General features: G+C 62.1%; 46 protein-coding genes and 1 pseudogene (2 of these 47 running past the window's edge). 26 read left to right on the top strand and 21 right to left on the bottom strand.

Annotated elements, in window-relative coordinates; genetic code table 11:
• Positions 1–363: the final stretch of a uroporphyrinogen decarboxylase gene (hemE, locus tag ACMGGN_RS20485; RefSeq protein WP_119688135.1), read on the top strand. Its footprint begins 702 nt before the window's first position; only the last 363 of its 1,065 coding nucleotides appear in the window; its start codon lies off the left edge, out of view; it ends in the stop codon at positions 361–363.
• Positions 364–571: 208 nt separating this feature from the next.
• On the top strand, positions 572–919 hold the full coding sequence (locus tag ACMGGN_RS20480; protein WP_115273379.1) for a YgiW/YdeI family stress tolerance OB fold protein: 348 nt from the start codon (positions 572–574) through the stop codon (positions 917–919).
• 118 nt (positions 920–1,037) lie between these two features.
• On the opposite strand, the gene ACMGGN_RS20475 is transcribed toward ACMGGN_RS20480, so the two are convergent.
• Positions 1,038–2,282 carry an MFS transporter gene (locus ACMGGN_RS20475; RefSeq protein ID WP_414156250.1) on the bottom strand — a complete coding sequence of 415 codons (1,245 nt, stop codon included), beginning with the start codon at positions 2,280–2,282 and terminating at the stop codon, positions 1,038–1,040.
• Between the two features lie 108 nt (positions 2,283–2,390).
• Here ACMGGN_RS20475 and ACMGGN_RS20470 point away from each other — a divergent pair, with 108 nt between their 5' ends.
• The 4 genes from ACMGGN_RS20470 (at position 2,391) to ACMGGN_RS20455 (ending at position 4,874) form a co-directional block, all read left to right on the top strand.
• Positions 2,391–3,290: a LysR family transcriptional regulator gene (locus ACMGGN_RS20470; protein WP_196997355.1), complete on the top strand. Its 900-nt coding sequence runs from the start codon at positions 2,391–2,393 to the stop codon at positions 3,288–3,290.
• A 90-nt stretch (positions 3,291–3,380) separates the two neighbouring features.
• Positions 3,381–4,154: a ParA family protein gene (locus ACMGGN_RS20465; RefSeq protein ID WP_115273382.1), complete on the top strand. Its 774-nt coding sequence runs from the start codon at positions 3,381–3,383 to the stop codon at positions 4,152–4,154.
• A gap of 65 nt (positions 4,155–4,219) precedes the next feature.
• Positions 4,220–4,528 carry a type II toxin-antitoxin system HigB family toxin gene (locus ACMGGN_RS20460; RefSeq protein WP_046784973.1) on the top strand — a complete coding sequence of 103 codons (309 nt, stop codon included), beginning with the start codon at positions 4,220–4,222 and terminating at the stop codon, positions 4,526–4,528.
• Positions 4,518–4,874 carry a helix-turn-helix domain-containing protein gene (locus ACMGGN_RS20455; RefSeq protein WP_046784974.1) on the top strand — a complete coding sequence of 119 codons (357 nt, stop codon included), beginning with the start codon at positions 4,518–4,520 and terminating at the stop codon, positions 4,872–4,874. Before ACMGGN_RS20460 ends, ACMGGN_RS20455 begins: the two co-directional genes overlap by 11 nt.
• Before the next feature lie 3 nt (positions 4,875–4,877).
• Here the strand turns inward: ACMGGN_RS20455 and trxC are convergent, their stop codons facing one another.
• From trxC to ACMGGN_RS20415, 8 genes are all read right to left on the bottom strand, one after another.
• Positions 4,878–5,312, bottom strand: coding sequence for a thioredoxin TrxC (trxC, locus tag ACMGGN_RS20450; protein WP_414156249.1), 435 nt, complete (start codon positions 5,310–5,312; stop codon positions 4,878–4,880).
• A 46-nt stretch (positions 5,313–5,358) separates the two neighbouring features.
• On the bottom strand, positions 5,359–6,819 hold the full coding sequence (gene selO / locus ACMGGN_RS20445) for a protein adenylyltransferase SelO (protein WP_119688138.1): 1,461 nt from the start codon (positions 6,817–6,819) through the stop codon (positions 5,359–5,361).
• A gap of 170 nt (positions 6,820–6,989) precedes the next feature.
• Entirely contained in the window at positions 6,990–10,298 is a 3,309-nt protein-coding gene (gene mscK / locus ACMGGN_RS20440) for a mechanosensitive channel MscK (protein WP_119688139.1), read from the bottom strand.
• A gap of 35 nt (positions 10,299–10,333) precedes the next feature.
• Positions 10,334–12,076, bottom strand: a complete 1,743-nt coding sequence (locus ACMGGN_RS20435) for a potassium/proton antiporter (RefSeq protein WP_115273385.1) — start codon at positions 12,074–12,076, stop codon at positions 10,334–10,336.
• A 186-nt stretch (positions 12,077–12,262) separates the two neighbouring features.
• Positions 12,263–13,954: a choline dehydrogenase gene (betA, locus tag ACMGGN_RS20430; RefSeq protein WP_046784979.1), complete on the bottom strand. Its 1,692-nt coding sequence runs from the start codon at positions 13,952–13,954 to the stop codon at positions 12,263–12,265.
• Positions 13,955–14,112: 158 nt separating this feature from the next.
• Positions 14,113–15,585: a betaine-aldehyde dehydrogenase gene (gene betB / locus ACMGGN_RS20425; RefSeq protein ID WP_115273386.1), complete on the bottom strand. Its 1,473-nt coding sequence runs from the start codon at positions 15,583–15,585 to the stop codon at positions 14,113–14,115.
• A 38-nt stretch (positions 15,586–15,623) separates the two neighbouring features.
• A complete protein-coding gene (gene betI, locus ACMGGN_RS20420) occupies positions 15,624–16,280 on the bottom strand; it encodes a transcriptional regulator BetI (protein WP_039601898.1) in 657 nt (218 codons plus the stop codon).
• 86 nt (positions 16,281–16,366) lie between these two features.
• Positions 16,367–16,600 carry a hypothetical protein gene (locus tag ACMGGN_RS20415; protein ID WP_125923652.1) on the bottom strand — a complete coding sequence of 78 codons (234 nt, stop codon included), beginning with the start codon at positions 16,598–16,600 and terminating at the stop codon, positions 16,367–16,369.
• A 214-nt stretch (positions 16,601–16,814) separates the two neighbouring features.
• Between ACMGGN_RS20415 and ACMGGN_RS20410 the strand changes: the two genes are divergently transcribed.
• Positions 16,815–18,761, top strand: coding sequence for a BCCT family transporter (locus ACMGGN_RS20410; RefSeq protein ID WP_237859345.1), 1,947 nt, complete (start codon positions 16,815–16,817; stop codon positions 18,759–18,761).
• A gap of 119 nt (positions 18,762–18,880) precedes the next feature.
• Positions 18,881–23,548: a dermonecrotic toxin domain-containing protein gene (locus ACMGGN_RS20405; RefSeq protein WP_414156248.1), complete on the top strand. Its 4,668-nt coding sequence runs from the start codon at positions 18,881–18,883 to the stop codon at positions 23,546–23,548.
• A 6-nt stretch (positions 23,549–23,554) separates the two neighbouring features.
• Here ACMGGN_RS20405 and ACMGGN_RS20400 read toward each other — a convergent pair whose 3' ends face one another.
• The 4 genes from ACMGGN_RS20400 to gpmI all read right to left on the bottom strand — a co-directional run bounded on the left by ACMGGN_RS20400 (position 23,555) and on the right by gpmI (position 28,716).
• A complete protein-coding gene (locus tag ACMGGN_RS20400) occupies positions 23,555–24,322 on the bottom strand; it encodes a divergent polysaccharide deacetylase family protein (RefSeq protein ID WP_414156847.1) in 768 nt (255 codons plus the stop codon).
• An 8-nt stretch (positions 24,323–24,330) separates the two neighbouring features.
• Positions 24,331–25,653 (bottom strand): S41 family peptidase, encoded by a 1,323-nt coding sequence (locus ACMGGN_RS20395; RefSeq protein ID WP_046784985.1) that lies wholly within the window; start codon positions 25,651–25,653, stop codon positions 24,331–24,333.
• A gap of 92 nt (positions 25,654–25,745) precedes the next feature.
• Positions 25,746–27,032 carry a murein hydrolase activator EnvC family protein gene (locus ACMGGN_RS20390; protein WP_125923654.1) on the bottom strand — a complete coding sequence of 429 codons (1,287 nt, stop codon included), beginning with the start codon at positions 27,030–27,032 and terminating at the stop codon, positions 25,746–25,748.
• Positions 27,033–27,180: 148 nt separating this feature from the next.
• A complete protein-coding gene (gene gpmI / locus ACMGGN_RS20385; protein WP_125923655.1) occupies positions 27,181–28,716 on the bottom strand; it encodes a 2,3-bisphosphoglycerate-independent phosphoglycerate mutase in 1,536 nt (511 codons plus the stop codon).
• 206 nt (positions 28,717–28,922) lie between these two features.
• Between gpmI and ACMGGN_RS20380 the strand changes: the two genes are divergently transcribed.
• Genes ACMGGN_RS20380 through secB form a run of 3 tightly spaced genes read left to right on the top strand, consistent with a single transcriptional unit; the run spans position 28,923 to position 30,117 of the window.
• Positions 28,923–29,336: a rhodanese-like domain-containing protein gene (locus tag ACMGGN_RS20380; RefSeq protein WP_046784988.1), complete on the top strand. Its 414-nt coding sequence runs from the start codon at positions 28,923–28,925 to the stop codon at positions 29,334–29,336.
• Between the two features lies 1 nt (position 29,337).
• Positions 29,338–29,592 carry a glutaredoxin 3 gene (gene grxC / locus ACMGGN_RS20375; protein WP_046784989.1) on the top strand — a complete coding sequence of 85 codons (255 nt, stop codon included), beginning with the start codon at positions 29,338–29,340 and terminating at the stop codon, positions 29,590–29,592.
• 39 nt (positions 29,593–29,631) lie between these two features.
• On the top strand, positions 29,632–30,117 hold the full coding sequence (gene secB / locus ACMGGN_RS20370) for a protein-export chaperone SecB (RefSeq protein ID WP_012312355.1): 486 nt from the start codon (positions 29,632–29,634) through the stop codon (positions 30,115–30,117).
• 70 nt (positions 30,118–30,187) lie between these two features.
• On the opposite strand, the gene trmL is transcribed toward secB, so the two are convergent.
• Complete coding sequence (gene trmL / locus ACMGGN_RS20365) at positions 30,188–30,649, bottom strand: tRNA (uridine(34)/cytosine(34)/5-carboxymethylaminomethyluridine(34)-2'-O)-methyltransferase TrmL (RefSeq protein ID WP_011531803.1); 462 nt, start codon at positions 30,647–30,649, stop codon at positions 30,188–30,190.
• Between trmL and ACMGGN_RS20360 the strand changes: the two genes are divergently transcribed.
• Positions 30,648–31,085, top strand: coding sequence for a hypothetical protein (locus ACMGGN_RS20360; protein WP_046784990.1), 438 nt, complete (start codon positions 30,648–30,650; stop codon positions 31,083–31,085). The two genes, trmL and ACMGGN_RS20360, sit on opposite strands and share 2 nt — an antisense overlap.
• Positions 31,086–31,382: 297 nt before the next feature.
• Here ACMGGN_RS20360 and ntrC read toward each other — a convergent pair whose 3' ends face one another.
• From ntrC to glnA, 3 genes are all read right to left on the bottom strand, one after another.
• Complete coding sequence (ntrC, locus tag ACMGGN_RS20355; RefSeq protein WP_039603934.1) at positions 31,383–32,819, bottom strand: nitrogen regulation protein NR(I); 1,437 nt, start codon at positions 32,817–32,819, stop codon at positions 31,383–31,385.
• Complete coding sequence (glnL, locus tag ACMGGN_RS20350; protein WP_046784991.1) at positions 32,816–33,901, bottom strand: nitrogen regulation protein NR(II); 1,086 nt, start codon at positions 33,899–33,901, stop codon at positions 32,816–32,818. Before glnL ends, ntrC begins: the two co-directional genes overlap by 4 nt.
• 382 nt (positions 33,902–34,283) lie before the next feature.
• On the bottom strand, positions 34,284–35,690 hold the full coding sequence (gene glnA, locus ACMGGN_RS20345) for a type I glutamate--ammonia ligase (protein WP_012312360.1): 1,407 nt from the start codon (positions 35,688–35,690) through the stop codon (positions 34,284–34,286).
• A 471-nt stretch (positions 35,691–36,161) separates the two neighbouring features.
• Between glnA and thiI the strand changes: the two genes are divergently transcribed.
• On the top strand, positions 36,162–37,616 hold the full coding sequence (thiI, locus tag ACMGGN_RS20340; RefSeq protein WP_039604090.1) for a tRNA uracil 4-sulfurtransferase ThiI: 1,455 nt from the start codon (positions 36,162–36,164) through the stop codon (positions 37,614–37,616).
• A gap of 126 nt (positions 37,617–37,742) precedes the next feature.
• Positions 37,743–39,563 (top strand): translational GTPase TypA, encoded by a 1,821-nt coding sequence (typA, locus tag ACMGGN_RS20335; protein WP_046784993.1) that lies wholly within the window; start codon positions 37,743–37,745, stop codon positions 39,561–39,563.
• A gap of 152 nt (positions 39,564–39,715) precedes the next feature.
• Here the strand turns inward: typA and ACMGGN_RS20330 are convergent, their stop codons facing one another.
• On the bottom strand, positions 39,716–40,120 hold the full coding sequence (locus ACMGGN_RS20330) for a YkgJ family cysteine cluster protein (RefSeq protein ID WP_115273392.1): 405 nt from the start codon (positions 40,118–40,120) through the stop codon (positions 39,716–39,718).
• A 186-nt stretch (positions 40,121–40,306) separates the two neighbouring features.
• On the opposite strand from ACMGGN_RS20330, the gene ACMGGN_RS20325 reads away from it, so the two are divergent.
• From ACMGGN_RS20325 to ACMGGN_RS20315, 3 genes are all read left to right on the top strand, one after another.
• Positions 40,307–42,757: a glycogen/starch/alpha-glucan phosphorylase gene (locus ACMGGN_RS20325; RefSeq protein ID WP_115273393.1), complete on the top strand. Its 2,451-nt coding sequence runs from the start codon at positions 40,307–40,309 to the stop codon at positions 42,755–42,757.
• A gap of 165 nt (positions 42,758–42,922) precedes the next feature.
• Entirely contained in the window at positions 42,923–43,933 is a 1,011-nt protein-coding gene (locus ACMGGN_RS20320; RefSeq protein ID WP_012312365.1) for a class 1 fructose-bisphosphatase, read from the top strand.
• A gap of 3 nt (positions 43,934–43,936) precedes the next feature.
• A complete protein-coding gene (locus ACMGGN_RS20315) occupies positions 43,937–44,533 on the top strand; it encodes a DUF924 family protein (protein WP_012312366.1) in 597 nt (198 codons plus the stop codon).
• Positions 44,534–44,568: 35 nt separating this feature from the next.
• Here the strand turns inward: ACMGGN_RS20315 and ACMGGN_RS20310 are convergent.
• A pseudogene (locus ACMGGN_RS20310) lies at positions 44,569–45,822 on the bottom strand (methyl-accepting chemotaxis protein); the annotation flags it as partial.
• Positions 45,823–45,940: 118 nt separating this feature from the next.
• On the opposite strand from ACMGGN_RS20310, the gene bamE reads away from it, so the two are divergent.
• Entirely contained in the window at positions 45,941–46,195 is a 255-nt protein-coding gene (gene bamE / locus ACMGGN_RS20305; RefSeq protein ID WP_012312368.1) for an outer membrane protein assembly factor BamE, read from the top strand.
• The gene (locus ACMGGN_RS20300; RefSeq protein ID WP_115273394.1) at positions 46,192–46,764 is read left to right on the top strand and encodes a lipocalin family protein; all 573 of its coding nucleotides are present in this window, start codon (positions 46,192–46,194) and stop codon (positions 46,762–46,764) included. Before bamE ends, ACMGGN_RS20300 begins: the two co-directional genes overlap by 4 nt.
• A gap of 34 nt (positions 46,765–46,798) precedes the next feature.
• Here ACMGGN_RS20300 and ACMGGN_RS20295 read toward each other — a convergent pair whose 3' ends face one another.
• Entirely contained in the window at positions 46,799–48,163 is a 1,365-nt protein-coding gene (locus ACMGGN_RS20295) for a formimidoylglutamate deiminase (RefSeq protein WP_119688143.1), read from the bottom strand.
• Positions 48,164–48,306: 143 nt separating this feature from the next.
• Between ACMGGN_RS20295 and hutC the strand changes: the two genes are divergently transcribed.
• The 7 genes from hutC to hutG all read left to right on the top strand — a co-directional run bounded on the left by hutC (position 48,307) and on the right by hutG (position 56,618).
• Positions 48,307–49,017 carry a histidine utilization repressor gene (gene hutC, locus ACMGGN_RS20290; protein WP_174141112.1) on the top strand — a complete coding sequence of 237 codons (711 nt, stop codon included), beginning with the start codon at positions 48,307–48,309 and terminating at the stop codon, positions 49,015–49,017.
• A complete protein-coding gene (locus ACMGGN_RS20285; RefSeq protein ID WP_046784999.1) occupies positions 49,014–49,586 on the top strand; it encodes a HutD family protein in 573 nt (190 codons plus the stop codon). The genes hutC and ACMGGN_RS20285 overlap by 4 nt, the downstream gene beginning before the upstream one ends.
• A gap of 252 nt (positions 49,587–49,838) precedes the next feature.
• Positions 49,839–51,512: a urocanate hydratase gene (gene hutU, locus ACMGGN_RS20280; protein ID WP_115273398.1), complete on the top strand. Its 1,674-nt coding sequence runs from the start codon at positions 49,839–49,841 to the stop codon at positions 51,510–51,512.
• 69 nt (positions 51,513–51,581) lie between these two features.
• Positions 51,582–53,114, top strand: a complete 1,533-nt coding sequence (gene hutH / locus ACMGGN_RS20275; RefSeq protein ID WP_115273399.1) for a histidine ammonia-lyase — start codon at positions 51,582–51,584, stop codon at positions 53,112–53,114.
• Between the two features lie 65 nt (positions 53,115–53,179).
• A complete protein-coding gene (locus tag ACMGGN_RS20270; protein WP_115273400.1) occupies positions 53,180–54,583 on the top strand; it encodes an amino acid permease in 1,404 nt (467 codons plus the stop codon).
• A gap of 15 nt (positions 54,584–54,598) precedes the next feature.
• A complete protein-coding gene (gene hutI, locus ACMGGN_RS20265; RefSeq protein ID WP_115273401.1) occupies positions 54,599–55,804 on the top strand; it encodes an imidazolonepropionase in 1,206 nt (401 codons plus the stop codon).
• A gap of 10 nt (positions 55,805–55,814) precedes the next feature.
• A complete protein-coding gene (hutG, locus tag ACMGGN_RS20260; protein ID WP_346640300.1) occupies positions 55,815–56,618 on the top strand; it encodes an N-formylglutamate deformylase in 804 nt (267 codons plus the stop codon).
• A gap of 47 nt (positions 56,619–56,665) precedes the next feature.
• On the opposite strand, the gene ACMGGN_RS20255 is transcribed toward hutG, so the two are convergent.
• On the bottom strand, positions 56,666–57,671 hold the 3' portion of the coding sequence (locus ACMGGN_RS20255; RefSeq protein WP_414156247.1) for a dermonecrotic toxin domain-containing protein. It continues 4,580 nt past the right edge of the window; only the last 1,006 of its 5,586 coding nucleotides appear in the window; its start codon lies beyond the right edge, outside the window — the gene reads right to left on this strand; its stop codon occupies positions 56,666–56,668.

Below are 57,671 nucleotides of genomic sequence, written 5' to 3'. Positions count from 1 at the left end.
ATCCGTGAGCACGATGGGCGCAAGGTGCCAGTAATCCTGTTCACCAAGAACGGCGGCCTGTGGCTGGAGAGCATCGCCGAAGCCGGCGCTGATGCCCTGGGCCTGGACTGGACCTGCGAGATCGGCGACGCCCGCCGCCGCGTTGGCGACAAGGTTGCCCTGCAAGGCAACATGGACCCGACCGTGCTGTACGCCAAGCCTGAGGCCATTCGCAACGAAGTGGCACGGATCCTGGCGAGCTATGGCAAGGGTACCGGCCATGTGTTCAACCTGGGTCACGGCATTACGCCGGAGGTCGACCCGGAGCATGCAGGTGTGTTCATCAACGCCGTGCATGAGCTGTCGGCGCAGTATCACCAGTGATCTGAATGGCAGTCAGTCAAGCGATTTGGGGCCGCTTTGCGGCCCATCGCCGGCAAGCCGGCTCCCACAGGTACGGCGCACAGCTCAACAACTGCGCGGTCCTTGTAGGAGCCGGCTTGCCGGCGGGCCGTTTTTTGTTGCATTAAGTTTTAATTCAGCGATTGTCGCTAATCTGGTCCCATCGAAACCGAAACAGGACCCGATCCTCATGAAAGCTCGTTACTTCGCTCTGATTCTCGCCCCCTTGTTCAGTACCGCTGCCTTGGCCGCCGGCTATACCGGCCCGGGCGCCCAGTCGGTGACTACCGTCGCTGCTGCCAATGACGCAGCCGATGACACCCCCGTGGTGCTGCAGGGTTATGTCACCAAGAAGATCAACAACGACGACAAGTACGAATTCAAGGACAACACCGGCACCATCACCGTTGAAATCGACGATGAAGACCTGCCGCCGACGCCGTTCAACGACAAGACCAAGGTCAAGCTGACCGGCGAGGTGGAAAAGCACCTGATGAGCCGTGAAGTGGATGTGGATATTGTCGAGATCGTGAACTGATCTGAAGCCCCAATCGCCGGCAAGCCGGCCCCCACAGGTATCCCACTGCCCTTGAATACAGTGGTTTACCTGTGGGGGCCGGCTTGCCGGCGATTGGGCTGCACAGAGCAGCCCTGTTTCAGGCAGCCTTGGGCGCCAGCTTGCTAAGGTGCAACGCCACCAGCAACGCCACCGCCAGGAGGCTGCCGATGAACAGCCCGATGCCACTCCAGCCCCATTGGTGCCAGAACACCCCGCCTGCCGTCCCCGCCACACTCGACCCCGCGTAATAGCAGAACAGGTACAGCGAAGACGCCTGGCCCTTGGCCTTCAGCGCTCGGCGGCCGATCCAGCTGCTGGCCACCGAATGCGCTCCGAAGAAGCCGAAGGTAAAGATCAGCATGCCGACGATAATCATCACCAGTGGGTTGGCCAATGTCATCAACAGCCCGCCCGCCATGACCAGAATGCTCGCCCAGAACACCCGGCGGCGCCCCAGTTTATCTGCCAGCGCACCCACTTGTGCCGAGCTGTAGATACCCGACAGATAGACCACCGAGAGCAAACCGACCAGCGCCTGGTTCATGTGATACGGCTCGGCGAGCAGCCGATAGCCTATGTAGTTGAACAGGGTGACGAATGCGCCCATCAACAGGAAGGCTTCGAGGAACAGCCAGGGCAGACCCGCGTCCTTGAAGTGCATGACGAAGCCATCCAGCAGGCTGCGCGGTTTGAGCGTCTGCGCCCTGAAATTGCGCGATTCGGGCAGCACCTTCCAGAACACCAGCGCTGCGATCAGGGCCAAACCACCGATGGTCAGCATTGCCGTGTGCCAGCTGACGAAGTCGATCAGCACGCCTGTGATCAGCCGACCGCTCATGCCGCCGATGGCATTGCCACCGATATACAAGCCCATGGCCAGGCCGATGTGCTGCGGGTGGATTTCTTCACTCAGGTAGGTCATCGCCACAGCTGCCAGGCCGCTCAGCGACAGGCCGACCAGCGCCCGCGTGGCGAGTACGCCTTCCCAGGTCGGCATCACTGCGCTGACCATGGTCGATAACGCGGCGCAGAGCAGCGCGAATACCATCACCGGCTTGCGCCCGATGCGGTCGGAAATCGGCCCGGTGATCAGCAGGCCGAACGCCAGCATGCCGGTCGACACCGACAGTACCAGGCTGCTCTGCGCGGCATTGATCGAAAACTCCTGCGACAGCAGCGGCATCATCGGCTGCACGCAATACAGCAGGGCGAAGGTCGCGAAGCCGCCGCTGAACAGGGCCAATACGGTCTTCATGAAGACAGGGGTGCCTTTCTCGATCCAGATTTCGTTCAGCGGGGCAGGCTCGGGGTCGGCAGGAAGGGGGGCTACAGCAGTTTTCACGGGCGGGTACCTCTGGCGCAATGGAAAAAGCATATAGCTGCCTAATGATTAGATCCAATATATTGTTCGACCTATTTAAGACGTTTTGCGACTTGTTCTGGAGGCCCCATGGAACTGCGCCACCTGCGTTATTTCATTGCCGTTGCCGAAGAGCTGCACTTCGGGCGGGCGGCCCAGCAGTTAGGCATTTCTCAGCCCCCCCTGAGTCAGCAGATTCAGGCTTTGGAACAGGAGTTGGGCGCGCGCCTGTTCGAACGTACCAATCGTCGGGTCGAGCTGAGTGAGGCCGGTCGGCTGTTCCTCGAGGAAGCCCGTCAGGTACTTGCGCAGGTAGAGAAGGCGGCCGATGTTGCGCGCCGTGCGCAACTGGGTGAGCTGGGCGAAATGAAGATCGGCTTTACCTCGTCGGCCCCTTTTACCTCGAAGATCCCCAAGGCGATTCATGCCTTCCGCCAGCGCTTCCCGGCGGTGCACCTGAACCTCAAGGAAATGAGCAGCCGCGATGTCGCCGAAGGGGTGTTCGACGAGTCCATCGAGGTCGGCCTGATGCGGCCCATGCCCTTGCCGGAAGGGCTGGTGGCCACGGAGCTGTTTCGCGAACCGCTGGTGGCGGTGATCAATGCCTCACATGCGCTGGCCGAAGGGACCGAGCACGGTGTGCACATGGCGGCGCTGGCCCATGAACCGTTCGTGTTCTTCCCGCGCAGTTACGGCAGTGGATTGCACGCCCAGTTGCTGAGCCTGGCGCGGCAGGCGGGGTTCAATCCGCATTTTGCCCAGGAAGCAGGGGAGGCCATGACCATCATTGGGCTGGTGTCGGCGGGCCTTGGGGTGTCGATTTTGCCTGCTTCCTTTCAGCGCATGCGCATCGAGGGCGTCGTGTACCGAACGCTTCTGGATGAAGACGCCACCTCTGCTGTATGGCTGGTCCAGCGCCAACATGGCGGATCGGCAATGGCCAAGGCCTTTGCCGCATTGCTGACGGGCGTAACCGCAGGGGGCAATTGAACCCTTGCCATCGGCGTCGGGCAATTGGCGCTGGCCAATGCCGCTGCGCCGCCACATACTCGGGCATTCGTTGATACACGGAGGTCTCTCATGCGGCGCGTGGTGTTCAATCAGAAAGGTGGTGTGGGCAAGTCGAGCATCGCTTGCAATCTGGCGGCGGTCAGCGCCAGTGAAGGTTATCGGACCCTGCTGATCGACCTGGATGCCCAGGCCAACTCGACTCAGTACCTGACCGGCCTTACCGGCGAAGACATTCCGATGGGCATCGCCGACTTCTTCAAGCAAAGCCTCTCCAGCGGGCCGTTCAGCAAGAAGAACAAGGTCGATATCTACGAAACCCCGTTCGACAACCTGCATGTGATCACCGCCACGTCAGAGCTGGCCGATTTGCAGCCCAAGCTTGAGGCCAAGCACAAGATCAACAAGCTGCGTAAGTTGCTCGACGAGCTCGACGAGGATTACGAGCGGATCTACATCGATACCCCGCCTGCACTCAACTTCTATGCGGTATCGGCGCTGATTGCGGCAGACCGTGTGCTGATCCCGTTCGACTGCGACAGTTTTTCGCGCCAGGCGCTGTATGGGCTGCTGGCTGAGATAGAAGAGTTGAAGGATGACCACAACGAAGAGCTGGTGGTCGAAGGCATTGTCGTCAATCAGTTCCAGTCCCGCGCCAGCCTGCCCCAGCAGATGCTCGACGAACTGCTGGCCGAAGGCCTGCCGGTATTGCCGGTATACCTGAGCAGTTCGGTGAAGATGCGCGAGTCGCACCACGCCAGTTTACCGCTGATCCACCTGGAGCCACGGCACAAGCTGACCCAGCAGTTTGTCGAGCTGCATGACTTGCTTGAGCGCACCGCGTGAAATGCTCATCCTTGCGCGAGGAGTAGATAAGCGCTAGCACCTCCCAAAATGGGAGATCTGCTTGGATGCGCGTCATTGCCAAAAGTACATTGGTGAAATTCTGGGAGTTACCAGGGCATGAAGATGCCAAGGCACCGTTGGAGAGTTGGCACGATATGGCACAAAAAGCCACATGGCGAACACCGCAAGAGGTGAAAAGCCAGATTGGCAGCGCTAGCATATGTGGCAACAACCGCGTGGTCTTCAACATCGGAGGTAATAAATACCGGCTAGTGGTTGAAATGCAGTATCGAGCTGGTATTGCCTGGGTGAAATTCGTCGGAACGCACAAGCGATATGACGAAATTGACGTGGAGACGATCAGTGAATATTAAGCCAATCCGCAATGACGACGACCTTAAAGCCGCATTTCTGCGACTGGAATCCATTTATCAAGCACAAGCCGGTACGCCCGATGCTGATGAAATGGAAGTTCTTGTGACATTGATTGAGGTGTACGAAAACAAGCACTACCCCATTCAGCCCGCAGACCCAATCGAGGCTATCAAATTCTGCATGGACCAGCAGGGGTTGACAGCGCGGGACCTGGAGCCTTACATCGGCCCAAGCGGTCGCGTATCTGAAGTCTTGAACGGGAAGCGCAGGCTAAGTCTGTCCATGATCAAACGGCTTCACGATGGCCTCCGTATTCCCTATGAATCCCTACTGGCGAACGCTTGAGGCTTAAACCCCTTGGCTGCGTAGCCACTCCAGCAACGACTGCAGTGGAAACGCGCCGGCCTGGCGGCTGACTTCGCGGCCGTTCTTGAACAGGATCAGGCTGGGAATCGAACGGATACCCAACTGGCCCGCAAGGTTGCGGTTGGCTTCACTGTCGAGCTTGGCCAGGCGGCAGCGGCCGGTGAGCTGGCGGGCGGCCTGTTCGAAAGTGGGGGCGAAGGACTTGCACGGGCCGCACCAGTCGGCCCAGACGTCGATCAGCAGCGACAGGTCGCCTTTGATCTGGCTGGCATAGTTGCGTTCGTTGAGCTCGAACGGCTGGCTCAACAGCACATCCTGTTTGCAGCGGCCGCATTTCGGCGCATCGCCCAGGCGGGATGAAGGCAGGCGGTTGAGGCCGTCGCAGTGGGGGCAGGGCACTAGCAGTGAGTCGGACATGTCGTTTCCTTGTGGTGTTTGTTCGGACGCTATCGCCGGCCAGCCATCAGGAGGAGCAGCTGATTTCCAGGTGTTTGCCCCACGCGGGCGGTCGCTCGGCGTAGGCCTGCATTCCGGCTTGTTCCTCGAAAGGCGTGCTCAACACCTGATGCAGCCGCCGCACTTCACTGTAGTCACCGGCCTCGGCGGCTTCGATGGCTTTTTGCGCCAGGTAGTTGCGCAGTACGTACAGCGGGTTCACCGCATGCATGCGCTCGCGGCGGCCATCGCCATTACCGGCTTCACGCTCACAGCGGGCCAGATAGTCCGCGCCCCAGGCATCGAAACCTGCCAGGTCGATGAAATCGTCGCGTACGCCCTTGAGTGCCTCGGCCACCGGTTGATCGCCCAGCCTGCGGAAGAACAGGTTGTAGTCCACACCCCCGCTCTGCATGCGTTGCAGCAGGCGCTCGACCAGCGCCATGTCGTCGTCCTCGGCCGTGGTCAGGCCCAGGCGCCGGCGCATCAGGTCCAGGTAATGTGCCTGGTACAGTGGCAGGAACAACCCCAATGCCTCCTTCAAAGGCTCGACCTCGATCACGGTGGTCAGGGCCTGGGCCAGTGCGCTGAGGTTCCAGTGGGCGATCGGTACCTGGTTGGCATAGCTGTAGCGGCCACGATCATCGGAATGGTTGCAGATGAAGTTGGCGTCGAAGTCGTCGAGGAAGGCATAGGGGCCAAAATCGAAGGTGATGCCCAGGATCGACATGTTGTCGGTGTTCATCACCCCATGACAGAAGCCGTACGCCTGCCAGTGAGCAATCAGTTCGGCGTTACGCTCGACGATGGTGCGGAACATGGCCAGGTAGGGTTGTTCGGCCTCACGGCATTCGGGGTAGTGCTGTTCCAGCACATGATCGATCAGTACCCGCTGCTGTTCCGGTTGCTTGGTGTAGTAGAAATATTCGAAGTGGCCGAAGCGCACGTGGCTCTGCGCCAGGCGGGTGAGCATGGCGGCGCTCTCGCGGGTTTCGCGCCATACCGGGGTGCTGGAGCCGATCACGCACAGTGCCCGGCTGGTGGCGATACCCAAGGCATGCAGGGCCTCGGATGCGAGAAACTCGCGGATGGAGGAACGCAGTACGGCGCGGCCGTCGCCCATGCGTGAATACGGCGTCTGGCCGGCGCCCTTGAGGTGCAGGTCCCAGTGTTCGCCTGCGTCGTTGAGCACTTCGGCCAGTAGCAGGCCGCGCCCATCGCCCAGGCGTGGGTTATACGAGCCGAACTGATGTCCGGAATAGACCATCGCCCGCGGGTCGGCCTCTTCCCAGAGCTTTTGGCCGCTGAACACTTCGGCGAACAAGGGCAAATCGGCTTGGGCCGGGTCGAGGTCGAGCAAGGCCATGGCTGACTCGCTTGCCACCACCAGGCGAGGCTCTGCGATGGGCTCGGGCAAAACCTGAGTGGAGAACGCATCGCCCAGGCGGGCGAAGCGGTTGTCGAAGGTGAGTTGGTCGAGGGCTTTCACGGGCTGCTCCTGGGGATCGGTGCCAAGGGGCCGCTTTGCGGCCCAATCGCCGGCAAGCCGGCTCCCACATGACTATCGCAGCGGCGCGGACCCTGTGGGAGCCGGCTTGCCGGCGATCGAGGGCGCAGCCCTCGTATGTATTTTGGGTGTTCAAGCGCTACGGCGTCTACTCACACTGGTTGAGTGCCATCCGGTTTCGGTTGCTCCACCGGTATCAGCTGCTGCTTGCCGCCCTGCATGTCCATCAGGTACACCTCGACCTGGCGAACAGAGATCTTGATGTTGTGCGCTTTGAACTCGCGATTGATAAAGCGGTTGATCTCGTCCAGCGTCGGGTTGCGGTCGCCCAGGTCCCGTACATGCATGCGCAGTTCGTGGTCCAGCGAGCTTTCGCCGAAATTGAGGAAGTACACGAGCGGCTCCGGGTCCTTGAGCACCCGTGGGTTCTCGTGGGCGCCCTTGAGCAGCAGCTCGCGCACCAGGTCCAGGTCGGAGCCATAGTCGATGCCCAGTTTCAGCGTGACGCGGGTGACCGTGTCGGTCAGCGACCAGTTGATCAGCTGGCCGGTGATGAAGGTCTTGTTGGGGACGATGATGTCCTTGCGGTCGAAGTCGGTGATGGTGGTGGCGCGGATACGGATCTTGCTCACGGTGCCGGACAGGTTGCCGATGGTGATGGTGTCGCCGATGCGCACCGGGCGCTCGAACAGGATCATGATGCCGGAGATGAAGTTGGCGAATATCTCCTGCATGCCGAAGCCCAGGCCGACCGACAGGGCTGCCACCAGCCACTGCAACTTGTCCCAGCTTACGCCGAGGGTCGACAGGGTACTGACGATGCCTATACCGACGATGGTGTACGACAGCAGCGTGGTGGTGGCATAGGCGCTGCCCTGGGCCAGGTTCAGCCGCGACAGCACCAGCACCTCCAGCAGGCCCGGCAAGTTACCGGCCAGGGCGAAGGTGATGCCGACGATCACCAGCGCGCCGAGTAGGTCGCCGAGGCTGATCGGCACCATGCTGGCGGCCGTGCCGGTGCCGCTGGTGTATTCGTACAGGGTGAAGTTGTTGAGGTAGGCGAACACCGTGATCAAGTCGGCCCACACCCAGTACAAGCCGGCAATGAAGCCACCGAGCAAGGCCAGGCGGATCAGGCGCAACGACTGCTGGTTGACCTGCTCGATGTCCAGTGTCGGCTCTTCGGTGATGACTTCGCCATCCAGCCCTTCCTTGGCGGCCGCACGCTTGCTCAGGGCACGCTGGTAGGCCAGGCGTCGCGCGGCAACCGACAGGCCGCGTACGAAGGCGGCCTCGATCACCAGCCAGAACATCAGCAGATAAAGGGTGTAGATCAACCGGTCGGTGAGTTTGAGTGCGGTGTAGTAATAACCAAAGCAGACTGCCACGAACAAGGCGATCGGCAAGGCCGTGAAGGCCAGCCCGACGGCCCTGCGGAACAGCGAGGCGTCGCGGTGCGCGGGGCTGCTCAGCAACAGGCGGCTGAGCAGCCAGGCCATCAGTGCATAACAGGTCAGCACTACCCCGATGCCCAGCACGTCGTCGGCCAGTGCCGACGGCTGGTGCTCGGCCACCGCCACGACGCCGACCAGCGCCAGCACCACGGTGCCCAGCCTGCGCACCCAGCCGCGCAGGAACTCGACTTGCGGCTTGTGCCAGCGGAAGTGGACTTCCGCCACCCCGCCCGGGGCGAGTATGCGGTAGGCGGTGTAGAACACCAGCCAGGCCTGGGCCAGTTGCCAGAGCGCGGAGCCAAGGTTGGCGTTCTGCCCGCGGGCGTCGATCTGCAGGGCATAGCTGCACAGGGCAAGGCCCAGGCTCACTGGCATCGCCAGGAGGATGTTGATCAGGATCGCCTGGGGCGTATGCCACTGGCTGTCACGGCGAAAGTGGCCGATGTCCTGGTGCACCTTGCTCAGCCGCTGGTACAGGTATTTGCGGCGCCACAGCAAGGCGCCGATCACCAGCAGTAGCGGCAGGAACAACAATGGGCGCTGGCTCAGCCCGTCGCCCAGCTCCTTCAGGCCAGACCCCCAAGGCACGTCGGCGACCTGCTTGGCAAAGCGCTCCGGAACAGACTTCAACCAGTCCCAGTCCAGCGGCTTGTTGCTCGGGATCCAGAACATCTGTTCGTCGAGCGTGGTGCGCAGGCCTTGCGCAGTGCTGAGCAGCTGCTTCTGGTTGAGCTGCAGGGTGATCGATTCGTTGAGCAGCGCCGACAGTTCTCGGTTCAGGCGTTCGAGCAGGTCGCTGCGGGTGATCGCCACTTCCAGCAGGGCTTTGCGCAGGGCCGGGGTGACGTCTTCCTGCGGCTGGTTGGCCAGCAGCTTGTCGACGTAGGTCACGGGGCTGCTCATCTGCTCGCGCTGCTGGTTGATCTCGAACTGGTACAGGCGGATGTCGGCGATCTGGTCGGCCAGGTCACGGTCGAGCTTCAGGTGCGGCAGGGCCTGTTTCTGCTTGTAGAGGATCTTTGACAGCAGCAGGCTGCCCTTGAGCACGCTGATCTGCTCGTCCAGGGCCTGGTCGGCCTGGGTCAGGCTGTCGAGCTGCTGCTTGGTGCGCAGGTTCTGCTGGGTCAGCTCGTTAAGGCGGTCGGTGCTCTTGAGCAGGTAGTCGGAAAGCTTGAGGTTGGCTGCGCTTTCGCTGGCCAGCAGGCTGCTGCCGCCAGCCTTCTGCGCTTCGATCGACTGCTGGGTGACGGTTTGCTGGGATTGGGCCAGACGCTTCTCATTGATCAGCGTCTGCAGGTCCTGGATTTCCTGTTCCAGGCGTGCGGTGCGTTCAATCAGCAGGTCGTGGCGGGCGTTGCCCAGGTCTTGCAGCAGGCCGTTGCCGGCCAGCTCCTGGCGGCGCAGCAGGGTCACGGCATTTAGCGAAGCCAGTTCGGCATTGAGCTGGTTACGCTGGTCGGCATTGATTGATTTGCCGCCATCCTTGCCGCTCTTGAGGATAGTGTTGATCTGCTGGCTGCGGGTCTGGTTGTTGCTGATCTCAGCCTGAGCGCGCTCGGGGCGGGTCTGCGAATTGATGATCAGGCTGTTGGCGTCGGACAGCGCTTTTTGCAGCTCGCCCTGCAGGGTGTTGCGTTCGCTGAGCATCTGTTCGAGTTGCGGCACGCTAAGGCTGGCGTAGCGCTGGGCCACCGGTTGTGGCTTGCTGGCCTTGAGCTTGGCCAGTTCTTTCTGGCTGTCGCTGGTCTCTTTGGGGGCGCCAGCCAGCTGTTGCTTGAGCGCGGCAAGCTTCTTCTCGCTGTCTTCCTTGTTGGCAAGCAGGCTCAGGGTTTGTTCGAGCACCTGCTGCAAGGCCTTCTGATCGGCCTCGGGCAGCTTGCGTTCGGCGATCTTGTCGAGGCTGTTCTGGATACTGGCAGCGCTCGGGGCTTCGGCCGCAGCAGCGGCGAACGGCAGGGACAGGCACAGCCCGAGCAGGGCTGTGCGAAGGTACACGCGCAGGGACATAGGCAGACTACTTGTGGATCATGCAGAAACGAAGTTTAGAGGAACAATCCTGGTCCGGGTCGCGTTCCTTCGGGGAATCTGACGCCCACTTTCTGGATCTTGTTCCCGTCCATGGTCGCCACGGTCCAGATCGTGCCGTGCCATTCGACCTGATCGCCCACTACTGGAGCGCCCCCGACCTTCTGTCGGATGAACTGCGCCAGCGGCATTTTTGCGTCCAGGCCGTCGAGTTTCAGGCCGTAAAGGGCTGCCACCGCGCCCAGTTCGGCATCGCCTTCGAGCACGAAGTCGCCGAAAAAGCGCAGGTCCAGGCCGCGTTGCGGGGCTTGGCTGAACAGTTTGCCCAGTGCTGGCAGGTTGTGTTCGTGGCCGATCACGCAAAGCATGTCGCCGACTTCGAGCACGGTACTGCCGGAGGGGTGCAATAGCTGTTCGCCACGGAACAGCGCGGCGATGCGGGTGCCCTCGGGCATCTTCAGTTCGCGCAGGGCGGCACCGATGCACCACTTTTCCGCACCCAGGCGATAGACGAACAACTCCCACTCGCTGGTGATGTGCACCTCGAGCGCAGACCGCGAGATCGGTGCCGGGTCCGGTGGTACCGTGACTTTCAGCAGTTTGGCCATCCACGGCAGGCTGGTGCCCTGCACCAGCAGCGATACCAGCACGATGAAGAACGCCAGGTTGAAGAACAGCTGCGCGTCAGGCAGCCCGGCCATCAGCGGAAACACCGCGAGGATGATGGGGACCGCGCCGCGCAGGCCGACCCAGGAAATGAAGGCTTTCTCGCGGCCATGGAAGGCCTTGAACGGCAGCAGTGCGGCAACCACCGACAGCGGCCGCGCGATCAGGATCATCCACAGCGCCAGGCCCAGTGCGGGCAGGGCGATCGGCAGCAGGTCATGTGGCGTGACCAGCAGCCCCAGCACCAGGAACATGCCGATCTGGGCGAGCCAGGCCATGCCGTCGAGCATGTGCAGGATGCCGTGGCGGCTGCGGATCGGTTTGTTGCCCAGCACCAGGCCGCACAGGTAAACGGCAAGGAAGCCGCTGCCGTGCAGGGCGTTGGTCAGCGAGAACACCGCCAGCCCGCCAGCGATGACCAGAATAGGGTACAGGCCACCGGCCAGGTTGATCCGGTTGACCAGTTGCAGCATCAGCCAGCCACCGCCCAGGCCCAGCAGGCCACCGATGCCGAACTCGCGCAGCAAGTGCCCCAGCAGGCTCCAGTGCAGCCCGGTCTGGCCGCTGGCGATCATGTCGATCAGGGTGACGGTGAGGAAGACGGCCATGGGGTCGTTGCTGCCCGATTCGATCTCCAGCGTGGCCGTGACCCGTTCGTTCAGGCCTTTGCCCCCGAGCAGCGAGAACACCGCTGCGGCGTCGGTGGAGCCGACGATGGCGCCGATCAGCAGGCCCTGGATGAGGCTGAGGTCAAACAGCCAGGCCGCGACCAGGCCGGTGAGGGCAGTGGTGATCATCACGCCGATGGTGGCCAGCGACAATGCCGGCCACAAGGCCACGCGGAAGCTCGCTACCCGCGTGCGCAGGCCGCCGTCGAGCAGGATCACCGCCAGTGCCAGGTTGCCCACCAGGTAGGCGGTCGGGTAGTTGTTGAAGATGATGCCGCCACCGTCCACGCCTGCGAGCATGCCGACCGCGAGGATGATGACCAGGATTGGAATGCCAAGGCGCGACGACAGCGAGCTGACCAGGATACTTGCGCCCACCAGCAATGCGCCGATCAGGAACAGGCTGTTGATGGTGCTTGCATCCAAAGGCAGGTACTCCGGGATAACGCGGGGAAGAGGACTCGATAGCTTTGAAGAACTAGCAGGTCGCGTGCCAATCGATTCTAACCTGATGAATTGGCAGCATGTAAAGCGTTTCTGCAGATGTAGAAAAGGCACCGCGGTGGGTGCCTTTTCTTGTGTTGCCTATGCCGGCGATGAGGCCGGAGCAGGTCAGGCCTGCTTCACTTCACGCATTGGCTTGCCTTTTACCGGGGCGCCGTTGGCCACGTAGTACTTGGCAGTGCTGCGAGGCAGCGGCTTGCGGTTGCGGATCTTGTCCGAGATTTTCTCGGCGATCATGATCGTGGTGGCGTTGAGGTTACCGGTGATGATGATCGGCATGATCGACGCATCCACCACACGCAGGCCCTGCATGCCGTGCACGCGGCCTTCGCCATCGACCACCGCCATGTCGTCGGTACCCATCTTGCACGAGCAGGACGGGTGGAAGGCGGTTTCGGCGTGCTCGCGGATGAACTTGTCCAGCTCTTCGTCCGTCTGCACGTGCGCCCCCGGGCTGATCTCGCGGCCACGGTACGGGTCCAGCGCTGGCTGGGCCATGATCTCGCGAGTCAGGCGGATACCGTCACGGAACTCCTGCCAGTCCTGCTCGGTGGCCATGTAGTTGAACAGGATGCTCGGGTGCTGGCGAGGGTCCTTGGACTTGACCTGGACGCGGCCACGGCTAGGCGAACGCATCGAGCCCATATGTGCCTGGAAACCGTGTTCCTTCACGCCGTTGGAACCGTTGTAGTTAATCGCGACAGGCAGGAAGTGGTACTGAATGTTCGGCCATTCGAACTCGGGGCGGGTACGGATGAAACCGCCTGCCTCGAACTGGTTGCTGGCGCCGATGCCGGTGCCGTTGAACAGCCACTCGGCACCGATGGCCGGCTGGTTCCACCACAGCAGCGACGGGTACAGCGACACCGGCTGGGTGCAGGCGTACTGCAGGTAAAGCTCGAGGTGATCCTGCAGGTTCTCACCGACGCCCGGCAGGTCGTGCACGACCGGGATGTCGAGGCTTTCCAGCAGGGCGCGCGGGCCCACGCCGGAGCGCTGCAGCAATTGCGGCGAGGCGATGGCGCCAGAGCTTACGATGACTTCCTTGCGGGCGCGGGCTTCGACGCGCTCCTCGCTGTCGCCGACCAGATAGGTCACGCCAACGGCGCGCTTGCCTTCGAACAGCACGCGGTCGCTCAGGGCATGGGTGACGATGGTCAGGTTCGGGCGCTTCTTGGCCTGGTCCAGGTAACCGCGGGCGGTGCTGGAGCGGCGGCCGTTCTTGGTCACCGAACGGTCCATCGGGCCGAAGCCTTCCTGCTGGTAGCCGTTCAGGTCTTCAGTGCGCGGGTAACCGGCCTGTACGCCGGCCTCGACCATGGCGTTGAACAGCGGGTTGTTGCCGGCTTTGGGCGTGGCAACGCTGAGCGGGCCTTCACCACCGTGGTAATCGTTGGGGCCGATGTCACGGGTTTCCGCCTTGCGGAAGTACGGCAGGCAGTCCAGGTAAGCCCAGTCTTCCAGGCCCGGCAGTTTTGCCCAGCCGTCGAAGTCCAGGGCGTTACCGCGGATGTAGCACATGCCGTTGATCAGCGAGGAACCACCCAGGCCCTTGCCGCGGCCACATTCCATGCGGCGGCCGTCCATGTGCGGCTCCGGGTCGGTCTCGTAGGCCCAGTTGTAGCGACGGCCTTGGAGCGGGAATGCCAGGGCGGCCGGCATCTGGGTGCGGAAGTCGAGGCGGTAGTCGGGGCCACCGGCTTCGAGCAGCAGGACGGTGACGCTGGCGTCTTCGGTCAGGCGAGTGGCCAGGGTGTTACCGGCCGAGCCGGCACCAACGATGATGTAATCGTATTCCATGGGCTTTCTCCTCGAAAGCAGCGGCAAGCTTCAAGCTACAAGCTGCAAGAAAACACAGCCGTGCGAAGCTCGCGAATGGATTAGGGCTGCAAGGGCCGGGGCATGATGCACCCGGCACTTGCTTGCAGCTTGTTGCTCGCGGCTTGGAGCTGAGTTTCTCAGAAGACCGACGCGTAGCCGCCCAGTTCGACCTGGACCGACTTGATGCGAGTGTACTGCGCCAGCGAACTGATGCCGTTTTCACGGCCGACGCCCGACTGCTTGTAGCCACCGACCGGCATTTCGGCTGGCGATTCACCCCAGGCGTTGATCCAGCAGATGCCGGCTTCGAGCTTGTGGATGATGCGGTGGGCGCGGGTGATGTCGTTGGTGCACACGCCAGCGGCCAGGCCGTATTCGGTGTCGTTTGCGCGACGGATGACTTCTTCTTCGGTTTCGTAGGTGAGGATGCTCATCACCGGGCCGAAGATCTCTTCCTTGACGATGGTCATGTCGTCGGTGCAATCGGTGAACACGGTCGGGGCCACGAAAGCACCTTTGGCGAAATCACCTTCGGTCAGACGCTCGCCGCCGCACAGTACGCGGGCACCTTCTTGCTTGCCCTTGGCGATGTAGCCCAGCACGCTTTCCATGTGCTGGAAGCTGACCAGCGGGCCGAAATTGGTGTTTTCGTCTTCCGGGTTGCCGGCGCGGATACGGGCAACGCGCTCGGCGATCTTGGCTTCGAAGGCCGCTTTCATCTGGGCAGGGATGAACACGCGGGTACCGTTGGTGCAGACCTGACCGGAGCTGTAGAAGTTGGCCATCATGGCGATGTCGGCGGCCTTGTCCAGGTCGGCGTCGGCGCAGATGATCAGCGGCGACTTGCCACCCAGCTCCATGGTGACTTCCTTGAGCGAGGAGCTCGAAGCGCTGGCCATGACTTTCTTGCCGGTGGTGGTGCCGCCGGTGAAGGAGACTTTCTCGATGCGCGGGTGTTCGGTCAGCCAGGTGCCGACTTCACGGCCGCTGCCGGTCAGCACGTTGAACACGCCGTCCGGCAGGCCAGCTTCGGTGTAGATCTCGGCCAGTTTCAGGGTGGTCAGCGAGGTGACTTCCGAAGGCTTGAAGATCATCGCGTTGCCGGCGGCCAGGGCTGGGGCGGACTTCCACAGGGCGATCTGGATCGGGTAGTTCCAGGCGCCGATACCGACGGTCACGCCCAGCGGCTCGCGGCGGGTGTAGACGAACGAGCTTTCGCGCAGCGGAATCTGCTCGCCTTCGATGGCCGGCACCAGGCCTGCGTAGTATTCCAGCACGTCGGCGCCAGTGACGATGTCGACGTAGCGGGTTTCGGAGTACGACTTGCCGGTGTCCAGCGTTTCCAGCATGGCCAGTTCGTCGTTGCGCTCACGCAGAATGTCGACGGCACGGCGCAGGATGCGCGAACGCTGCATGGCAGTCATTGCGGCCCAGATTTTCTGACCGCGCTCGGCGCTTTCGACGGCTTTCTCGACGTCGGCCTGAGTGGCGCGCTGCACGTGGGCGAGGACTTCGCCGGTCGCCGGGTTGATGGCTTCGAAGGTGGCGTTGCTGCCAGCGTCGACATAACCGCCGTCAATGTAGAGTTTTTGCGTTCCGAAACGGGCCATAGTGTCCTCGCAAGTGCAGTGTGTGAGTGGCTTTCGCGTCACGCTCCGGCCGGCTGGGCAAGGGCTGTGCGCGTTTTTTCAGAGGCCGGTGGTTGCGTGTCCGGGCGCTGCTGTTTAGCCAGTTGTAGTTCCAGGTATTCGTAAGCGATCTGTATCGCCTGGCCGGTGTCGAAGGCATCGCCCGACAACGCTCCACGCAGCCACAGCCCGTCGATCAAGGCAGCCAGGCCGCGGGCGGCGGTGCGCGCTTCATCGAGCGGCATGGCGCGGCGGAACTGGCAGCACAGGTTGGAATACAGGCGGTGATCGTTGATCCGCTGCAACCTGTGCAAGGACGGCTGGTGCATGCTGGAGGCCCAGAAGGCCAGCCAGGTTTTCATTGCCGGGCCATTCACCTGGCTGGCATCGAAGTTGCCTTCGATGATCACCCTCAGGTGGGCTCGCGGGCTGTCGTCGGTCAGCGCTTGGCGACGAGCGATCACGCCCTCGTTGAGCATGTTCATGATGTAGCGCATCGTCGCCGCTATCAGGCCGTTCTTGTCCTGAAAGTAGTGACTGATGATGCCGTTCGACACACCGGCCAAACGGGCAATCAGCGCAATGCTGGCATCTCCCAGGCCGACCTGATCGACTGCTTGCAGCGTAGCTTCGATCAATTGCTGGCGGCGGATGGGTTGCATACCGACCTTGGGCATCTTGCTATCTCCTCAGGCCTGACGAGCAGACGAAGTGCGGCTGACTCGGCGAGGACCAGTCTATTTTGTTTTGATTGAACGTTCAATCAATAAAGAATAAGCTCTGCGACAATTTGTGCCATTGACAGTTTTTCAGGCTGTTTCGAGGGCACGGATTGACACCCCAGGAAATCGCGTAACCCCCGGAATACAAGGCGTTGACGGGTATGAGCGATGCGAACTGCAGATTCTGCCGAGCGGTCATCGACCTGCGGCAGGCCCTTGGAGCGGGCGGGGTGCTCTGTGACGAATGCGCGCACCAATCTGATTTGGCGAAGCATTTGCGCCGACCACCTGTCTGGTTTTTGCAACGTTTCTATCAGGGATCACGGTTTCCAAGGTGCTTTTATAACACCTGACGCAGTGGGGGTATTCCACCAATTGCTCGGGAAAAGACTGATTAGCCTCCACAGCCGCACTGCCCGGAGCATTCGTGCAATGAGTTCTGCCTCCCTTACCAAACCCCCCGCCGAGAGGGTACGGGTCAATCGCGTGGTGTTTTTCACTTCCGCGCTGATGATCCTCGTTCTGACTGCCTTGCTTATCGCTGTTCCCGAAACCGCCGGTCAGGTACTGGGCGTGGCCCAGAAGTGGCTGACGCGCACCTTCGGCTGGTACTACATGCTGGTGATCTGCGGTTACCTGCTGTTTGTCGTTTACCTGGCGTTCTCCGATTACGGCAAGCTCAAGCTTGGCGGCAAGGATGACCAGCCCGACTTCAGTTACGGCGCCTGGGCCGGCATGCTGTTTTCCTCCGGTATCGGCATCTCGCTGCTGTACTTCGGCGCCTCCGAGCCGCTGGACCACTACTTCAATCCGCCCCAGGGCACCCCTGCCAGCCTCGAGGCCGCGCGCCAGGGCCTGCAACTGACCTTCCTGCACTGGGGCCTGCATGGCTGGGCGATCTACGCCCTGGTCGGGTTGGCCGTAGGCTACTTTGCCTACCGGCACAACCAGCCGCTGGCACTGCGCTCGGCACTGTATCCGCTGGTCGGCGAGCGTTGGGTCAAGGGCGCTGCCGGCAATGCCGTGGACATCTTCGGCATGTTCGTCACCCTGCTCGGTCTGGTGACCAACCTGGGGATCGGTGCGATGCAGGTGTCTTCGGGCCTTGAATACCTGTTCGGCATGGACCACAGCCAGACCAACCTGCTGGTGGTGATTCTGGTCATGGCCGGCGTGGCTACGGTGGCTGCGGTGTCAGGTGTGGAAAACGGCATCCGCCGCCTGTCCAACCTGAACATCATGCTGTTCAGTGGTTTGCTGATCTTCGTGCTGCTGGGCGGCGAGACCCTGCACCTGCTCAACGGCCTGGTGCAGAACATCGGCGACTACCTCAATGGCATCGTGCTGAAGACTTTCGACCTTTATGTCTACGAAGGCGAGGCCGGCAACTCTGAGCGCTGGTTGGGCCTGTGGACCGTGTTCTACTGGGCGTGGTGGATCTCCTGGGGCCCGTTCGTCGGCATGTTCATTGCCCGTATCTCCAAGGGCCGTACCGTGCGCCAGCTGGTCTGCGGCGTACTGCTGATCCCGCTGGGCTTCACCCTGGCCTGGTTGTCGATCTTCGGCAATACCGCACTTGACCTGGTGATCAACCAGGGCGCCGTGGAGCTGGGCAAGACCGCGCTGGAGCAGCCGTCGATGTCGATCTACCAGCTGCTGGAGTATTTCCCAGCCGCCAAGATCGTGATCGGTGTGGCGGTGTTCGTGGGCTTCGTGCTGTTCCTCACCCCGGCCGACTCCGGTGCGGTGATGATGGCCAACCTGTCGTGCAAGGGCGGCAAGGTCGACGAAGATGCCCCGCACTGGATGGTGGTGTTCTGGTCGGTGATCATCACCCTGGTCACCATTGGCCTGCTGTTCGCCGGTAACTTCGAAGCCATGCAGACCATGGTGGTGCTGGCGGGCCTGCCCTTCTCGGTGGTGCTGGTGCTGTTCATGTTCGGCCTGTACAAGGCCATGAAGCAGGACGTTGCCGTGGAGCAGGAGCGTGCCGAGCTGGCCGCCCGTGGCCGTCGCGGTTTCACCGAGCGCCTGAGCCAGCTGGAGCTGCAGCCGACCCAGGCCGTGGTGCAGCGCTTCATGGACAAGCAGGTCAGCCCGGCCCTGAAAGAAGCAGCCGAGCAACTGCGCACCCTGGGCTTTGATGTCGAGAGCCGTGTTGGCCAGTCGCGCAACATGATGGGCCTGCGGGTGATGATGGAAGAGGGCAACCCCTTCGTTTACGAGGTGAGCCTGGACGGTTACATGGCCGCACCGAGCGATGCGCCGGTCGAGGGCGAGCCGCAGGTGCGCCAGCGCTTCTATCGCGCCGAAGTGTACCTGCACGATGGCAGCCAGGAGTACGACCTGATGGGCTTCGCGCCTGAGCAGATCGTGCGTGATGTACTCGACCAGTTCGAGAGCCATCGCCAGTTGCTGGGCCGCGTCTACAGCTGATCCGGTTAGCCCTTGGGCGGCCGGATGCCGGCCGCCCAACGGCTCCAGCTTTATGTAACGCAGCGAACTTTGCCCCTTGGCACATCCTTGCGCTCCATTTGTCGCGAGGAAGCCGCCCCATGCCCATTCAGCCAAGTCCTGTGCCTGACTTTCGTCGGGCAGTTGCTACCGAGTTTTTCAGTCGTCCAACCCTACGTAGTGTTCTGAGCCAGCAGATTCTCGAATTGCTGGTCCCCTGTCATGCCGCTTTGGCCGGCGCCAGGCTGCCCGATGCCGAACCGCTCATACTCAACATCCCTGCCCGCATTGCGTCCGGCCCGCAGACCTACGACGCGTGGACGCCCCGGCCATTGCTGGAGGTCATGCTTGAGGCATTTCACGCCCGCCAACCCCTGGCATCGCTGGGGGCTGACGGTGGGGATTTCCTGCTGGCAGTCCGGGAACCCTGGTTCCTGCGCGACCAGCAGGGCAACAAATTGCCGTCTGGGGCGATTTCGATCCGGCCCCAACTGGCTGCCTTGGATGACCTCCTGCTTATGCTTGCGGACAACTTCTGCCAAGCCCTGGTCGATTACTGGACGGCGTCAGGCAGTCAAGGCGTGAGCCGGGACCTGTGGCTGCAGCACCTGCTCAAAACGGCATTGCTGCAGAATTTGAGATTGCAAAGCCTGGACGACCAGCAACGTCAGTGTTTGCTCAGCTTGCTCAAGAATCACGGCGCCACTCCTTCTGTATTTATGGTCCAGGTGCAACTCGATAACGACGCTCAGTGGTTGCCTAACCTGCTGGTCAGGGGCGAGTGGGACGAGCGCGAGGTGTTTCTGTGGTGCGCCCCGTCCAGCCTGGTGAGGGCATTTGCATCGCTGGATGACTTCGCTGAAACGTTACGTGACGAGTTTGCCGAGCACCAGCGCTTCGAATCCATGGCATGGCACCGCTATGAGTTGGAAGGTGACGTGTTTGCCCAGCAAAGCAGCCTGTTGTTGGAGATCATGCTTGATGACATAGGGCGTTTGCGTTACGCGCAGTTGCCAGACTGTTCGCTGCTTGAGAGGGCTTTTTCTGCGCTGAGCGACCCCGCGCGCTGGTTCATTGAAGGTTACGGCCAAGCCAGCGAGGCACAGATTGCATTGCCGCCTGGCCTGCGAAATAGCAATGCTGCAAATAACTTTGTCTATCAACGGGGCGTGTTCGAACTGGCTTTGGCTCAGGCTCAGTCCGAAGGGGGTGGGGCGCTTGAGGATGTACTTGATCTGCGCAGCTACACCCGTCAAGCGCTGCGGGCGCGAATGCTTGCTGATTTCCCGGTCGAGGCCAACTATTTTCCGGATGACCTGGTTCTGCAACTGACCATCAATGCCGGCTGGCCCGGTGGTGCCGGCGTCGGGCCGGGCGATTCGGCGGTTGAGCACCGCAGCATGACGTTGACCGATTTCGCCATCGGTAACCTCTGGTCGCTGCAGAGCGCGCAGCTTACCGGCATAACGCACCGTGAAAACCAGTTGATCATGGACTGGATGAATGTCGACTACGTCAAGTCGCTGGTGCAGCGTGTCGACATCGGCAAGCACTACCCCACCTACGTCGCGCAGAAGCTGGACGACCCCGCTACACAGACCGAGCGGATCAAACGCTTTGGCCGTGAATGGCGGTGTTCACTACTGTTCAGCGCGCTCTATGCCCGCTTGCAGGGCGGGCTGAGCGACGCAGGCTTGCAGTGTGTGACCGATTTTTGCCACGGCTACCTTGACCCGCAATTGCCAGCGCTGATGCTGATGCCTCTGGCCTTCAGGCGTGAAGCGAGCGCGATCGAGCAGGATGAGGTCAGTGGCATGTATGTTCTGTTCGCTGCTGAGCCTGCAAAGGTTTTGCTGTATCGGCCTCTGTACAACGCAACGCCGCTGCTCGAGTTTGCCAGCCTGGACCTGATGATGGCTGCAATCCGCAAGCCCGGGCCATTGCAGGACAGCGTCCTTGAGTGGATGTCGCCCGCCTCGCGTGCCGCCTACGCATATGGCGGCTTTTACGAGCCGCATTGGCCAGGGCCTATCCTGGCAAGCGATTTGCTGCCTGAGCGAGGGCGCCCACCAACTTTCGCAGCGCAGTTCTGGCGCAATGATGTGGATGTGAGGCTGTATAAGGCCAATCGCAACCTGCTGGTGGAACTGGCTGACCGCGAATCGGTTTCCAATGCCGAGAGTCGCTGGGCGGTTCTCGTTCAGGGGGCTTGGCTGTTGTTCGACGTTGTAACGTTGCTGCTGCGTGGGCCTGTGGCCGTCGTTGCCTGGCTGGTACAGGCCATTTCCGGATTGCACGACGACCTTGTGGCCTTGCGCGATGGCAGTGCGTTCGAGCGCAGTGCAGCTGTGGTGGACCTGTTGCTCAACGCCTGCATGGCCTTGATGCATTTGCGTTTGCCGCGGTTGCACTTAAGCGAGCCTGTAAGGGACCTTCCCGCTCGGGGCGCAATGCCTGCGTGGCCTGGCGCACAAGCAATGGTTGTTCCCATACAAGGCAAGGTTGGTGTTCCAGGAGGGCTGGCGAAGCATGGCTCTACCCGGCTGGATTTTTCCTGGCGTGGCACACAGGGGTTCAATGTGCTCTCACCGCAGCAGCGCAAGGTGGTGTCCGGTATGCGCGTGGATGTATCGCTGGAAGGCCTGGAACCGCTTGCAGCGGGAGCGGAACGCGGGTTGTACCGCGTTGGCGAGCACTATTACCTTACGCTAGGCGATGGTGTGTACCAGGCCACCTTTGAGGAGCAAGGTTTGCGTATGGTGGGGGCCGACGGCGGCCTGGGGCCCTGGTTGGCGTTCGAGCACGGACAATGGCGTGTCGATCGTGGCTTGCGCTTGCAAGGCGGCATGCCACGCAGTCGCCTTGAAGCCTTGAAAGAGGAAAATCGCAAGAAAATCGAGCAACTCAAGAGCGAAGAAACAGTACTGGCCCGCCAGCACAATGCGCTGGCAGATACGCTGAACAGGCACCGCGACCTGCTCGGTGAAAAGGACAAGCGCATCGCAGTGCTCGAGGCGCTTGCCGAGCCGGACGACTTGGCCCTTCGCGAACTGGAACTGACCCAACGCCTGCGCAAGCAGATCAACTTGAAGATTGTCTATGAGGTCAAGAGCCTGATCGGGAACTCACTCGAGCATGAGCGAGTGGTCGCCAGCCTCTTCAGCATGCGCCATGACAACAATGCCTACAGCAATGCTGTCAGGGAGCAGCGCAGCAGGATCCGCCACAGCCTGATCGAGAATATTTCGACGTTCTATAACGAACTGGCTTCCATCATCAATGATGAGGATGTGCAAAGCCTGGCCGACCAGGTCGTCATACACCCTGAGCAGGCAGAGGAGATCAGCCAGTACGAGCACTTTCGCAGCGTACTGGAAGAGGTCATCAAGTGGGAGTCGGACCTTGTGGACATGTCCCGACTGCTCGACACCCTGCTCGACGAAACGCTCAAGGACGACAGTTACGTTTTCAGAAACGATGAAACCCACCAACGCATCAACAAGGAAGCCGAGCTCAAAGGTACTATTGAGGCGCGTCGGGTATCGGCCATCGATCTGGACTTTCGCCTGCTCCAGGACTTGGCGGAGGTCAGCCTGGACCGGCTGGCCGATGTGGAGGAACGGGTGTTGTCGCAATACCTCGAGTACCTGGCCGGCGACAGCCTGAAAAGTGCAGGCAACGCGCACGGCGATCTGGCTGGCAGTAACCTGGCGCTGGCCGAGCAGATCGAGGTCTTGAGCGGCATCCTGGAAGGTTATGAAGAAGCCGCAGCGATGGCCGATTACCTGGGCAGTGTGGGCGGCGCCGCGATCAGGCAGGAACCGTTGCAGCAGTACAAGAGAACGCTGCGCGGTTTGCAGCGTGCCGCCCAGAACGAGCTGGCCCAAGCGGTACGCGAGCAGGAACTGTCCGAGCCTGCCGCGCCGCGTCCGGTGTTCTACACCCCGCGCGGCGGGCGGCGCAAGCTGGTCCGCACCCATCGCGGGCGCAAGGTGCTGGGCGAGGAAGTCGAGCTGGATGGGGTGGCGGTCGTCCAGCAGCGCGACGAACGTACCCGGCATGTGCTGAAAACCTTCCGTCAGCAAGGTGATGAATGGGTCGAGGATGCGCCACAGCCCGATGAAGCGAAGCCGCCATTCTCGCCGCAGATCCCACGCTTGGCACGCAAGCGGGCTCAGGCACTGCTTGACGAGGTCGATCGGATCAACAAACTGGCCAGAAGCTTTTTCCAGGCTGAGCAACCCAATGGTTTGGCCACGGTCGTCGATGGGCACCTGGAAAAACTGCGGATTGCTCACAGTACTTTGCCCCGCTTGACCCCTGACGATGCTTTGTTCGAGCAGCTGGGGGCGGCCATTGAACGCTTGCAGGCCACCCGTCGCGATCTGCTGACCGGTATCTACCTGTCAACCGACCATCCGGATGCCAGTAGCCTGCGCTTTCTGCTCGACAACCACCAAGTGACGATACACCGCGCAGGGCCACGCAAGCTGCTGGCAGCGGGCGATTACCTGGATGTCTACGAAATCAGGCGTATGCCGCGGGCCGGGCAGGCTCAAGGCGACGGGCTGTGGGAGGCGCACTTCCACTACCTGGACATGGATACGACGGCGCGGCAATTCAGCAAGGGCCATCTGAAGCTGTGGGCGCAGCGCAAATTGGGGCGCCTGGCGCAGCTGCGGGCAGCGACCAGCGGTGAAGCCCTGGTGGCGATCTACCGGGGTAATTTACGCCTGAACCAGGTGGAGGGCCTGATCCCTTTCGACTGAAATGCCTCAGCGGTTGCTGTAGCGGCCGTGCTTGCCGTGTGCGGGCATTGCCTGATTACCGCGCTCGGCGATCATCTGTGAGAGCGTGATCAGTTCGATGCCCTGGCTCTTGAGCCGGGGCATTTGCTGTTCCAGTACTTGCAGGGTCTGCAGATAAGGATGCCCGATCAGCACAGCCGAGCCTTGCCTGTGTGCCAGTGCCACGCCTTGCTGCAGCTGTGTGGTGATGGCCTCTGTGGTGCGTACGTCGTCCAGAAACACGTCGCGCGACACATGCCCAAGGGCCTGTGCCTGGGCCTCGGCGGCAGCGACGGTGGCAGCACTGGTACGGCTGTCTACGAAAAACAGATGCCGCCGCTGGAGTTCCCCCATCAGCCAGGTCATGGCGCCACGCTGGGCGGTCATGCGGCTGCCCATGTGGTTGTTGATGCCGGCGGCGTAGGGCACTTTGGCCAAGGCTGCGTCCAGTCGCCTGGCGAGCTCCGGCAAGGCGATGTCCGGGTGCCAGGCATAGGGCCCGGTGGCGGGGTCCATGGGCATATGCAGGATTACCGTCTTGCCTGCCTTGTGCGCCTGGCGGGCGAACTCGCTGGCGTGGGGGGTATCCGGCATGATCGCCATCGTCACAGGGCCAGGCAGCGCAAGCGTTCTGCTGTCGCGCTCGGTGCTCTGGCCCAGGTCGTCGATGATGATGCTCATGTAGGCCTTGTTGGCCGGCGCTGCATGGGCGAACGCGGCCGACAGGCATAACAGCACGGGCAGCAGATACCGCAACGGATGAATCATTTGCCGGAGGTGATGTTCAGCCCCTTGAGCAGGCTGAGCGCCTGGCTCAGCTGGAAGTCATCGTCCTGCGGACGCTCCTTGCGCTTGCTGCTGCCGGTCGGGCGGTCAGCGCCACCGTTGCCGTTGCCCAGGTGGCCTTGCAGGTCGGCTTCCTTGAAGTTCTCGGTATCGACCTCTGCTGTGAGTTTGGCCGGGCGCACCTCGATGTCCGGCACGATGCCCTGGGCCTGGATCGAGCGGCCATTGGGGGTGAAGTACAGTGCGGTCGTGAGCTTCAGGGCACGGTCGTTGGCCAGTGGCAGCACGGTCTGCACCGAACCTTTGCCGAAGCTGTCGGTGCCCATCAGTACGGCGCGTTTCTGGTCTTGCAGGGCGCCGGCGACGATTTCCGAGGCCGAGGCGCTGCCGCCGTTGATCAGCACGACCAGTGGCACGGCTTCGCTGGCGTCGGCCGGGTCGGCGGAGAAGCGCAGTTCGGAGTTGGCGATACGCCCCTTGGTGTACACGATCAGGCCCTTGGTCAGGAAGTGGTCGGCCACTTCCACCGCTGACTGCAGCACGCCACCGGGGTTGTTGCGCAGGTCCAGAACAACGCCGCGCAGTTTCTTGCCGTTGTCTTTGCGCATCTTGGCCAATGCCTTGCCCACTTCGTCGCCGGTCTTGACCTGGAACTGGGTGATGCGGATGTAGCCGTAGTCGTTTTCCAGCAACTGGCTCTTCACGCTCTTGACCTGGATCACCGCGCGGACCAGGTTCACGTCGAACGGGGTGCCGCCGTCACGTACCAGGGTCAGGGTGATCTTCTCGCCGACCTTGCCGCGCATCTTGTCCACGGCTTCGGTCATGCTCTGGCCGCGGGTGGGCGCACCGTTGATCTTGACGATCAGGTCGCCTGCCTGCACGCCGGCGCGCGAAGCGGGGGTGTCATCGATGGGCGAGACCACCTTGATGAAGCCGTCTTCCTGGCCGACTTCGATACCCAGGCCACCGAACTCGCCACTGGTGCTTTCCTGCAGTTCCTGGAAGTCCTCGGGGCCAAGGTAGGCCGAATGCGGGTCGAGGTTGCTGAGCATGCCTTTGATGGCATTCTCCAGCAGCGTCTTGTCGTCTACCGGCTCGACATAGGCCGCCTTGATGCGGTCCATGACCTCGGCGAAGGTGCGCAGCTCTTCCAGTGGCAGCGGCGCCCTGGCGGTCACCTCGGTGGCTGGCACCGCGGCGGGCTTGGCGGGCGCCGGCTCGGCAGCGATGGCCAAAGGCATACCAGTCGCCAGGGCGATGGTCAGGGCCAGCTGGGTGAGACGAGGCGAGTGCAGCATGTCGAACGAACTCCTGATCCTGTAGGCGCTCCCTGGGGAGCATCGGCCCAGCGTGGGGCGCCGGGCCGTAAAAAAGTGACTAGGCTTTAACCTTAACCTTTGCACCACTGCGAAGGGTCGGTTGGCCTGCCCTGCTGGCGGATGGCGAAGTACAAGCCGGCGGCATCCTGGCCGCCGCTGTCGCCAACGGTGGAAATGGCCTCGCCGGCCTTGACGATGTCCCCGGCGCTCTTGAGCAGGCTCTGGTTGTGGCCGTACAGGCTCAGGTAACCATTACCATGGTCGAGAATGACCAGAAGTCCAGCACCGCGCAACCAGTCGGCGAACACCACGCGCCCGCCGTGCACGGCACGCACCTGGGTGCCGGGGTTGGCGCTGATCATCACGCCGTCCCACTTGGCTCGGGCATCGCTGCCACGGGCTTCACCGAAACGTGCCAGCAATCGACCATTGACGGGCCAGGGAAGTTTGCCCCGTGCGGCAGAAAAAGCACCGCCGTAGGTTGAGCTGCTGCTGGAAACCAACGGGCCTAGGGTGGTGCGCGCCTTTTTTGGCGGTTCGCTGTCTTGCTGTGCGGCCAGCGCTTCCTGCTGTCGGCGCTTTTGGGCCTCTTGCTCGGCCAGCAGGGCCTTCTTGCGCGCTTCTTCGGCCTCACGGGCCTGACGGGCCAGGGTTTCCTCAATGGTCTTGAGCACCTTGGCAAGGTCGGCCTGGTCTTGTTCACGGGCCTGCAGCTTCTTGTCGCGGTCTTTCATGTCACTGTTGAGCTTGGCCAGCACCTGCTGACGTTTGCCACGTTCGGCTTCCAGGGCCTGGCGGCGGCTGTCGAGATCGGCGCGCTGGGCCAGCAACTGTTCTTGCTGGCGGGAAATGTCCTGTTCGACATTGGCCAGCTGGCGCAAGGTCTCGTTGAAGGCACGCAGCTGCTCCATACGCGCCTTGCTCAGGTAGTCGTAGTAGCTGAGGGTGCGGGCGAACTTTTCTGGGTTCTGCTGGTTGAGCAGCAGCTTGAGGTATTCCTCACGGCCATTGTTCTGGTAGGCGGACCGCGCCTGAATGGCGATCAGTCGCTGTTGTTCAATGCGCGAGCTCTGGAGTTTTTTTTTCTCGGTATCAAGGCGCTCCAGCTCGCCCTCGGTCTTTTTTAGTTCTTGCTGCAGAGCCTCCACCTGCTTTTCGAGGTTGCCGATGTCGGTCTCGGTGGCTTTGAGGTCTTTCTGCACGCCGGATTTTTCTTCCTGGAGCTTGCCCAGCGTTTTCTTGAGCTCGGCGATGTCCTGGCGGGTGGCGTCCAGTTGTTGCTGGGTCTGTGCGCGCTCGTCGGCGAAGGCCGGGCTGAGCAGGCAAGACAGGGCTAGGAGAATCAGGGCGCGAAGCATGAGGTTGGGCGTACCAAGGATGGAGACTGGCCTAGTATGCCCGCCCGGGGCTGCAAAAAAAACGCCTCACGGCGTCAGCGGCAAGCTTCAAGCTACAAGCGGCAAGCAAAAGCAGGCGCCAGGCCAGGTTTCGCTTGCCGCTTGCCGCTTAATCCTCGAGCAGAATCGAGGTGCCGGTCATTTCCGCAGGTTTTTCCAGCCCAAGCAGCTTGAGCATGGTCGGCGCCACGTCGGCCAGTACGCCGCCCTCGCGAACCTTGACCTGGCGCTTGCCGACATAGATGAACGGTACCGGCTCGGTGGTGTGGGCCGTATGCGCCTGGCCGGTGCATTCGTCTTCCATCTGCTCGACGTTGCCGTGGTCTGCGGTGATCAACGCTTCGCCGCCGACCTTGTCCAGTGCCTCGACGATGCGACCGACACAGCCGTCCAGGGCTTCGACGGCCTTGACTGCGGCATCGAACACGCCGGTATGGCCGACCATGTCACCGTTGGCGTAATTGACCACGATCACGTCGTAGCGCTGCTGCTCGATGGCCTCGACGATGCGATCGGTGACCTCTGGGGCGCTCATTTCCGGCTGCATGTCGTAGGTGGCGACTTTCGGCGACGGGATCAGGATGCGCTCTTCGCCTTCGAACGGTTCTTCGCGCCCCCCGGAGAAGAAGAAGGTGACGTGTGCGTATTTCTCGGTCTCGGCGATGCGCAGCTGGGTCTTGCCGTTTTTGGCCAGGTATTCACCCAGCACATTGTTCAGGCTGGCCGGGGCAAACGCCGCCGGGGCCGGGATTTTCGCCGAGTACTGGGTCAGGCCGATGTAGGCGGCCAGCTTCGGCAGGCGTGCCCGTGGGAACTCGTTGAAATCGGCTTCGACGAACACGCGCGACAGCTCACGTGCGCGGTCGGCGCGGAAGTTCATGAAGATTACGGCATCGCCATCTTCGACCTTCACCGCTTCGCCAATACGCGTGGCCTTGACGAATTCGTCGCTCTCGTCGCGCGCATAGGCCGCTTCGAGCCCGGCAACAGCGCTGTCTGCAGTGTGTTCGGCAACGCTGTCGACGATCAGGTTGTAGGCGGCGCTCACGCGGTCCCAGCGGTTGTCGCGGTCCATCGCGTAGTAACGGCCGATCAGGCTGGCGATTCGGCCTTTGCCAAGCTTGGCAAAGGCCGAATCGAGCAGCTCGATGGACGATTGCGCGCTGCGCGGCGGGGTGTCACGACCGTCGAGGAACGCATGCAGGTAGATCTTCTCGGCGCCACGCTGCGCGGCCAGTTCGGCCATGGCAATCAGGTGGTCCTGGTGGCTGTGTACGCCGCCGTCGGAGAGCAGGCCGAGGATATGCACGGCCTTGCCGGCACCTGCAGCCTGGTCCACCGCGCCTGTCAGCACCGGGTTCTTGAAGAACTCGCCGTCGCGAATGGCCTTGGTGACGCGGGTGAAGTCCTGGTAGACGACACGGCCGGCGCCCAGGTTCATGTGACCGACTTCGGAGTTGCCCATCTGCCCGTCCGGCAGGCCGACGTCCATCCCTGAACCGGAAATCAGGCCATGCGGCGCGGTGGCACGCAGGCGGTCATAGACCGGAGTGTTGGCGGCATAGATGGCGTTGTATTCGGGGCTTTCGCTGTGGCCGAAGCCATCCAGGATGATCAGGACCAGGGGTTTGGGCGTACTCGTCATCAATCAAACTCACGGTTGTTCAAAGATGATAAAGACACGCATTTTAGGGCAAATGCGCCACCTGCGGCGAATATTCGTCCTGTTCCCTGACCAGCGCGGCGCCCGCGAGAACGGGAAGGTAGTTTTCCCACCGGCCTGTCGGACTTTGGTGGTCATTGGGGGCTGTGTATACTGGCCGGCATTTTCAATCGCCTGGAACACCGCTGATGGTTGCTCACCTGATTCAATTCGCGACAGATCACTACATCCTGGTTGCGATCTTCGTTGTTCTGCTGGTCCTGCTGCTGCTCAATGAAATCCGCCGTGGCGGCCAGAGCCTGAGCAATGGCCAACTGACCGCCCTGGTCAATGCCGAGAAGGGCCTTGTCATCGATATCCGCCCTGCCAAGGAATACTCCGCCGGCCACATCGTTGGTGCGGTGAACATCCCGCAGGACAAGGTCGCCACCCGCATGACCGAACTGGACAAGCACAAAGAGAAGACCCTGATCGTCGTCGACGCAATGGGCCAGCAGTCCGGCACCATCTGCCGCGAACTGCTCAAGGCTGGTTATACCGCCGCCAAGCTGAGCGGTGGCGTTTCCAGCTGGAAAGCCGATAACCTGCCCCTGGTGAAGTGATATGAACGACGTCATCGTCTACTCCAGCGACTACTGCCCTTACTGCATGCGTGCCAAGTACCTGCTCGAGAGCAAGGGCGTGGCCTTCGAGGAAATCAAGGTCGACGGCAAGCCGCAGGTACGCGCCGAGATGAGCCAGAAGGCCGGCCGGACTTCGGTGCCGCAGATCTGGATCGGCAGTACCCATGTCGGTGGCTGCGATGACCTCTACGCCCTGGAGCGCGCCGGCAAGCTCGACGCGCTGCTCAAGGCCTGATTTGCACTGCATTCAAAAACATTAGGATAAGGATCTGCCATGACTGACCAACAGACCAACGGCGCAGCAGCCGAAGACAACAGCCCTCAGTTCTCCATGCAGCGTATCTACGTGCGCGACCTGTCGTTCGAGGCCCCGAAAAGCCCGCAGATCTTCCGTCAGACCTGGGAGCCGAGCGTTGCCCTGGACCTGAACACCAAGCAGAAGGCTTTGGAAGGCGACTTCCACGAGGTGGTGCTGACCCTGTCGGTGACCGTCAAGAATGGTGACGAAGTGGCGTTCATCGCTGAAGTTCAGCAGGCTGGTATCTTCCTGATCAAGAACCTCGACGCCTCTTCCATGAGCCACACCCTCGGCGCGTTCTGCCCGAACATCCTGTTCCCGTACGCCCGCGAGACCCTGGATAGCCTGGTGACCCGTGGTTCGTTCCCGGCCCTGATGCTGTCGCCGGTCAACTTCGACGCCCTGTACGCGCAAGAGATGCAGCGCATGCAGGAAGCGGGCGAAGCACCGACCGTGCAGTAATTTTGCCCGGTAGCAAAGAGGCGACCTTCGAGGTCGCCTTTTTATTACCCGGCTGCCTGCTTCGGGCTTGTCAGCTCCCGGCAAACCCCTGCTGCCGCCACGCCTCATACACCGTCACCGCCACGGTGTTGGACAGGTTCAGGCTGCGGCACCCCGGCCGCATCGGCAGGCGCAGGCGTTGCTCGGCCGGCAGGCTGTCCAGCACCTCGGCCGGCAGGCCACGGCTTTCCGGCCCGAACAGGAAGGCGTCGCCCGGCTGGTAGGCAACCTCATGAAACGGGTGCGAACCCTTTGTGGTAAAGGCGAACAAGCGTGGGTTGCCCAGGCTCTCCAGGCATCCGGCCAGGCTTTCGTGGCGCTTGAGCGTGGCATACTCGTGGTAATCCAGCCCAGCACGGCGCAGCCGCTTGTCGTCGAGCTCGAAGCTGATCGGTTCGATCAGGTGCAGCGCGCAGCCACTGTTGGCGCAGAGGCGAATGATATTGCCGGTATTGGGCGGAATTTCAGGTTGAAAGAGGATGACGTGAAACATGCACGGCTCCAAGCGTGAAGATGGCGAGCATTCTACCCCCGAACCTGATGTGCGTTCGAAGGGCTTGCCGAAGGTTTTGCTCTCGTTGGCGATCGTCGGCTTGATGGTCGGTTTGATGATCGGCCGTCTGACTGCACCCGAAGCGCTCGTGCTTGAGCGGGTGGAGGTGGTGCAGGACGGGCTGGACCTGTGGTTCAACGATGAACCGAAGCTGCATGGCGAGAATGTCCAGGGTACGGTCGCGTTGCTGTTCCAGGCCGAAGGTAAAGCCCAGCGTGGGCAACTGACCCTGCAGGGCAAGCCGGTGAGCTGGCGTTTGCAGAAAAGTGAGGAAGGGTTGCTGCTGAGCGTGATTGCCGCGCGCCCTCTGCGTGGCGAATGGGCCGGTGCAGAGGACGCGGGGCGCTGGCGGGTGCAGGTGAGGCTGCACGAATAAAAGAGGGGATGTCCCGGCCTGCCTGTACCAGGGTCCCCAAAGCTTGCGCTACTGCGTGTAAAAGAGGGGATTCCCGGCCTGCCTGTACCGAGGCCCCCGAAACTGGAGATACATTACGTATTGCAGGTGGCGTGCCAGTTTTGAAAAGCCTGGAAACATTGGGTTTCAGGGCGATCTGGCCGGTTTTTGAGGGGATTTGTGCCTTGGCGCGGTGCAGCTGGCACAGCTTCGGTGCATGGGCCGGAAATGGTTGGGGCCGCCAAGCGGCCCCAACGGTGTTACTGATTCAGCGGGAAGTCAGTGATCATCGCCCTCATCATCATCCCCGCCATCCACGTTCATCCCCAGTTCCTTGATCTTGCGGGTCAGGGTATTGCGCCCCCACCCCAGCAGCACCGCTGCATCCCGGCGGCGCCCGGCAGTATGCTTGAGCGCCGTCTCGATCATGATCCGTTCAAAGCTGGGCACGGCGCTGTCCAGCAGGTTGGATTGCCCGCGTGCCAAGGCTTGGTCGGCCCATTGGCGCAGCGCCTGCTCCCAGTTGGTCACCGGTGCAGCGTCCTGCGGCAGGTTGAGCAATTCGGGCGGCAGATCGCCGACCAGCACTTCGCGGCTGGACGCCATGACGGTGATCCAGCGGCAGGTGTTTTCCAGCTGGCGGACGTTGCCAGGCCAAGGCAGGTTGCGGATGAATTCTTCGGTTTCCGGCTTGAGCAGCTTCGGTTCGACGGCCAACTCCTGAGCGGCGCGGCCAAGGAAGTGGCGTGCCAGCGCGGGGATGTCCTCGCGGCGGTCGGCCAGGCGCGGGATATGAATACGGATCACGTTCAGGCGATGGAACAAGTCTTCACGGAACTTGCCAGCCTGTACCAGTGACTCGAGGTTTTGATGGGTTGCAGCGATGATTCGCACATCGACCTTTACGGGCACATGGCCGCCCACACGATAGAACTCCCCATCGGCCAGCACCCGCAGCAGGCGGGTCTGCGTATCGGCAGGCATGTCACCGATTTCGTCGAGGAACAAGGTGCCGCCGTCCGCTTGCTCGAAGCGGCCGCGTCGCAGGTTGGCCGCGCCGGTGAAGGCGCCTTTTTCGTGGCCGAACAGCTCCGACTCCATCAGGTCCTTGGGTATGGCGGCCATGTTCAGGGCAATGAACGGTGAGGCCGCCCGCGGGCTGTGGCGGTGCAGGGCGTGGGCCACCAGCTCCTTGCCGGTACCGGACTCGCCATTGATCAGCACGGTGATGTTGGAGTGGCTCAGCCGCCCAATGGCACGGAACACCTCCTGCATCGCCGGGGCTTCACCGATGATTTCCGGCGTACGGGCCAGGGCCTGGGGCACATCGAGGCCTTGCTGCTCCTGCGCATGCTGGTTGGCGCGCTTGACCAGCGAGACCGCCTCATCGACATCGAACGGTTTGGGCAGGTACTCGAAAGCGCCCCCCTGGTACGACGCCACTGCGCTGTCCAGGTCGGAATGGGCGGTCATGATGATGACCGGCAGGCGCGGGTGTTGGTCGCGAATCTGTGCCAGCAGGTCGAGGCCGCTGGCGCCGGGCATGCGAATGTCGGAAATGATCACGTCCGGCTGCTGCCGGGCCAAGCGGCCCATCACGCCATCGGCGCTGTCGAAGCTCTGGGTGGTCATGCCCTCCTGTTGCAGGGCTTTTTCCAGGACCCAGCGGATGGAGCGATCATCGTCGACGATCCATACGGTTTCACTTCGGCTCATGAGGCGGTGGCTCCTTGTTCCAGCGGCAGGAAGATCGAAAAGGCGGTGTGGCCGGCGTGGCTTTCACACTCGATCAGGCCTTGGTGCTGACTGATGATGTTCTGGGTAATGGCCAGGCCCAACCCGGTACCGTCCGGGCGGCCACTGACCATGGGATAGAAGAGGGTGTCTTGCAGTTCACTGGGGATGCCGGGGCCGTTGTCGATGATCTCGACGCGGGCCACCAGTCGGTGGCGCACATGGCCGATGGTGAACTGGCGCATCGCGCGACTGCGCAGGGTGATGCGGCCCAGGCGCAACTCGTTCTGTGAGCTGATCGCCTGCATCGCGTTGCGCACGATATTCAGTACCGCCTGGATCATCTGTTCGCGGTCGATCAGCACGTCCGGCAGGCTCGGGTCATAATCGCGCACCAAAGTGATGCATCCTTGGCTTTCTGCGTCGACCAGGCTGCAGACCCGCTCAAGGACTTCGTGAATGTTGGTCATGGCCAGCGATGGCAGCTTGTTCGAACCGAGCATGCGATCGACCAGGTTGCGCAGGCGATCGGCCTCTTCGATGATCACGTTGGTGTAGTCGCGCAGGCCATCTTCGGGCAACTCCCGGGCCAGCAGTTGCGCCGCGCCACGGATGCCTCCCAGTGGGTTCTTGATCTCGTGGGCGAGGCCGCGGACCAGCATCTTGGTGGTTTCCTGCTTGCTCAGCTGGGCTTCTTCCTTGGTGATGCGCAGCAGGCGGTCACGCGGGTGTACCTCCAGCAACAGCAGGGTGTTGCCCTGGTGCAGGATGGGCGTCACGGCATAGTCAACGGTGATGGTCTGGCCGGTCAGCGAGGTCAATTGGGCTTCGCGCTTGGTGAACGGGTGCGCCTGCTCGACCGCCTGGCGCAGGGAGTTGAGCGCCTCGGACGATTCGGTGAACAGTTCGCTGATGAACTGCCCGTGGCTGCGCTGCCCACTCACGGCCAGGAGCATTTCCGCAGCCGGGTTCATGTATTCCAGGCGCAGCTCGGCGTTAAGCAAGAGCGTGGCGGTGGTCAGGTTGTCCAGAAGCAGACGGTGCTGTGCATCGCTGATGGTCATAAGGCGTCGTTGACCTCTTTTGGCGCTTGCCGGGCATGGCGGTGAGCGTGGCCGGCGCACTATGGATCTGCTCATGCCAGGCTCTTTGCGTAGAAAATGCAAGAAACAAACCAAGGCTCCGAAAAGAAGCGGGATTGCTTTATAAACCCCCGAAATTGCGCCTATTCGGACCAGAAAGCACTGATTTACCGTTCAACGTGACCTGTTTTGGGGTGCGGGGCGGGGCATGCAACGTTGCATTGCACCAATATAGAGCATCGGTGCGCGTGGCGTATGGCGCCAGGGTGTTGGGGCGCTTCCGATCGGGACGGCTGGAAAAACAAAAACGGCCTTCATGAGAAGGCCGTTTCCGGGATTTCATCGGCGCAATGCGCCAATCAAATCAGCAGCTGTAGTACAGCTCGTATTCCAGCGGGTGCACGAAGGTACGGACCTTGATCTCTTCTTCGCTCTTCAGTTCGATGAAGGCATCGATGAAGTCGTCGGAGAACACGCCGCCCTTGGTCAGGAACGCACGGCCTTTATCCAGCTCTTCCAGAGCTTCTTTCAGGCTGCCGCAAACTTGCGGGATATCTTTCGCCTCTTCAGGCGGCAGGTCGTACAGGTTCTTGTCGGCAGCATCGCCTGGGTGGATCTTGTTCTGGATGCCGTCCAGGCCAGCCATCAGCAGGGCTGCGAAAGCCAGGTACGGGTTGGCCGATGGGTCCGGGAAGCGCGCTTCGATACGGCGGGCTTTAGGGCTGCCGACGTAAGGGATACGGATCGAGGCGGAACGGTTGCGTGCCGAGTAGGCCAGCATTACCGGGGCTTCGAAGCCTGGAACCAGGCGCTTGTAGGAGTTGGTCGACGGGTTGGTGAAGCCGTTCAGGGCCTTACCGTGCTTGATGATGCCGCCGATGAAGTACAGGGCGGTTTCGGACAGGCCGGCATAGCCTTCACCCGCGAAGGTGTTCTTGCCGTCTTTCCAGATCGACATGTGCACGTGCATGCCCGAGCCGTTGTCGCCGTACAGTGGCTTTGGCATGAAGGTGGCGGTACGGCCGTAGGCGTCGGCAACGTTGTGCACGACATATTTCAGGGCCTGTACTTCGTCAGCTTTCTTCACCAGGGTGTTGAACTTGACGCCGATTTCGTTCTGGCCGGCAGTCGCCACTTCGTGGTGGTGAACTTCGACGGTCTGGCCCATCTCTTCCAGTGCGTTGCACATGGCAGTACGGATTTCGTGGTCGTGGTCGAACGGCGGAACCGGGAAGTAGCCGCCTTTGACGCCAGGACGGTGACCTTTGTTGCCGCCTTCCACGTCAGCGCCAGTCATCCACGAGCCTTGCTCGGAGAAGATCTTGAACATCGAGCCGGAGATGTCCGACTGGAACTTCACTTCGTCGAAGATGAAGAACTCAGGCTCTGGGCCGGCGAAGACGGTGTCACCGATGCCGGTGCTCTTGAGGTACTCTTCAGCGCGCTTGGCGATCGCACGCGGGTCGCGATCGTAGCCCTGCATGCTCGACGGGTCGACGATGTCACAGGTGATGATCAGGGTCGGCTCTTCGGTGAACGGGTCCAGTACGGCGGTATCGTCGACCGGCATCAGGATCATGTCGGAGGCTTCGATGCCTTTCCAGCCAGCGATGGAGGAGCCGTCGAACATCTTGCCGACTTCGAAGAAGTCTTCGTCCAGGCCATCACGCGCTGGCATGGTCACGTGATGCTGAGTGCCTTTGGTGTCCGTGAAACGCAGATCAATCCACTTGACGTCATGATCTTTGATGAGTTGAACCGACTTCGACATGTTGTCCTCCGGATGGTCTAGAGCGCGGTGGGCCGCTGCCCTGGAAAAAAGGGTGTTGCCGGGCGCGGATAGTCGGCCAAGCTTACCTGCCTCACAAGGGAGCAAATTGCATGCCAGTGCCCGAAAATGGCGAGGCCGGGATAAAAGGGGGCGTTTGCGGGCATTTGGCGGCGGTTTGGCGGCGAAAAACGCACCCTTACGAGGCGGCTTTTGCTGTGGGCGCACCAATAGCGTGCACAGATCGGGTTGTGTGCTTCCTTTAAGGGCCTCATCGCTGGCAAGCCAGCTCCCACACCCTAAGCGCAGTCTTGAGGCCTACCGACGTCCTGTAGATGCTGGCTTGCCGGCGATGAGGCCAGTACAGGCAATATAAATCCAACCTTCTGTACAAAAGTTGGTCAAATCCTGAGCAATTTCCGATATAATTCGCGCCCCTCATTTTTCGGCAGGCCCTGCGCGCGCTGTTAACCAATGAAACTTATCGTCAAAGTCTTCCCAGAAATCACCATCAAGAGCCGGCCGGTACGCAAGCGCTTCATCCGCCAGCTCGGCAAGAACATCCGCAACGTGCTCAAGGACCTCGACCCTGAGCTCGCGGTCGATGGTGTCTGGGACAACCTCGAAGTGGTCACCCGCGTCGAAGACGAAAAAGTCCAGCGCGAGATGATCGAGCGGCTCACCTGCACCCCGGGCATTACCCACTTCCTGCAGGTGGAGGAATACCCGCTCGGTGACTTCGACGATATCGTCGCCAAGTGCAAGCAGCACTTCGGCCACCTGCTGGCCGGCAAGTATTTCGCCGTGCGCTGCAAGCGCGGGGGCCACCATGACTTCACCTCGATGGACGTCGACCGCTACGTTGGCAGCCAGTTGCGCCAGCAGTGCGGCGCCGCTGGCATCGAGCTGAAGCAACCTGAAGTGACGGTGCGCATCGAAATCCGCAACCAGCGCCTGTACGTGATCCACAACCAGCACCAAGGCATCGGCGGCTACCCGCTGGGCGCCCTGGAGCAGACCTTGGTACTGATGTCCGGCGGTTTCGACTCCACCGTGGCGGCCTACCAGATGATGCGTCGCGGCCTGATGACCCATTTCTGCTTCTTCAACCTCGGCGGCCGTGCCCACGAACTGGGCGTGATGGAAGTGGCCCACTACCTGTGGAAAAAGTACGGCAGCAGCCAGCGCGTGCTGTTCATCAGCGTGCCGTTCGAAGAAGTGGTCGGCGAGATCCTCAACAAGGTCGACAACAGCTACATGGGCGTGACCCTCAAGCGCATGATGCTGCGCGGCGCTGCGCGCATGGCCGATCGTCTGGAAATCGATGCGCTGGTCACCGGCGAGGCGATTTCCCAGGTGTCCAGCCAGACGCTGCCGAACCTGTCGATCATCGACTCGGCCACCGACAAGCTGGTGCTGCGCCCATTGCTGGCCAGCCACAAGCAGGACATCATCGACCAGGCGACCGAAATCGGCACCGCCGACTTCGCCAAGCACATGCCTGAATATTGCGGCGTGATCTCGGTGAACCCGACCACCCATGCCAAGCGTCACCGCATGGAGCATGAAGAGAAGCAGTTCGACATGGCCGTGCTGGAGCGCGCCCTCGAACGTGCCAAGTTCATCTCGATCGACCACGTGATCGACGAGCTGGGCAAGGACGTGGAAATCGAGGAAGTAAGCGAAGCGCTGCCAGGCCAGATCGTGATCGACATCCGTCACCCTGACGCCCAGGAAGACGAGCCTTTGGTGCTCGAGGGTATCGAAGTTCAGGTGATGCCGTTCTACGCGATCAACAGCAAGTTCAAGCAGCTGGATGAAACCCGCCAGTACTTGCTGTATTGCGACAAAGGTGTGATGAGCCGATTGCACGCACACCACCTGCTCAGTGAGGGACATGCCAATGTGCGTGTTTATCGTCCGGCATAAGACCCCAGGGCTGTATGGCGGCAGCATCCGCCATCGCCCTCCCGACCGCCGGGCCCGCTGAGCCTTTTACCTTCATATTGGCCGCCTAGACTGGCGGCAACCGAATCCTCTGATCGAGATACAGTTGTGATCGAAAATCTGCGTAACATCGCCATCATCGCCCACGTTGACCATGGTAAAACCACCCTGGTCGACAAACTCCTGCGTCAGTCCGGCACCCTGGAACGTAACGAGCTCAACGACGAGCGCGTAATGGACTCCAACGACCAGGAAAAAGAGCGCGGCATTACCATTCTGGCGAAAAACACCGCCATCAACTGGAACGGCTACCACATCAACATCGTCGACACCCCCGGCCACGCCGACTTCGGTGGCGAGGTTGAGCGTGTAATGTCCATGGTCGACTCCGTGCTGCTGCTGGTCGACGCCCAGGACGGCCCTATGCCGCAAACCCGCTTCGTGACCAAGAAGGCCTTCGAAGCCGGCCTGAAGCCGATCGTCGTGATCAACAAGGTCGACCGTCCGGGCGCCCGTCCTGACTGGGTTCTGGACCAGATCTTCGACCTGTTCGACAACCTCGGTGCTACCGACGAGCAGCTGGACTTCAAAGTGGTCTACGCCTCGGCCCTGAACGGCATCGCCGGTCTGGACCACACCGCCATGGCCGAAGACATGACCCCGCTGTACCAGTCGATCGTCGACAACGTACCTGCGCCGGACGTTGACCGTGAAGGCCCGTTCCAGATGCAGATCTCGGCACTGGACTACAACAGCTTCCTGGGTGTTATCGGCGTTGGCCGTATCGCCCGTGGCCGCGTGAAGCCGAACACTCCGGTGGTCGCCATCGACACCAACGGCAAGAAGCGTAACGGCCGTATCCTCAAGCTGATGGGCCACCACGGCCTGCACCGTATCGACGTCGAAGAAGCCCAGGCTGGCGACATCGTCTGCATCAGCGGTTTCGACGAGCTGTTCATCTCCGACACCCTGTGCGACCCGACAGCCGTCGAAGCGATGAAGCCGCTGACCGTTGACGAGCCAACCGTTTCGATGACCTTCCAGGTCAACGACTCGCCGTTCTGCGGCAAGGAAGGCAAGTTCGTCACCAGCCGTAACATCAAGGACCGTCTGGACAAAGAGCTGCTGTACAACGTTGCTCTGCGCGTTCAGGAAACCGATTCCCCTGACAAGTTCAAGGTATCGGGCCGTGGTGAGCTGCACCTGTCGGTACTGATCGAAACCATGCGCCGTGAAGGCTTCGAGATGGCCGTAGGCCGTCCTGAAGTGATCATCCGCGAAGTCGGTGGCGTCAAGCAGGAACCGTTCGAGAACGTCACCATCGACATCCCTGAAGAATCCCAGGGCAAGGTCATGGAAGAAATGGGCCTGCGTAAAGGCGACCTGACCAATATGGTTCCGGATGGCAAGGGCCGTGTTCGCCTGGAGTACAACATTCCAGCCCGTGGCCTGATCGGCTTCCGTAACCAGTTCCTGACCCTGACCAACGGCGCAGGCATCCTGACCTCGATCTTCGATCGCTACGACACCATGAAGTCGGGCCAGATGTCCGGCCGCCTCAACGGCGTACTGGTTTCGGTCGAGACCGGCAAGGCACTGACCTACTCCCTGGAAACCCTGCAGGCGCGCGGCAAGCTGTTCGTCGAGCACGGCCAGGAGATCTACAACGGTCAGATCATCGGTCTGAACAGCCGTGACAACGACCTGGGCGTGAACCCTACCAAGGGCAAGAAGCTCGACAACATGCGTGCTTCGGGCAAAGACGAAGTCATCGCCCTGGTTCCGCCGGTTCGTCACACCCTCGAACAGGCTCTGGAATTCATCCAGGACGACGAGCTGTGCGAAGTTACGCCGAAGTCGATCCGTCTGCGCAAGAAGATCCTGGACGAAGGCGAGCGTACCCGCGCTGCCAAGAAAGCCAAGAACTGAGTTAGCTCAGGCTGAATGAAAACGCCCCCGGTCGAAAGGCCGGGGGCGTTTTTTTTGTCTGGGCTTTTTGTATCAGCTGTACCGGCCTCATCGCCGGCAAGCCGGCTTCCACAGGTCCTTGCGCAACGATTTTGGGGCGGTGAGGCCAATGATCAGCGCGTGGCCACCTTGGGCTTGTAAGCGCAATACCCCGGCCGCGGCCCTACCTTCGGGTGGTTCCGGCAAGTATCCGGGCGCTTGTCATAAATGGTGCACAGCCGGCTCTTGCGGTCCAAATACATGCAATCATCGTTGCTCATCCGGGTCAGGGTGAAGATCCCCGACTTCTGGTTGAAGCGTTCGATGATGCCTTCCTTCTGCAGGCGTTTGGCCACGTTCTTTGGCGGTTCGTCCTTTTCGAACTCATCCACCACGCCGATGCGGATCAGGTCTTTGATCTTCACTTCCACAGGCAGGGTGCAGCAGGTCGAATGGCAGCCCCCGCACATGTGGCTGGCATAGCGCTGCCAGGTTTCCAGGCGGTCGACTTCGGCTGCGGCAATCAGGGTCGTTTTCATCGTTATAGGTGGCGGATCACGGTCTTGGGGCGCGCGATCATACCGGAGTTGTTCAATTTGTGAACAACCTTTTGCCGGATTGGCCAAGCCGGCATGAAAACTGCGAACCGAGGCTGTCACTCCCTGTCGAAGGGTCTAGTCTCAACACTCTCCCGCCGCTTTTGCCAATTTGCCCGAGGATGCCGCATGTCCCAGGAACCCAAAGCACGTGACGCCGAGGTGGCCGACTTTCGCGCCGCTGTACTGGACAAGCTGACCTACGCGGTCGGCAAGGACCCGGAGCACGCCTTTGACCACGACTGGTTCGAGGCCATTGCCCTGGCTGCCCGTGATCACATGGTCGATCACTGGATGGATCACACCCGTCAGGCCTACCGGCGCAGCCAGAAACGGGTCTATTACCTCTCTCTGGAGTTTCTCATCGGGCGCCTGCTCTACGACAGCCTGAGCAACCTTGGCCTGCTGGACATCGCCCGTGATGCGCTGGAGGGGTTGGACGTGGACCTGGAGCGCATCCGCCTGCTGGAACCGGACGCCGCACTGGGCAATGGTGGCCTGGGCCGTCTGGCCGCCTGTTTCATGGAGAGCATGTCGACGCTGGGCATCGCCGCCCACGGCTACGGCATCCGCTATGAGCACGGGCTGTTCCGCCAGGCCATGGTCGACGGATGGCAGCAGGAACAGACCGAAAATTGGCTGGATTTCGGCAACCCTTGGGAGTTCGAGCGCGCCGAGGTGATCTACCCGATCAGTTTCGGCGGCAGCGTCGAAACGGTGCAAGATACCCATGGTCAGCAACGTCAGGTGTGGTGGCCGGGCGAGACGGTACGTGCGGTGGCCTACGACACGCCAGTGGTCGGCTGGCGGGGCTCCAGCGTCAACACCTTGCGCCTGTGGCGCGCGCGGGCGCTGGAGGAGCTGCATCTGGAGCGCTTCAATGCCGGTGACCACCTTGGCGCGGTGGCCGAAGTGGCTCGCGCCGAGAGCATCTCGCGGGTGCTGTACCCGGCCGATAGCACAGAAGCGGGGCAGGAACTGCGCCTGCGCCAGGAATACTTCTTCGTCTCGGCGTCGCTGCAGGACCTGCTGCGACGCCACTTGAACATGCACAAGGACTTGCTCAACCTGCCGGATGCTGCGGCCATCCAGCTCAACGACACGCACCCGTCGATTGCCGTGGCCGAATTGATGCGGCTGTTGGTCGACCAGCATGAAATCCCGTGGGAAAAAGCCTGGGAGCTGACCGTCGGCACCCTGGCCTACACCAACCACACGCTGCTGCCAGAAGCGCTGGAAACGTGGCCGGTGGCCCTGATGGAGCGCATGCTGCCGCGGCACATGCAGATCATCTACCTGATCAATGCCTACCATATCGATGCCCTGCGCGCGAAAGGCCTGCATGACTTCGACGTGCTGCGGGCGGTGTCGCTGATCGAGGAAGACAACGGCCGCCGGGTGCGCATGGGCAACCTTGCGTTTCTCGGCTCGCACAGCGTCAACGGGGTATCGGCGCTGCACAGCAAGCTGATGAAAAGCACGGTGTTCTCCGAGTTGCACAAGCTCTACCCCCAGCGCATCAACAACAAGACCAACGGCATTACCTTCCGCCGCTGGCTGTACCAGTCCAACCCGCAGTTGACGGCGATGCTGGTGGATGCCCTGGGCCCAGAGTTGCTTGACGACCCGCAAGGGCGCCTGGCCAACCTGGTGCCGTTCGCCGACAAGGGCGGCTTCCTCAAGCAGTTCGCCGCGCAGCGCCTGCACAGCAAGCGCGCGTTGGCCAGCATCATCCAGGAGCGGGTGGGCGTTACGGTCAACCCTGAGGCGCTGTTCGATGTGCAGGTCAAGCGCATCCACGAGTACAAGCGCCAGCTGCTCAATCTGCTGCACACCGTGGCGCTGTACCAGGCCATCCGTAACGACCCGGGCACCAACTGGGTGCCGCGGGTGAAGATCTTTGCCGGCAAGGCCGCAGCCAGCTACCACCAGGCCAAGCTGATCATCAAGCTGGCCAATGACATCGCCCGGGTGGTCAACAACGACCCTACCGTGCGCGGCCTGCTAAAGGTGGTGTTCCTGCCCAACTACAACGTCAGCCTGGCCGAGAGCATCATCCCGGCGGCGGACCTGTCGGAGCAGATTTCCACGGCCGGCTACGAGGCGTCGGGCACCAGCAACATGAAGTTCGGGCTCAATGGTGCACTCACCATTGGTACCCTCGATGGCGCCAACGTCGAGATGTGCGAACAGGTGGGTGCCGACAACATGTTCATTTTCGGCCTGACCGCGCAGCAGGTGGAGGCGCGCAAGCGTGACGGTGATTTTGGTGCCGTGGCCGCGATAGCCGCCTCCCACCGCTTGAACGATGTGCTGCAGGCGATCCGCAGTGGCGTGTTCTCCCCCGATGATCCGTCGCGCTATGCCGGGCTGATCGACGGGTTGGTGGCTTACGACCGCTTCCTGGTCTGTGCCGACTTCGATGCTTACTGGGATGCCCAGCGGCGGGTGGAGGAGTTGTGGCATACGCCGCAGGCGTGGTGGCGGATGGCGGTGCTCAACACCGCGCGAATGGGGTGGTTCTCTTCGGACCGGACCATTCGCGAGTATGCGACCGAGATCTGGAAGGTGCTGGATTGAGGCTTGGGGCCGCACAGCGGCCCCACCTGACCATCGGCCTGGTGAGCGCTGAACTACCGACCTGTTGTGCCGTCTGACTGCCCAGGCGTGTCTCTTTACTCGCTAGCATTGAACTCTCCCTGTAAACTGCGGGGGTTTTTCTCCCCCATCCTTTCGGAGCCATACATGTCCCGCGTTACCTTGAGTCGCTATCTGATTGAGCAGACCCGCAGCAACAATACCCCTGCCGATCTGCGCTTCCTGATCGAAGTGGTGGCGCGTGCGTGCAAGGAAATCAGCCATCACGTGTCCAAGGGCGCCCTTGGCGGCGTGCTGGGCAGCATGGGCACTGAAAACGTGCAGGGCGAAGTGCAGAAGAAGCTCGACGTGATTTCCAACGATATCCTGCTCGAGGCCAACGAGTGGGGCGGCCACCTGGCCGGCATGGCGTCCGAGGAAATGGACAACGCCTACCAGATCCCGGGCCGATACCCCAAAGGTGCCTACCTGCTGGTCTTCGACCCGCTGGACGGCTCGTCGAACATCGACGTCAACGTTTCGGTCGGCACCATCTTCTCGGTACTGCGTTGCCCTAACGAATACCTGAGCCAGAACGAAACCCTGAACGAAAACGCCTTCCTGCAGCCAGGTACCGAGCAGGTCGCCGCCGGTTATGCCATCTATGGCCCGCAGACCATGCTGATCCTGACCCTGGGCAACGGCGTCAAGGGCTTCACCCTGGACCGTGAGCTGGGCAGCTTCGTGCTGACCCACGAAAACATCCAGGTCCCGGCAACCACCGCCGAGTTCGCCATCAACATGTCCAACCAGCGCCACTGGGAAGCCCCGGTCCAGCGCTACGTGGGCGAGCTGCTGGCCGGTGAGACCGGGCCGCTGAAAAAGAACTACAACATGCGCTGGATCGCCTCGATGGTGGCCGACGTGCACCGTATCCTGACCCGTGGCGGTCTGTTCATGTACCCGCGCGACGCCCGCGAGCCGAGCAAGCCGGGCAAGCTGCGCCTGATGTACGAAGCCAACCCGATGTCGTTCATCATCGAGCAGGCCGGCGGCGCTTCTACCAACGGTTACGAACGCATCCTCGACATCAAGCCAGAGAGCCTGCACCAGCGTGTATCGGTGATTCTCGGCTCGAAGGAAGAGGTCGAGCGCGTCACCGCCTATCACAAGGAGTAAATCATGCTCGCACCTTGGCAGCCGTTGCTGGAGTGGTGGTTCGGTTGGGGCACCAGTCCCCAGGCCGTGGCTGACGAGAAGAGCACGCTGTGGTTCGGCAAGCATCACGATGCCGAAGCCCAGGCGCTGTTTGGCGAGCTCGTCGAGCATGCCCTGGCGGGTGGGCTCGAGGAGTGGCAGCAAAGCCCTCAGGGCTGGCTCGGCCTGTTGATACTGCTGGACCAGCTGCCGCGCATGATCTACCGCGACACGCCGCGCGCTTTCGAGGGCGACCGGCGTGCCCAGGTGGTGGCCATGCAGGGGCTGCAGAAGGGCTGGGATTACCAGCTGCTGCCGATCCAGCGGGTATTCGTGCTGCTGGTGCTGGAGCATGCCGAGGTGCTGGACTGGCAGAACCTGTGCGTTGAGCGGTACCAGGTGCTGCTGGATGAGCAGCCCGAGGCCAACCGTCGGTTGTTCGAAGGGTTCCTCGACTATGCCGAGCAGCACCAGCGGGTGATTGCCCGGTTCGGGCGCTTCCCGCATCGCAATCTGTTGCTGGAGCGGCCGAGCACCAGTGAAGAAATGGACTTTTTGCTGGAGCCTGGCTCCAGGTTTTGAGTGATGAATGGGGCCGCAAAGCGGCCCCGTTCGTTTCAGATCCTGAAACTCCCTACCAGGTGCTTCAACCGTTCGACCTGGTGTTCAAGGTCGGTGCAGGCACGCAAGGTGCTCTGCAGGTTCTGCACCCCTTCCTGGTTCAGCGTATTGATCTCGGTGATGTCGACATTGATCGACTCGACCACCGCCGTCTGCTCCTCGGTAGCGGTAGCCACTGACTGGTTCATGCCATCGATTTCGCCAATACGCTGGGTCACGCTGCCCAGGCGCTCACCGGCCTGGTTGGCAATCCCGACGCTCTGGTCGCTGTGCTCACGGCTCTGGTTCATGGTGCTGACGGCCATCTGGGCACCGGCCTGCAATTCCTCGATCAGGCGCTGGACCTGCTGCGCCGACTCCTGAGTGCGGTGCGCCAGGTTGCGGACTTCGTCGGCGACCACGGCAAAACCGCGCCCGGCTTCACCGGCACGGGCCGCCTCGATCGCGGCATTCAGGGCCAGCAGGTTGGTCTGCTGGGAAATGCCGCTGATCACATCGAGAATCTGGCCGATGTTGGCGGTGTGGGCATTGAGCGTCTCGATGTTGCCGCATGAATCGCTGATGCGCGCCGACAGCTGGTTCATCACATCGATGGTGCGCCCGACCACCTGCTGGCCGTCTTCGGCCAGGCCGCGTGCCTCACTGGAGTGTTGCGAAGCCAGCGCTGCGTTCTGGGCGATCTCCTGGGCTGCGGCACCCAGCTGGTTGATGGCCGCGGCCACGCTGTTGGTGCGGCTGGCCTGCTGGTCGGCATTGTGGATCGAGGCATTCGAGGCGCTCACCACCTGCGTGGCCACCGCATTGACTTGGCCAGTGGCCGAGGCCACTTCGCGGATCGATTCGTGAATACGCTCGACGAAACGGTTGAACGACTGGCCAAGGCTGCCGAACTCGTCCTGCGCGTGGATGGCCACGCGCCGGGTCAGGTCACCTTCGCCTTCGGCAATGTCATGCATGGCGCGACCCATCAGGTGCAAGGGCTCCATCAACACGCGGATCAGCAGACCGAGCAGGGCGATGATGACCAGTATCGCGATCAGCGTCGCGACGATGGCCGAGGTACGCAGCTCGCTGAGCATGGCGAATGCCGCGTCCTGGTCGACCACAAGGGCCACGTACCAGTCCGCTGAGGGCACGCCGTCGACGTGGGTGAAACTGATGAACTGCTTGCGCCCATCCAGCTCGACTTCCTTGAGGCCGCTGCTGATGTGCGGCGTGTTGCCTGGGTAGGCATCCGCCAAGGGCTTGAGCGCCTGCCGACCAACGGTGTAGAACGAAAAAGGCCTGTCAGGGAACCAGGGACCGTTTTTCCCGTCGAAGGTCCCTGCAGGCCTCTCGCCTGCATCCACCTTTCAGGAGTGTTCCTTCATGTCGTTGCGTTCCCTCGCCCTGTTGTCCCTGTGCGTCATCCTGACTGCGTGCAGCAAGATCAATCAGGAAAACTATTCCAAGCTCAAGGCCGGCATGAACAAGGCCGAGGTCGAGCAACTGCTCGGCACGCCCACCGAGTGCTCCGGCGCACTGGGCATGAGCAGCTGTACCTGGGGGGACGAAAAGAGCTTCATCAGCGTGCAGTATGCGGCTGACAAAGTACTGATGTATTCAGGGCAGGGCCTCAAATGACGCGTCTGCACCTGCTGCTGGGGTTGTGCCTGGTGATGCTGCTGGGTGGCTGCGCCACGTCGGCCAACGACCCGTTGGCACCCAAGACCGCCGGCGATATCGACCTCAAGCGCTACCAGGGCAAATGGTACGAGCTGGCGCGCTTGCCCATGCCTTACCAGAGCGAATGCGCCCAGTCCGAGGCGCATTACAACCTCAAGCCTGATGGTTCGTACGGGGTGCTGAGCCGCTGCCGCACCATGGGTGACGAATGGCTGCGCGCCGAGGGGCATGCCAACATCCAGCAGCCGGGGCATACCGACAGGTTGTGGGTGGAGTTCGACAACTGGTTCACCCGCCTGGTACCGGGCCTGACCAAGGGCGAATACTGGATCCTGTACGTGGACGACCGCTACCGCACGGCCATTGTCGGCAGCCCCGACCGCAAGTACCTGTGGATACTGTCGCGTACGCCGACCCTGCCGGCATGGGAGCGCGAGAGCCTGCTGGCCAAGGCCCGTCAGCAGGGCTACGACACCAGCCGCTTGATCTGGCGCATGGCGGACAAGCAGATCGTGCAGATGCATTGAGCCCGTAGGGGGCCGCTTTGCGGCCCTCTTGTCGTCAGCCCAACAACTGTCGCAACACCTCGACATACGCCCGAGCGCTTTCCTCTTCTTGCCCGTGGCGCCCCTGGCGCACCACCCACTGCCCGTTGACCATCACATCGCGTACCTGCCGGTCGCTTCCGGCAAACAGCCAGCGGTTGAGAATTGCATCTTCGTCGGCCGTGGCGATATACGGGTCTTGCCCATCCAGCACCAGCCAGTCGGCACGTTTGCCCACGGCCAGCTCACCCACGGGCTGCCCCAATGCCTGAGCCCCACCCATCAGTGCCGCGTCATACAGGGTGCGGCCAACCATCGGCTGATCTTCGCGATAAAGCCGGTTGCGCCGCTGGTCACGAAGGCGCTGGCCATATTCGAGCCAACGCAGCTCTTCGACCACGCTCAGCGATACATGGCTGTCAGAGCCGATACCCATCCGGCCACCCTGGCTCAGGTAGTCCACTGCCGGGAAAATCCCGTCACCCAGGTTGGCTTCGGTGGTCAGGCACAGCCCGGCCACCGCGCCACTGCCGGCCATGGCCGCCACTTCGTCAGCCTGCGCGTGGGTGGCATGCACCAGGCACCAGCGCGCATCGACCTGCACATGCTCATACAGCCACTGCAGCGGGCGCAGGCCGCTCCAGGCCAGGCAGTCGTCCACTTCCTTCTGTTGCTCGGCGATATGAATATGAATCGGACATTGCTGATTGCCCGCTGCCAGTACCTGGGCAATCTGCCCCGGTGTAACCGCCCGCAGCGAGTGGAAGCACAAGCCCAGCTGCTGCGCGGGTTGTGCAGCGATTGTCGCAGCGAGTTGCGCGTGCAATTGCAGGTACTGCTCGGTGGAATTGATGAAGCGCCGCTGCCCCTCGCTGGGCGGCTGGCCACCGAAGCCGGCATGGCTGTACAGCACCGGCAGCAGGGTCAGGCCGATACCGCTGCTGGCCGCCGCCGCGCTGATGCGGCGGGACAGCTCGGCTGGGTCGGCATAGGCCTTGCCCGCCTGGTCATGGTGCACGTAGTGGAACTCGGCCACCGAGGTGTAACCGGCCTTGAGCATCTCGATGTACAGCTGGCGGGCGATGACCTGCAGTTGCTCCGGGGTGATCTTGCCGACCAGGCGATACATCAGTTCGCGCCAGGTCCAGAAACTGTCGTTGGGGTTGCCCGCGACTTCTGCCAGGCCGGCCATTGCGCGTTGAAAGGCATGCGAGTGCAGGTTGGGCATGCCGGGCAGAAGTGGCCCGGCCAGCCGTTCGGCGCCGTCGGCCGAAGCGCCGGACTCGATGTGGGTCATTGTGCCATCGCTGGCGACCTCGATTCGGACATCGCTGGCCCAACCATCGGGCAGCAGGGCGCATTCGGCGAAGTAGGCGGACATCTGTGAAATCCTGTTATGGCTGACTTGTATATACATATACAGTTGTTTGCCTGCCGGGTAAACTGCGGCAAGCTACCGCCCATTCAATCGCACAAGGATCCAACGCCGTGCCGACACCTCCTGTCTCCGCGCTGGTTGCCCAGATGGGCGAGGGCCCGGCGCCGCTGTACGCGCGGGTCAAACAGATGATCATCCAGCAGATCGACAACGGCAGCTGGCCGCCCCATCACCGGGTCCCTTCGGAGAGCGAACTGGTCAGCCAGCTGGGATTCAGCCGCATGACCATCAACCGCGCCCTGCGTGAGCTCACTGCCGAAGGCCTGCTGGTGCGCATGCAGGGGGTAGGGACATTCGTTGCCGAACCCAAGAGCCGCTCGGCGTTGTTCGAAGTCAACAACATCGCCGACGAGATTGCCGCGCGTGGCCACCAGCATAGCTGCCAGGTGATCACCCTTGCTGAAGAAGCGGCCGGTTCCGAGCGCGCTCTGGCACTGGACATGCGCGAAGGCCAGCGGGTGTTCCATTCGCTTATCGTGCATTACGAAAACGGCATCCCGGTGCAAATCGAGGACCGCTACGTCAACGCGGCGATCGCGCCCGATTACCTCAAGCAGGATTTCACTCGGCAGACGCCTTACGCCTACTTGTCCCAGGTCGCACCGCTGACCGAGGGTGAGCACGTGGTCGAGGCGATCCTGGCCGAGCCCCACGAGTGCCAACTGCTGCAGATCGAGCGGGGCGAGCCTTGCCTGCTGATTCGCCGCCGTACCTGGTCCGGGCGCCAGCCGGTGACGGCCGCGCGGTTGATCCACCCCGGCTCCCGTCATCGCCTGGAAGGACGTTTCAGCAAATGAACCCGTTGCAGTTGTTGCGTGCGCAGGACTACCCGCGGATGCCGTGGAAGAACGGCGGCGGCTTCACCGAGGAAATCACCCGCGACAGTGGCGAGGGCCTGGAGGGGTTCGGCTGGCGCCTGTCGATTGCGGATATCGAAGCGTCTGGTGGTTTCTCGATGTTTGCGGGCTACCAGCGGATCATCACGGTCTTGCAGGGGGATGGCATGCGCCTGCTGGTCGACGGGCAGGCCAGCCGGCCGCTGTTACCGTTCGACGCCTTCGCTTTCGCTGGCGAGAGCCAGGTCAGTTGCAAGCTGCTGGGTGAGAGGATTCGTGATTTCAACCTGATCTACTCGCCGCAGCGCTATCGCGCGCGCTTGCAGTGGTTCGATGGTACCAGCCGGTTGTTCAGTTCGGCGTCGACTGTGCTGCTGTTTTCGGGCAGTAACCAGGTTGAGGTGCAGTTGGCCGGGCATGGTTTGGAGCGGCTGGGCTTGTATGACTGCCTGCGGCTCGAGGGGAACGACACGCTGCTGGAGTTGCAGGTTCAGGGGCGGTTCTGCCTGATCGAGCTGATTCCAACCTGAGCTGGCTGAGGCTGCTGTGCAGCCCTTCGCGACACAAGGCCGCTCCGGAAACCGCGCCCGTCTGGGCAAACGCGATCTGTGTAGGAGCGGCCTTGTGTCGCGAAAGGGCCGCGCAGCGGCCCCGGTTTTCTCCAGGCTGTTCAAAAGCGGTCCCACTATTTTGGTTGTCCATGCTTGTACATACAAGTAAAGGTGTGTTTGTATATCCAACACGACACACCTGCCCGCGGACGACCGCAGAGGACCCTTCCCGTGACCGACAACAATAAATACCGTGACGTTGAAATCCGTGCCCCACGTGGCAACAAGCTGACCGCCAAAAGCTGGCTGACCGAAGCGCCACTGCGCATGCTGATGAACAACCTCGACCCGCAGGTCGCGGAAAACCCCAAGGAACTGGTGGTTTACGGTGGTATCGGTCGCGCCGCCCGCAACTGGGCCTGCTACGACAAGATCGTCGAAACCCTGACCCGCCTGGAAGATGACGAAACCCTGCTGGTGCAGTCGGGCAAACCGGTCGGGGTATTCAAAACCCACAGCAACGCTCCACGCGTTCTGATCGCCAACTCCAACCTGGTGCCGCACTGGGCCAACTGGGAACACTTCAACGAACTGGACGCCAAGGGCCTGGCCATGTACGGCCAGATGACCGCCGGCAGCTGGATCTACATCGGCAGCCAAGGCATCGTCCAAGGCACCTATGAAACCTTCGTCGAGGCCGGCCGCCAGCACTACGGTGGCAGCCTCAAAGGCAAGTGGGTACTGACTGCAGGCCTTGGCGGCATGGGCGGCGCCCAGCCCCTGGCCGCGACTTTGGCCGGCGCCTGCTCGCTGAACATCGAATGCCAGCAGAGCCGTATCGATTTCCGCCTCCAAACCCGCTACGTCGACGAGCAGGCCAAAGACCTCGATGACGCCCTGGCGCGCATCGCCAAGTACACCGCCGAAGGCAAGGCCATCTCCATTGCCCTGCATGGCAACGCCGCAGAAGTCCTGCCGGAGCTGGTCAAGCGTGGTGTGCGCCCGGACATGGTCACCGACCAGACCAGCGCCCACGACCCGCTCAACGGCTACCTGCCGGCCGGCTGGACCTGGGAGCAGTACCGTGACCGCGCGCAGACCGAGCCGGCTGCCGTGGTCAAGGCTGCCAAGCAGACCATGGCCGTGCACGTACAAGCCATGCTCGACTTCCAGAAGCAGGGCATTCCGACTTTCGACTACGGTAACAACATCCGCCAGATGGCCAAGGAAGAGGGCGTAGCCAACGCGTTCGATTTCCCAGGCTTCGTACCGGCATACATCCGCCCGCTGTTCTGCCGCGGCGTGGGGCCGTTCCGCTGGGCTGCGCTGTCCGGCGAAGCCGAGGATATCTACAAGACCGATGCCAAGGTCAAGGAACTGATCCCCGACGACGCCCACTTGCACCGCTGGCTGGACATGGCCCGTGAGCGCATCAGCTTCCAGGGCCTGCCAGCGCGCATCTGCTGGGTTGGCCTGGGCCTTCGCGCCAAGCTGGGCCTGGCCTTCAACGAAATGGTACGCAGCGGCGAGCTGTCGGCGCCGATCGTCATCGGCCGTGACCACCTGGACTCAGGCTCCGTATCGAGCCCCAACCGTGAAACCGAATCGATGCGTGACGGTTCTGACGCCGTCTCCGACTGGCCGTTGCTCAACGCCTTGCTCAACACTGCCAGCGGCGCTACCTGGGTTTCGCTGCATCACGGTGGTGGGGTAGGCATGGGCTTCTCGCAGCACTCGGGCATGGTCATCGTCTGCGATGGTACCGATGAAGCCGCTGCACGCATCGCCCGCGTGCTGACCAACGACCCGGGCACCGGTGTCATGCGCCACGCCGACGCCGGCTACGACATCGCCGTGGACTGCGCCAAGGAACAAGGCCTCGACCTGCCAATGATCACAGGCTGATCGCTGCACTTTGACCGATACTGAACAACAAGAAAGGGCCTGCGGGCCCTGACAGAATGGAGTAGCGAAGTGACCGAACTGACCCTCAAGCCTGGCACCCTGACCCTGGCCCAGCTGCGCGCAATCCACGCCGCACCCGTGCGCCTGCGCTTGGACGCCAGCGCCGATCAGCCGATCAACGACAGCGTCGCCTGCGTCGAACAGATCCTTGCCGAAGACCGCACCGCCTACGGTATCAACACCGGCTTCGGCCTGCTGGCTTCGACCCGTATTGCCAGCCATGACCTGGAAAACCTGCAGCGCTCGCTGGTGCTGTCCCACGCCGCCGGTATCGGCGCGCCGCTGGACGACGACCTGGTGCGGCTGATCATGGTGCTCAAGATCAACAGCCTCAGCCGTGGTTTCTCCGGCATCCGGCGCAAGGTGATCGATGCGCTGATCGCCTTGGTCAACGCTGAAGTCTATCCGCATATACCGCTTAAAGGCTCTGTAGGCGCCTCCGGCGACCTGGCACCGCTGGCGCACATGTCGCTGGTGCTGCTCGGCGAAGGCAAGGCACGGTACAAGGGCCAATGGCTGTCGGCCACTGAAGCCTTGGCCGTCGCTGGCCTGGAGCCACTGACCCTGGCCGCCAAAGAGGGCCTGGCGCTGCTCAATGGCACCCAGGCGTCCTCGGCTTACGCCTTGCGCGGCCTGTTCTACGCCGAAGACCTGTACGCCGCCGCCATCGCCTGCGGTGGTCTGACCGTGGAAGCTGCACTGGGCTCGCGTGCGCCATTCGATGCACGGGTGCATGCCGTGCGTGGTCAGCGGGGCCAGATCGATACCGCCGCCTGTTTCCGCGAACTGCTGGGTGATACCAGCGAGATTTCCCAATCGCACAAGAACTGCGACAAGGTTCAGGACCCGTACTCGCTGCGTTGCCAGCCGCAGGTCATGGGCGCCTGCCTCACCCAGTTGCGCCAGGCCGCCGAAGTGCTCGGCATCGAGGCCAACGCGGTGTCGGACAACCCGCTGGTGTTCGCTGCCGAGGGCGATGTGATCTCGGGTGGCAACTTCCACGCAGAGCCTGTAGCCATGGCCGCTGACAACCTGGCCCTGGCCATCGCCGAAATCGGCTCGCTGAGCGAGCGCCGCATTTCGTTGATGATGGATAAGCACATGTCGCAGCTGCCGCCATTCCTGGTGGAAAACGGTGGGGTCAACTCCGGCTTCATGATCGCTCAGGTCACGGCTGCGGCCCTGGCCAGCGAGAACAAGGCCCTGTCGCACCCCCACAGCGTCGACAGCCTGCCCACCTCGGCCAACCAGGAAGACCACGTGTCGATGGCCCCGGCTGCAGGCAAGCGCCTGTGGGAAATGGCCGAGAACACCCGCGGCGTGCTGGCCATCGAATGGCTGGGCGCCTGCCAGGGGCTGGACCTGCGCAAGGGGCTCAAGACCTCGGCCAAGCTGGAGCAGGCGCGCCAGGCGCTGCGCAGCGAAGTGCCGCACTACGACCGTGACCGTTTCTTTGCGCCGGATATCGAAAAGGCCGTCGAGCTGTTGGCCAAGGGCAGCCTGACCGGCCTGCTGCCGGCAGGCGTTCTGCCCAGCCTGTGATGCCCTTGGGGCCGCCATGCGGCCCATTCGATCTCACGACCACAAAAACAAGATCAGGACGTGACATGCAACAAGCTCAAGGTCTCAAGCGTGGGCTATCGGCCCGCCACATCCGTTTCATGGCGCTCGGTTCCGCAATCGGTACCGGGCTTTTCTACGGTTCGGCCTCTGCCATCCAGATGGCCGGGCCGGCCGTGCTGCTGGCCTACCTGATTGGCGGCGCCGCCGTGTTCATGGTCATGCGCGCCCTCGGCGAGATGGCCGTGCACAACCCGGTCGCCGGCTCCTTCGGCCATTACGCCACCACCTACCTCGGCCCCATGGCCGGCTTCATCCTCGGTTGGACCTACGCCTTCGAAATGGTCATCGTCGCCATCGCCGATGTCACCGCCTTTGGTATCTACATGGGCTTCTGGTTTCCTGAAGTGGCCCGCTGGATCTGGGTGCTGGGCATCGTCTTCCTGATCGGCGGCCTGAACCTGTGCAACGTCAAGGTGTTCGGCGAGATGGAGTTCTGGCTGTCGCTGCTCAAGGTCGGTGCCATCGTCGCGATGATCCTTGCCGGCCTTGGCATCATGGCTTTCGGCTTAAGCCAGGTTGGCACCGGGCATGCGGTCGGTTTGAGCAACCTGGTCGAGCACGGCGGCTTCATGCCCAATGGCGTCGGCGGCTTGATCGCGTCCTTCGCGGTGGTCATGTTCGCCTTCGGCGGCATCGAAATCATCGGCGTCACTGCCGGTGAGGCCAAGGACCCGCAACGGGTCATCCCCAGGGCCATCAATGCCGTGCCGTTGCGTATCCTGCTGTTCTACGTACTGACCCTGTTCGTGCTGATGTGCCTTTACCCGTGGCCGCAGATCGGCAGCGAAGGTAGCCCCTTCGTGCAGATATTCAGCAACCTGGGCATCGGATCGGCGGCGGCAGTGCTCAACGTCGTGGTGATTTCCGCTGCGGTTTCTGCCATCAACAGTGACATCTTCGGCGCGGGTCGCATGATGTACGGCCTGGCCCAGCAAGGCCATGCGCCACGCGGCTTCAGCCAGCTGTCCAGGCACGGAGTGCCGTGGATGACCGTGGTGGTGATGGGGGCTGCGCTGTTGATTGGCGTGGTGCTCAACTACCTGATCCCCGAGAACGTGTTTCTGCTGATCGCGTCCATCGCCACGTTCGCCACCGTGTGGGTGTGGTTGATGATCCTGGTTACCCAGGTTGCCATGCGCCGCAGCATGAGCCGCGAGGAAGCGGCCCGGCTCAAGTTCCCGGTACCGTTCTGGCCCTACGGCCCGGCCATGGCCATTGCGTTCATGGTGTTCATCTTTGGCGTGCTCGGTTACTTCCCCGATACACAGGCAGCGTTGCTTGTCGGTGTGATCTGGGTGGTGTTCCTGGTTGCGTCCTACCTGTTGTGGTGCAAGCCGCGAGCAGGGCAGGGCGAGGTGGCCCAGGCAGCGGCCGAGCTGCATCGCTAGTTCAGGAGATTGCATATGAGAACCCTCTGGCAGCACTGCCATGTGGCAACCATGGTGGACGGCCGTTACTCGATCATCGAGGACGCAGCGATCGTTACCAGCGGCGGCGTGATCGAATGGCTCGGCCCACGTAGCGAAATGCGGCCGGTCGAGGCGCAACGTACGGTTGACCTGGGCAATGCCTGGGTCACCCCCGGGATGATCGACTGCCACACCCACGCCGTGTTCGGTGGCAACCGCAGTGGCGAGTTCGAGCAGCGCTTGCAGGGTGTAGGTTATGCCGAAATCGCTGCGCAAGGCGGGGGCATCGCCAGTACCGTGCGGGCCACCCGCGCGGCCAGCGAGGATGAGCTGTTCGCCAGTGCCCGCGAGCGGGTACAGGCGCTGATGCGCGATGGTGTAACCACAATCGAAATCAAGTCCGGCTACGGCCTGGACCTGGCCAACGAGCGCAAGATGCTGCGTGTGGCCAGGCGCCTGGCCGACGAATTGCCGGTTGCTGTGCGCGCTACCTGCCTGGCCGCCCACGCCTTGCCGCCGGAATATGCCGGTCGCGCCGACGACTACATTGCGCATATCTGCGACCAGATGCTGCCTGCACTCGCCGCCGAGGGGTTGGTGGACGCCGTGGACGCGTTTTGCGAGCACCTGGCGTTTTCCCCGGCGCAGGTCGAGCGGGTGTTCATCAAGGCCCGCGAACTGGGCTTGCCGGTCAAGCTGCACGCCGAGCAGCTCTCGTCGCTGCACGGCTCCAGCCTGGCAGCGCGCTACCAGGCGCTGTCGGCCGACCACCTGGAATTCATGACCGAGGAAGACGCCGTGGCCATGGCCGAGGCTGGCACTGTCGCCGTGCTGCTGCCCGGCGCGTTCTACTTCCTGCGCGAAACCCAACTGCCTCCAATGGACGCCTTGCGCCGCCACGGCGTGAGGATTGCCCTTGCCAGCGACCTCAATCCTGGCACATCGCCAGGTCTGTCGCTGCGGCTTATGCTGAACATGGGGTGCACGCTGTTTCGCATGACGCCGGAAGAAGCCCTGGCTGGCGTTACCATCCATGCCGCCACGGCGCTGGGCATGGGCGACACCCATGGTTCGCTGGAAGTCGGCAAGGTGGCGGACTTCGTCGCCTGGCAGATCGAGCGCCCCGCCGACCTGGCCTACTGGCTGGGCGGCGACCTGCCCAAGCGCGTGGTGCGCAAAGGCCATGAAATATCCCACTGAGCGAGGCGAGATGGACAAGGTACTGAGTTTCCACCAGGGCCGTTTGCCCCTGCTGATCAGCATGCCCCATGCGGGGCTCAAGCTGACCCCGGCCGTGCGCGACGGCCTGGTCGACGAGGCGCGCAGCCTGCCGGACACCGACTGGCATATCCCGTGCCTCTACGATTTCGCCCATGAGCTGGGGGCCAGTGTGGTGGCGGCAGAGTACTCGCGCTTCGTCATCGACCTTAACCGGCCGGATGACGACACGCCTTTGTACGCAGGTGCAACCACGGGCCTGTATCCGGCCACACTGTTCGACGGTGCGCCGCTGTTCAAGCAGGGGCAGGCACCCTCTGCCGACGAACGGGCCACTTACCTGGAGCAGATCTGGCGGCCATACCACGCCACCATCGAGCGCGAACTGGCCCGCCTGCGTGAGCAGTTCGGCTACGCCCTTTTGTGGGACGCACACTCGATCCGTTCGCTGATCCCGCACCTGTTCGACGGCAAGCTGCCGGACTTCAACCTGGGTACCTTCAACGGTGCCAGTTGTGATCCTGAGCTGGCGCAGTGGCTGTCGGGCGTGTGTGCCGAGGCGCCGGGCTACAGGCATGTACTCAACGGGCGTTTCAAGGGCGGTCACATCACTCGCCACTATGGTAATCCGGGCAACCATGTCCATGCGGTACAACTGGAGCTGGCGCAGAGCACCTACATGGAGGAAACCGAGCCGTTCGCCTATCGTGCGGACCTGGCGCAACCGACTCAGGCAGTGTTGCGACGTTTGCTGGAAAGCGTGTTGGCCTGGGGCTTACGGCGCTACGGGAGTTGAGCGAAACGGGGCGGCCCGCGCACCGCGGCCGCCCTGCACGCTATTGCTTACTCGGTCGATGAGCGGGGTTTGCGATCAGGATCTGCAAAAGACGTAAGCTCGCGAATCAGGCGCAGCTCGCGCGCCTGTTTGTTGCGTTCCAGTGCCTGGAATTCGTCGCCCAGCGTAGCGATTGGCCTGTCAGGGTACTGATCCGGCAGTTCAAGTATCTGGGCCTGGTAGATATGCTCGATGTCTGCAAAACGTTCAGCATGGGCTTGGCGCAAGTGCTGGACCCACCTCTGGTTACCGGCGGCAAAATTCAGGAAATCCTCTCCCAACTCGCTGCGCTGCACTGCCAACTCCGCATACGCCAACTCGTCGATATTGGCATTGATGGCATAGCGCAGGGTGTCTTCGGGCTGGCCCAGCTCAAGCGGGGTATTGAGCTCACGGCGGTAGGTAAGGCGAACTTCCGCTTCGTCCCGGTTGGCAGCCTCGCTCTTGGCAATCTCATCCAGTGCTTGCAGGCGATACAGGCGCCGCAGTTCCCGATAAAGGTTGCCCTCGCTATCGGCCGTATCGATCTGCAGGCGCTGGTTGGCGATGTACAGTTCGATGTTCTGGAACACCAGCAGAGCGCCGTCGTGGCAGGTCTGGTCACCATTGTCCTGAACAAGTGCTTCGTTGGCCTGATGGTTGAACAGCGCAAGGTCGTCCAGGTTGACCACTGCACTGACCAGGACCTTGCGTACGCGCCCGCAGAATGAAACGCGGGTCTTGCCATTCTGGTATGGGGCCGAGTTGCGCAGACGGCCTACCAGCGCCAGAAGATTTTCGGCACCCCCCGATCGCTGCAAACTCTCCCAACTGTCCCTCAGGGCTTGGTTCTCGATGTCCGAGGCAAGCAGCCAGTTTTCCACGTTGGGGACATCGGCAGCTGGGTCCAGGAGGGGCAGGTGGTTATGACCGACTATCCCGCCGTCTCCCGATGACTCGCTCATGCTGTCTGACAGATCGATGCCAAAGGTGAAACTGTGCTGGCTGTTTGAAGATGCACGGGCACGCATGACC

Source organism: Pseudomonas sp. BNK-30 (genome assembly GCF_047456185.1).
Lineage (GTDB): Bacteria > Pseudomonadota > Gammaproteobacteria > Pseudomonadales > Pseudomonadaceae > Aquipseudomonas > Aquipseudomonas putida_E.
This window is presented reverse-complemented; position numbering and strand designations above follow the sequence as displayed.

What these genes read in the sequence shown, in the direction of transcription:
- ACMGGN_RS20480 (WP_115273379.1), top strand. Translation starts at nt 572, where the DNA reads ATGAAAGCTCGTTACTTCGCTCTGATTCTCGCCCCCTTGTTCAGTACC.
- ACMGGN_RS20470 (WP_196997355.1), top strand. Translation starts at nt 2,391, where the DNA reads ATGGAACTGCGCCACCTGCGTTATTTCATTGCCGTTGCCGAAGAGCTG.
- ACMGGN_RS20465 (WP_115273382.1), top strand. Translation starts at nt 3,381, where the DNA reads ATGCGGCGCGTGGTGTTCAATCAGAAAGGTGGTGTGGGCAAGTCGAGC.
- ACMGGN_RS20460 (WP_046784973.1), top strand. Translation starts at nt 4,220, where the DNA reads ATGCGCGTCATTGCCAAAAGTACATTGGTGAAATTCTGGGAGTTACCA.
- trxC (WP_414156249.1), bottom strand. Translation starts at nt 5,312, where the DNA reads ATGTCCGACTCACTGCTAGTGCCCTGCCCCCACTGCGACGGCCTCAAC.
- mscK (WP_119688139.1), bottom strand. Translation starts at nt 10,298, where the DNA reads ATGTCCCTGCGCGTGTACCTTCGCACAGCCCTGCTCGGGCTGTGCCTG.
- betA (WP_046784979.1), bottom strand. Translation starts at nt 13,954, where the DNA reads ATGGAATACGATTACATCATCGTTGGTGCCGGCTCGGCCGGTAACACC.
- betB (WP_115273386.1), bottom strand. Translation starts at nt 15,585, where the DNA reads ATGGCCCGTTTCGGAACGCAAAAACTCTACATTGACGGCGGTTATGTC.
- betI (WP_039601898.1), bottom strand. Translation starts at nt 16,280, where the DNA reads ATGCCCAAGGTCGGTATGCAACCCATCCGCCGCCAGCAATTGATCGAA.
- ACMGGN_RS20415 (WP_125923652.1), bottom strand. Translation starts at nt 16,600, where the DNA reads ATGCTTCGCCAAATCAGATTGGTGCGCGCATTCGTCACAGAGCACCCC.
- ACMGGN_RS20405 (WP_414156248.1), top strand. Translation starts at nt 18,881, where the DNA reads ATGCCCATTCAGCCAAGTCCTGTGCCTGACTTTCGTCGGGCAGTTGCT.
- ACMGGN_RS20395 (WP_046784985.1), bottom strand. Translation starts at nt 25,653, where the DNA reads ATGCTGCACTCGCCTCGTCTCACCCAGCTGGCCCTGACCATCGCCCTG.
- ACMGGN_RS20390 (WP_125923654.1), bottom strand. Translation starts at nt 27,032, where the DNA reads ATGCTTCGCGCCCTGATTCTCCTAGCCCTGTCTTGCCTGCTCAGCCCG.
- gpmI (WP_125923655.1), bottom strand. Translation starts at nt 28,716, where the DNA reads ATGACGAGTACGCCCAAACCCCTGGTCCTGATCATCCTGGATGGCTTC.
- ACMGGN_RS20380 (WP_046784988.1), top strand. Translation starts at nt 28,923, where the DNA reads ATGGTTGCTCACCTGATTCAATTCGCGACAGATCACTACATCCTGGTT.
- grxC (WP_046784989.1), top strand. Translation starts at nt 29,338, where the DNA reads ATGAACGACGTCATCGTCTACTCCAGCGACTACTGCCCTTACTGCATG.
- secB (WP_012312355.1), top strand. Translation starts at nt 29,632, where the DNA reads ATGACTGACCAACAGACCAACGGCGCAGCAGCCGAAGACAACAGCCCT.
- ACMGGN_RS20360 (WP_046784990.1), top strand. Translation starts at nt 30,648, where the DNA reads ATGCACGGCTCCAAGCGTGAAGATGGCGAGCATTCTACCCCCGAACCT.
- trmL (WP_011531803.1), bottom strand. Translation starts at nt 30,649, where the DNA reads ATGTTTCACGTCATCCTCTTTCAACCTGAAATTCCGCCCAATACCGGC.
- ntrC (WP_039603934.1), bottom strand. Translation starts at nt 32,819, where the DNA reads ATGAGCCGAAGTGAAACCGTATGGATCGTCGACGATGATCGCTCCATC.
- glnL (WP_046784991.1), bottom strand. Translation starts at nt 33,901, where the DNA reads ATGACCATCAGCGATGCACAGCACCGTCTGCTTCTGGACAACCTGACC.
- glnA (WP_012312360.1), bottom strand. Translation starts at nt 35,690, where the DNA reads ATGTCGAAGTCGGTTCAACTCATCAAAGATCATGACGTCAAGTGGATT.
- thiI (WP_039604090.1), top strand. Translation starts at nt 36,162, where the DNA reads ATGAAACTTATCGTCAAAGTCTTCCCAGAAATCACCATCAAGAGCCGG.
- ACMGGN_RS20330 (WP_115273392.1), bottom strand. Translation starts at nt 40,120, where the DNA reads ATGAAAACGACCCTGATTGCCGCAGCCGAAGTCGACCGCCTGGAAACC.
- ACMGGN_RS20325 (WP_115273393.1), top strand. Translation starts at nt 40,307, where the DNA reads ATGTCCCAGGAACCCAAAGCACGTGACGCCGAGGTGGCCGACTTTCGC.
- ACMGGN_RS20320 (WP_012312365.1), top strand. Translation starts at nt 42,923, where the DNA reads ATGTCCCGCGTTACCTTGAGTCGCTATCTGATTGAGCAGACCCGCAGC.
- ACMGGN_RS20315 (WP_012312366.1), top strand. Translation starts at nt 43,937, where the DNA reads ATGCTCGCACCTTGGCAGCCGTTGCTGGAGTGGTGGTTCGGTTGGGGC.
- bamE (WP_012312368.1), top strand. Translation starts at nt 45,941, where the DNA reads ATGTCGTTGCGTTCCCTCGCCCTGTTGTCCCTGTGCGTCATCCTGACT.
- ACMGGN_RS20300 (WP_115273394.1), top strand. Translation starts at nt 46,192, where the DNA reads ATGACGCGTCTGCACCTGCTGCTGGGGTTGTGCCTGGTGATGCTGCTG.
- ACMGGN_RS20295 (WP_119688143.1), bottom strand. Translation starts at nt 48,163, where the DNA reads ATGTCCGCCTACTTCGCCGAATGCGCCCTGCTGCCCGATGGTTGGGCC.
- hutC (WP_174141112.1), top strand. Translation starts at nt 48,307, where the DNA reads ATGGGCGAGGGCCCGGCGCCGCTGTACGCGCGGGTCAAACAGATGATC.
- ACMGGN_RS20285 (WP_046784999.1), top strand. Translation starts at nt 49,014, where the DNA reads ATGAACCCGTTGCAGTTGTTGCGTGCGCAGGACTACCCGCGGATGCCG.
- ACMGGN_RS20270 (WP_115273400.1), top strand. Translation starts at nt 53,180, where the DNA reads ATGCAACAAGCTCAAGGTCTCAAGCGTGGGCTATCGGCCCGCCACATC.
- hutI (WP_115273401.1), top strand. Translation starts at nt 54,599, where the DNA reads ATGAGAACCCTCTGGCAGCACTGCCATGTGGCAACCATGGTGGACGGC.
- hutG (WP_346640300.1), top strand. Translation starts at nt 55,815, where the DNA reads ATGGACAAGGTACTGAGTTTCCACCAGGGCCGTTTGCCCCTGCTGATC.